The following is a 57671-nucleotide window of genomic DNA, read 5'->3' on the forward strand; positions in this document are numbered from 1 at the left end:
AAGCGCCTTGGTCAGCCCCGACAAGCGCTGGCCGACTAAGAGCGCCACGTCCTGTGGCAACGTCGGCACTAGTACGTCCTGTACGTCGAAGGGCCTGACAGTGAAGTCGCTTTTTGACTTCATTGGCAGGACCGAAGCGACTCGAGCTGTGAACATCATCGCTTGTACCAAGCCATGATGATCACAAGATACTCAAGGAAGCAAAGTCAGGGATGAAAACTGGCTAGGCGCTGGAGCTGGACATCGAAACGCCCAACTATATTTAGAAACGTTTATACTTTCCTATAGCTCAAAAAAAATACCACAAAAAACTGTGGTACCGTACAATCTATTTCTTTTTGTCAACCAAGCTTGATCATCGTTACATTCCCAATTCTTTTCTTGAGCCATTGCGAAGCAATTTTGGTAAAAATCGCTCTTGAGCCTGTAACAAAAAATTGGTGTTCTGGATCGTTGTCACTGCTGTTCAACATGCGGTTATGATGAAGAATCGTGCTCACTTCCCGGGCGGTTTCTTCACCTGAGCTGATTACCTTCACACCGCTTCCCATTGTATTTTTTATCAATCCTTCAAGAAGGGGATAATGGGTACAGCCTAAAATCAACGTATCGAGACCTTTATTTTTCAAAGGCTGCAGCGATTCGGCGACGATTTTTTTGGCAACAGGGCCGGAAAATTCACCGCTCTCCACCAGCGGTACAAACTTTGGACAGGCAAGGCTTTTGACGACGGCCCGCTTGTTGATCGACTTCAATGCTGTTTCGTAGGCACCGCTCTTGATCGTTCCTTCAGTGCCAATCACGCCGATCTGGTGGTTGTTTGTCACTTTCAGCGCCGTTCTTGCTCCCGGGTAAATGACGCCAATGACCGGAATCGAAAGCTCGTTCCTAATCTCGTCAAGGACAACGGCAGTTGCTGTATTACAAGCGATCACGAGCATTTTAATATTTTTGCCAAGCAAAAATTGTGTCATTTCCCACGTAAAACGTTTTACTTCTTCACTGGTTCTTGGACCATATGGACAGCGGGCTGTGTCACCCACGTAAAATATCTGTTCAGCCGGAAGCTGGCGCATGACCTCCTTTGCGACTGTCAATCCGCCGACTCCCGAATCAATGATGCCTATCGGTTGTTTCAAAAATCTCGCCTCATTCTTCGCGCATATCTTGATGTAATTTCGTTAAGTTCTTTTTTAAAAGCAATACCTCTTCGCCGGAAAAATTGCGGAGTACTTCCTGCAAGTAGGCTTGTCTTTTTTTTATCACTTCGTCAATCACCCGCTTGCCTTCTTCCAACAGGTGAATACGGACAACCCTGCGATCATTTGGATCCTTTACCCTCATCACCAGCTTGTTCTTTTCCATGCGGTCAACAAGGTCGGTTGTCGTGCTGAAAGCTAAATACATCTTATTGGAAAGCTCCCCGATCGTCATATCACCGTCTTCAAACAACCATTGCAGGGCAACGAATTGAGGAGGAGTAATCGTATAATTGCTTAAAATCTCTCTTCCTTTTTGTTTGATGATTCCCGCTATGTAACGTAAATCCTTTTCAATATCTGCGACAATATTTGTTTCGTCTGCAGCAATATCTGTTTCGGCATTTTCATTCAAGCCTTCGAGCTTCATTTGGCACAACTCCTCTACTTACAATCAACAGTTCTCTTTAGTTTCTTTTATTTTCTACCTTTTCAGCCGAAATTTCAAGACAGAAATAAAAGGCAGGGAAGTAAGATTGTCCTTTAAATGTGTAACCGGCCTCCTTAAAAAGGATGCCGGCATAAATCAAAGTTCTAGCTCTCCCATGCGAAGGAGCTCTACAACGGCTTGTGAACGCCCCTTTACGCCAAGCTTTTGCATGGCATTGGAAATGTGATTGCGAACCGTTTTCTCGCTTATAAATAATTCACCAGCGATCTCTTTTGTTGTTTTGTCTTGTACTAACAGTTCGAATACTTCTCGTTCTCTTTTTGTGAGTAGTGGCTTGTGAGTATATTCATTCTCCTTCAAGTATTGTAACCCTCCTTGCCTTCGCCAGCTTTGAACCGCGGGATGGGTATATATTTAGTCACCATATCATATGTAAACAAAAGAAATGGAGTGACTACATTCTCTTGAAGGAGAGCCTTTTTATCAAAAAATGTACACCGATCATTTACGATTGGATTTTTTGCGGAGAACCGAGGAGCTCTCTCGCTTCTTCTGACCATGGAACGCCTTTCCCCGTTTCCCTGGAAATCTGGACCATTGTTCCTCTTCCAACAAAGCAAACAGCGCCATTCTTCTTTTTCCCTATGTAATGCAGATCGACTGAGGAATTTCCGATAGAGTTTGCTTTCACAAAAATATCTAATTGCTCGTCGAAAAACACCTGCTCCAAAAAGTCGCATTGCAGATCGGCAACAACCGGGATTGTCTCATTGCCAGGTTTTACCCATTCCTGCATAAATCCTTTGCTTTTAAAAAACTCAATCCTTGCCTGCTCAAAATAAACAAACGGAACCGTATTGTTCAAGTGGCCGAACATATCTGTTTCTGAAAAACGCACTTTAAGCGGATAAGCAAATTCAAATTCTCTTTCCCATGTGCTCCACTCTTTTATATAGGCTATCTTTTTCATTGCTTCCTCCTGAATAATGAATGAATATTCATTCTATTTTCTATATTATATTGATTTTTCACCGATTTGAAAACCTATTTGGGAAACCGAAAAAACACCGGCCAATGATCCGGCCGGCGCTTAACATGCTATTGTCTTCTGTTCCAAAAATCAAACCATTCAAAGTTGCCTCGTATTAGGACATATGTGCTTAATGGAGACACTGTCACCTTTCCTCCTTTTACGGTCGAAAGTGTTTTCGTACCGGCCTGCTTTTCATTTACAACCAGTCGCCAAGTGCCTCTATCCGGCAGCTTTACTTCAACACTGGAACGGTTGGCATTGTGGACTACCGCAATCGTCTCGGCAAAGTCTTTATTTGCGTGCCCGTCAAGCGTATAGGCTACCGAGTTGGCAGGAGCTTCTATAAACTTAAGATGTCTCTTAATTTGTTCTGCCGTTGTCATCCGGAAGGCAGGATGCTTCTTCCTGAGCTCTACCAGTCCCTTAAAATACTCTACCTCCTCGTCGAAATGACTGCGCCGCTCCCAGTCAAGCTGGTTGACGGAATCCGGTGACTTGTAGCTGTTATGGTCGCCGCCCTTTGTTCTCATGAATTCCTGGCCGGCATGGATAAATGAAACGCCCTGTGAAGTTAACACGGTTGAAGTGGCCAGCTTATGCATTTGCTTGCGTACTTCTTCGCTGTCATCAGGGTTTGTCAATTCAAGCTTATCCCAAAGAGTATGATTGTCGTGCGCTTCCACATAAGTGACCGTTTGTTCCGGATCAGCAGCAAAGGTCTTGATCGTGTCATCGTAGGAAATGCCGCCAACAATTCCCTTTTTCATCCGCTGTTCCATGCCAGGTTTCCCGTTAACAAAGCCATTGTCGCGCTCATCAAACACACTGCCCTTTAAACCATCGCGGATATCATCGTTAAAATGGCCGATTCCCGGCATTTTATAAGCATTCTTTTGGTTTGCTTTCTGTTCCGGATCGAGCGGTGTGTTGAGATCCCAGCCTTCTCCAATGATGATGATTGATTTATCGATTTTATCAAGCGCTTTTCGGACTTCATTCATCGTCTCTACATCGTGGATTCCCATCAAGTCAAAGCGGAAGCCATCAATATTATATTCCTTTGCCCAATAAGTTACAGAATCAATGATAAATTTGCGCATCATTTTATGCTCCGAAGCCGTATCATTTCCTACACCTGTTCCATTTGCCAATGAACCGTCTTCGTTATACCTGTAATAGTATCCGGGCACAAGCTTATGAAAATTGGATTCGAATGCACTGAACATATGGTTGTAAACAACATCCATCACAATCCGGATATCGTTTTGATGAAGCGTTTGAATCATTTGCTTCATTTCTTTAATCCGTACGGCCGGTTCGTAAGGATTCGTTGAATATGATCCTTCTGGAACATTATAGTTTTTAGGATCATACCCCCAATTATATTGAGGTGTATCGAGCTTCGTTTCATCCACGCTTGCCGTATTGTAATCGTACATCGGAATGAATTGCAAATGGGTGATCCCTAAATCTTTAATATGATTTAGTCCGGTCTTTACCCCGTCAGGCCCTTTTGTTTTGGCTTCAGCTACACCCGGGAATTTGCCCTTCAGCTCATCGGGAACGCCGCTTTCCGGGTGAATCGTTAAATCACGGATATGCGCTTCATAAATAATCGCGTCTTCCGGATTCTTAAATTTTGGCTTTTTGGACGACCATTTTTTCGGATCGGTTTTATCCAGGTTAATGACGGCCCCTTTGTCGCCATTGACCGCGACTGCACGGACATAAGGATCAACTGCTTCATTCCAATTGTCGCCGATTTTAACTTTATAAGTGTACAGAGTGCCCTCCCGGTCGCCTTTAAGCTTTGCCGTCCATGTTCCATTCCGGCTTCTTTCCATCGGAATTTCCTCGCCTGCTGTGCTGTTCCACTTATCATAGGTCACAAGCTTTGCTTCGCTCGCTGTAGGTGCCCACAGCCGGAACTTTGTTTCCTTCCTGGAATACTGGTTGCCAAGGTCATTTCCATCGTAGTAAAAGCGCTCTTCAAATGACGGGCTGCCGATGACTTTGCCCATTTGTACCGTTGCTTCGCCAAAGCCCGCTTTGCTTATCGTGTAAACAGCCGTCAAATCGAGTTCGGTTTTAGTCGTGATGACGGCCTTGTTCACCAGGTCTCCGGCGTCTGCTTTTGCCGCTTCCACTTTTTCAATTTCCGCCCCGGCGAGCTGAATCCCTGCGTGTTCTTCAGCAGATAGCGAAAACGGGACATTGGTTTCAAATGTAATTTTGTTCATTTCATCAATGGTGGCTTTGACAATCCGCGGTTCCCTGTCTACTTTTTCCGGCTGGTCAAAAATCCGCTTCTGGCCCTGGGCCAGCCAGACCTCCGCTTTCCCGCCATCTGTAAAGTCTGTGATAAAGCGGTCTTCACTGATGTCTTTTTCCGACCAGTCGTCTTTACGGACAATAAAGCCGACTTTTGTTGCTCCGTTTAGGTTATCAAGCTTAAGCGTGCCTTGCTTGCCAAAAGATGTAGTTCGATCGAGCTTTACCGCCTGGCCCTCCGTTTTATCGGTCCACACCCAGATATCCCAGTTATCATAATTCAAATCATAACGGTAATAGTTGAATTTCACTTCAAGACTATCATACTGTCTTGGAGCAGTTGGTCCGACCGGATTGGTTGTATAGACCTTATCGTCACCTGATTTGATCCATACTTCATCATTGCCGTCCCAGATCCCTTCAATAAAGCGGTCGCCGCCATCTTTCTCCCAGCTGTCTGTTCGGATGATAAAACCAATCCGGTTATGGTCCCCTTCAATTTTAAGGTCAGCAACCTTGCCGAAGTCATCTTCACCCGTAAATTCATGAACCTGGCCGCTCATCCCATCAGGCCATACCCATAAATTCCAATCTTTCGTATCTCCATCCTTCGGCTGATAATGAATTTTTATATTAGTAGTAATCTTTTTCGTGGCAGGCTGCACATGAATATTCCTTGGATTCAAGGCATCAAAAACAAACACATAATCATCATTTGCATCGGCTGTAAATTTTAAGTTATGCCCTTCCAGCCAGGCACCATCCATGACAAACTTGAATTCTACCGTTTCGCCTGCGTTGAGGGAAACCGGCTCGCTCTTCCAGACCTTTTCTTGAGAGTCATAGCTTAATGGATTGCTGTCACCATCCCAGGACAGCGGTGCCGAGCCTCTGAGCACGACCTTATCATAAACTTTGTTGCGGTCGATCGGCTTATCATTGTATTGAAGGGGCCCTTTGATTTCATAGATTGCAAAGGACTTTCCTTCAACAGCGAATTTCAAATCCCCATTGGCGTCACTTTGGAGAACTTCATTTCCCAGTGCATCCGTTAACGTGACAACGTTTATTTCAAGCTGGTTATAAAGCTGGTTCACATCGATTTCTTTGGCGCCAGAGCTTTTGTTCACAACAACGAGGAATTGTCCCCCATCATCGGAACGTTCATAGGCAAACAGATTTTGATCGGCCGCCAGCTGCTGGTACTCACCTGTGCTCAACGCCGTTTCAGATGTACGCAGATTGGCAAGCTTTTGATAAAAATCTCTTAGCTCAAGATCCTGCTTGCTTTCCTCCCACGGCATCATTTCCCGGTAGTAACGGTCCTTCCAGTCCGTCACCGAATTATGATCCTTGCTCTGCGATAATCCAATTTCATCACCGTAATAAATGATGGGAGCACCAGGCAATGTAAATTGAGTTGCCGCAGCCAGCTTCAATTTCGTTTTATCCCCGCCTGCTTCAAATAGAAAGCGCGGCTGGTCATGGCTGTCGAGGAATGAAGCCATCACGTATTCTTCTGGATAAGTCTCAAGGTTGGCCTTAACGGTATCCGCCAGTCCCTTTAGGGATTGGTCCTTGGCAAACGCATTGACGAGTGCATCCCTCATGCCGAAATCAAGGGCCCCATCGAGCTCACCTGCATAGGAATCGATCTTTTCGCGGCTGTCCCAAATCTCCCCGTAAATGAAGGCTTCCGGATTCATTTCCTTTACTTTATGGCGGAAATCGACCCAAAAACTGTAGCTCGGACCCTTCGCATAATCGAGACGGAAGCCGTCAAAGCCAAGCTCTGTCAGCCAGTATGGCACTACATCATTGATCATATAGTCTCTTGCATTGGCATTGTCGTTATTATATTCAGGAAGCTCCGCTATTCCGGAAAACGCTTCATACTTTGTAGGCCAGTCCGTAAACGTGTACCAATCGTAATAAGCACTGCCCTTTCCTTTTTCCAGTGCATCCTGAAAGAATGGGTGCTTAACCGATGTATGGTTCGCAACAAAATCGTAAACAACCTTTATATCTCTTGCATGGGCAGCGTCAATCACTTCCTTCATCAGTTCTGCATTGCCAAAGCGATCTTCAATTGCCTTGAAATCTGCCGGGTGGTATCCATGCGAATACGGCCCTTCAAATACAGGTGAAATCCAAATCGTATTTACACCTAGATCGGCAATGTAATCCATTTTATCGAGAACGCCCTGAAGATCTCTGCCCATCCAGCCTTTAAGCCTTTCATCGTATGGAAGGGAAGCGTTGTCCTTGTCATCGTTTGATGTATCTCCATTGCTGAAGCGGTCGACAAAAACATGATAGATGACGGCATTCTTTGCCCAATCCGGCGACGCAAACTCATCTACATAATAAGCAAACTCGGAAGCATCCCCAGAGTTTAGGCTGTTTGTATCAGCAAACTGTGAAGAAATGCCTTCTGTTGACCAAACATCGGCAATATATTTTACTGGTGTGTTTTCAGGTTGTTTCAGGATCACGCCCTTGAAAACGGTTGTCTTCAGGCCATTGGCCGTGCTTTCTGTATCTTTTACCAGTTTCACGGCATGGCCATTGGCTGCAGTGCCCCTGGAGCCAGCGGGCCGTGAGCCATCCGTGGTAAAATAAAGCGCACCTTCTGTGACATTCCCATAGTGCTGAACGGTAACAGTCGCTGTTACATCATCCTCACTCGTCGGGATATCAGGGCTAAATGCAAAATTATGAGTAACATTCTTTGCAACAGGAACGGCCTTCCAAGCCGTCACTTCATCCGCATATACTTTGCCGCCGTTAACAAAAGTCGCCTGGCGTCTCTCCGTCCGATTTTCAATATATTTTGCATCTCCAAGAGAATAGAGATATTCGATTGATTCGCCCTCATTGCCAGCAAGCTCAATTAACCATTTTCCGTCTTCTTTCTTTGTTAGCGAAGTGACCGTGTAATTAAAATCATTTAGTGTGGAACCCACGGTTGGAACCGTCCATTCCGGCGTCCCCTGCGGCAGCGTTACCTCAAGAGTCAGTGAACCGGTAAATTCTGATAAGTCGATCCTGACATCGACCTTTCTCTCCTGTTCAGGATGAAAAACGAACACATATTTTCCGGTTTGCGGCGGGGTAAAGCGGAGGTTTTCTCCCTCCATCCAATTGCCGTCCATCACAAACTTGTATTCTACTTCCTTGCCTCCCGGTAAACTGACGGGTGCACTTTTCCATACCCCCTCTGCTGCATCATATGTAAGCGGGTTTGCATCAGAACTCCAGTCCAGTGCGTCTGCGTTTCCACGTAAGACTACTGTTTCATAAGCCTTTGTCTGCGCATGCGATTGTTGTGCAAACGGTACCACAAAAGTAGAAAAGAAAAGGATACACGCCAAAAAAGTCGAAAAAAACCGCTGCATACACAGCCTCCTTTAAAATAATAATCATATTATGAAAGCGTTTGCGCAATTCAACAAATAAAGAGCAATAAATGCAAACGTTTTCATGAAAAGAGTATCATTTTCTTAATATTTAGGCATTAGGTCCAATTACCTCTTTTTAATCTAAAAAAGCAAAAAAACAACCTCTCTTCAAAACATGAAGTGAGGTTGTTTTAACTCAGATTATACCTGGTCGCTTCCAAAGAAGCTTCGGAATGCTTGAATCGATGTATCGCGATTCAAGGCGGCAATGGAAGTAGTCAAAGGAATTCCCTTCGGACATGATTGGACGCAGTTTTGTGAGTTACCGCAGTTGGCCAGCCCGCCGTCTCCCATAATCGCTTCGAGGCGTTCAGATTTGTTCATTTCACCGGTTGGGTGCGCATTGAACAAGCGAACCTGCGACAATGGTGCGGGACCAATAAAATTAGATTTGCTGTTGACGTTCGGGCATGCTTCCAAACAAACGCCGCAAGTCATACATTTAGAAAGCTCGTATGCCCATTGCCGTTTTTTCTCAGGCATGCGCGGGCCTGGTCCTAAATCGTAGGTTCCATCGATTGGAATCCACGCTTTTACTTTTTTCAGAGAATCAAACATGCGGCTCCGGTCAACCTGGAGGTCGCGGACAACCGGGAATGTCCGCATCGGCTCAAGGCGGATCGGCTGTTCAAGCTGGTCAACCAGAGCTGTACATGATTGGCGCGGTTTTCCGTTAATCACCATCGAACAGGCTCCGCACACTTCTTCCAAACAGTTCATATCCCATGTAACCGGGGTCGTTTTCTCCCCTTTAACATTAACAGGGTTTCGGCGGATTTCCATCAATGCCGAAATCACGTTCATATTAGGGCGGTATTCAAGTTCAAAAGTCTCCTGGTAAGGGGCTTGATCAGGGCTATCCTGGCGTGTTATTTCAAATCGGACTGTTCTTTTCTCTGACATACCTTGTTACTCCCCTTTCTTCTTCGAATAATCGCGCTTGCGCGGCGCGATTAAAGATGTATCGACATCTTCATAATGGAAGGCCGGTGCAGATTTTGCATCCACAAACTTCGCCATCGTTGTTTTCAGGAACTCCTCATCGTTTCGCTCGGGGAATTCCGGTTTATAATGGGCACCGCGGCTTTCATTACGGTTATAGGCACCGATCGTGATGACGCGGGCAAGCTGCAGCATATTTTGAAGCTGGCGTGTAAACACCGCACCCTGGTTGCTCCACTTCGCCGTATCATTAATATTGATATTTTCGTATCTTTCGAGCAGTTCAACGATTTTCTCATCGGTTTTTAATAGCTTGTCATTGTGGCGGACAACCGTGACGTTATCCGTCATCCACTCGCCGAGCTCCTTATGAAGAACATAAGCATTTTCAGTTCCGTTTAAGGACATAATCTGGTTCCATTTCTCTTGCTCTTGCTGGACATAGCCATCAAAAAGGGCAGACGAGATCGAATCAACGCTCTTTTCAAGGCCGCTTATATAACGAATTGCATTAGGTCCGGCAACCATTCCCCCGTATATTGCGGATAATAGCGAGTTTGCACCGAGGCGGTTGGCACCGTGCTGTGAATAATCACATTCACCGGCAGCAAATAAGCCGGGAATATTGGTCATTTGATCGTAATCGACCCATAAACCGCCCATTGAATAATGAACCGCAGGGAAGATTTTCATCGGAACCTTGCGCGGATCATCACCCATGAATTTTTCATAGATTTCAATAATTCCGCCCAGCTTTATATCAAGCTCTTTCGGATCTTTATGGGAAAGGTCAAGGTAAACCATGTTCTCGCCGTTGATCCCAAGCTTGAGATCGACACAGACATGGAAGATTTCCCTTGTTGCGATATCACGCGGCACAAGGTTTCCGTATGCAGGGTATTTTTCTTCAAGGAAATACCACGGTTTTCCGTCTTTATATGTCCAGACGCGTCCGCCTTCACCGCGGGCAGATTCACTCATCAGGCGCAGCTTATCATCACCCGGGATTGCCGTCGGGTGGATTTGAATAAATTCACCGTTCGCGTAATAGGCGCCTTGCTGGTACACGATCGAAGCCGCAGAACCTGTGTTGATAACAGAATTCGTTGATTTGCCAAAGATAATCCCCGGTCCGCCTGTCGCTAAAATGACAGCATCTCCAGGAAAAGATTTAATTTCCATGGAGGTTAAGTTTTGGGCAACTATACCGCGGCAAACTTGATCATCGTCAAGAACAGCCCCCAAAAACTCCCAGCCTTCATACTTGGTCACGAGACCTGACACCTCGTAGCGGCGCACCTGCTCGTCCAACGCATACAGCAGCTGCTGTCCTGTTGTTGCACCGGCAAAAGCTGTGCGGTGATGCTGTGTTCCGCCAAAGCGGCGGAAGTCAAGCAGTCCTTCAGGTGTCCGGTTAAACATAACACCCATCCGGTCCAATAGGTGGATAATTCCCGGTGCCGCCTCGGTCATCGCCTTGACAGGAGGCTGATTAGCAAGGAAGTCTCCCCCGTATACAGTATCGTCGAAGTGCTCCCAAGGGGAGTCACCTTCCCCTTTCGTATTAACTGCCCCATTGATGCCGCCCTGGGCACATACAGAGTGGGAACGCTTCACCGGCACTAATGAAAATAATTCTACCGGCGTCCCCGCTTCCGCAACCTTAATGGTTGCCATTAAGCCGGCTAAACCGCCGCCGACTATGATCACTTTCCCTTTACTCATCGTGACTCACTCCCCAATCAGTAGTCCGTCCATATTAATCTATCGTTCTTGCTTTTGTTTAAACAAAGGCGGTCAGCGCGCGAATTCCAATAATAGAAAGCGCAATGAACACTCCAAGCGTTACATACGTGGAAATTCTTTGCGAACGCGGGCTTACGGTAATTCCCCAGCTAACAAAGAATGACCAGAGACCGTTAGCAAAATGGAATACAGTCGAAATCACTCCGACTATGTAAAACCAGAACATAAATGGATTCGCGAGAATATTCTCCATCATCTCATAATTAACTTCTGCCCCGAAGGCCGCCGCCACACGTGTTTCCCAGACATGCCACGCAACGAAAATAAGCGTAATCACACCTGAAACGCGCTGGAGCATAAACATCCAGTTGCGGAAATAACCAAAACTGCTGACATTGTTTTTTGCAGTAAAAGCAATATAAAGTCCATAAATTGCATGAAACAATAACGGCAAATAAATTAAAAAGACTTCAAGGAAAATCCTGAATGGTAGACTTTCCATAAAATGTGCTGCGTTATTGAAGGACTCTTCTCCCCCGGTCGCAAAATGATTCACTGTCAAGTGCTGGATTAGGAATAACCCGACCGGAATGACTCCCAGCAACGAATGCAATCTCCGGTAAACAAACTCCCGACTGCCTGCCATGAACTTACCCCCCTATTTTTTAAAAACTGACGCTCAGGTTTTTCGACAATCCCCTTCTGCCGGACTGCAACCTATCAAAATCAATTTTTTACAATTATGTGACATGTTCATTTTACTCTCATCAACATAGAGCGTCAAGAAAACGGATACACAAAAATGTCTATATAAATAAAATTTTTAAAATATATTGATATTATTCCAGAACAGCCAAAATCAGCTTGGCAACACGTGATGCAGCAACAAAAAAATCGGTTAAATGGCATAAAAAACAAGATCGTAACATACAAAATATTTTTTTGGAAGTTTGCAATTTTTTGTTTGGAGGTATGGTAACGAATATATTAAAATAACAATATTTTCTTGTTCATCGCCCGGTCTCTTTCCATAAAATTTAGCTTACTTTCAGCCGGAATTGTATATAATATATTTATAGAAAGAGGGGAAGCGCATTGAGTATTATTTCAGCAACAGAACAAACGGAAGAAGAACTTCCAACTGTAACTGAATTTGGCTACGAACTGATCAGGGAAACTCTGCTAACGGAACTGCTTGGCAACGATGGACCAGAAATTTTATACTGGGCGGGCAAGCGTTTAGCCCGTAAATACCCGTTAAACAATTTTGCAGAAATCGCCGCCTTTTTTAAACAGGCTGGTTGGGGCATCCTTACGATTGAAAAAGAGACAAAGCATGAATTGGATGCAGAATTGTACAACGGGCGGATTTTAAGAAAACCGAAATCGAAAGAAAGCGGCCATTTCCAGCTCGAAGCCGGCTTTCTCGCCGAGCAGATTGAGATGCAAAAGAACGCCGTTGCAGAAGCGTTTGAACATCCGCGCAAAAAAGGGGCAAAAGTCCATTTTACCGTTAAATGGGATATCAAGGATTCTGTTGATAGATAAAAATCAAATCAGTTAGTTATTGCTGTCCCGCCTGTAAAAGAAAGCTTTCAAAGGTACCTGCCCTTTGAAAGCTTTTTTATTGTTGATGGGGCGCTTACAGCTGGACCTTGGTTCCTGAAAGCTCAAATGCCTTGTGCAACGCTTCAGTCGCCTTCAGCATTTGCTGTTCCTCTACTACTGCTGAAACTTTTATTTCTGACGTACTGACCATTTTAATTTGAATGCCGCTCGCTGCGAGCACCTCGAACATCTCGGCTGCGACACCCGGGTTTGAAATCATGCCTGAACCGACAATTGAAACCTTCGCCAGGCCAGCTTCTGATTCGATTCGTTCATAATTCAGCACGCCCTTGTTATCTGCAAGCACCTGCAAAGCTTCCTGAAAATCTTCACTTTTAATCGAAAATGACAGGTTGGTGGTATCGGCTGACGTCGTGCTCTGGATAATAATATCCACGTTTATCCTGTGTTTCGCCAGTGTTGAAAAAATGGTTGCCAGGCTTGTCAAAGAATTAGACAGCCCAAACACCGTCATTCTCGTAATTTCATCTTCAAACGCCACCCCGCGTACAATTAAATTTTGTTCCATTGATACTTCCTCCTCGATGATTGTTCCTGCTTCACGTTCAATGCTGGACCGTACTTCCAGCGGCACATGGTAATTTTTCGCAAATTCAACCGCACGCGGATGAAGCACGCCCGCACCCAGATTAGCAAGCTCAAGCATTTCATCATAGGAGACGGAAAAAAGCTTGCGGGCCTCCTTTACATAGCGTGGATCTGTTGTGAACACGCCTGTTACATCCGTGTAAATATCGCATTTATCGGCATTCAATGCAGCCGCCAGGGCGACAGCGGTCGTATCGGATCCGCCCCTTCCAAGAGTGGTGATTTCGCCTTCTTCTGTTACCCCTTGAAATCCGGCGACAATGACAATTTTCCCGTTGTTAAGCTGCTCCTGAATCCTTTCCTTTTTGATATCAAGGATTCGCGCATTTCCATGAATTGGCTCTGTGGCAATTCCCGCCTGCCAGCCCGTAAAGGACACGGCATCATGGCCCTTTTTATTCAAAGCCATTGATAACAGGGAAATCGTGACCTGCTCCCCGGTTGTCAGAAGCATATCCATTTCACGTTTGTTCGGCTGTGCGGAAATTTGTTTGGCAAGACCGACAAGTTCATCAGTCGTTTTTCCCATCGCCGAAACAACGACAACAACATCATTTCCCCTTTGTTTTTCTTCGATCACCCGTTCTGCTGCATTCAGAATCCGTTCGACGCTGCCGACGGAGGTTCCCCCAAATTTTTGAACAATTAAACCCACTGTTTCCCCTTCTTTCTGTTAATTCCTATAGCTGTTATCCGGTCTGTATTCCGGGTCTTTCACGCTTTTTTTAAAAGCCTGTCCAGCACCTTTGAATTCGTGATTCCGCATTTTCCGGTGCAAAACCGGCAACAAAAAAAGCAATGAGATAACTATCCCATTGCTGTGACGGACGTAAACAATAATAGGGACAAGCAGCTTCAGGCTTGTTTCCTTAAAAGTACGCATGCACAGTGAGATAGCTCTCCAAGACGATGTCTTGACAATCCTGCATTTTTTCAATTCAGGACCAGCAAAGAAACGAATGAGCATTTCTTCACTTCGGCAAATTCCCCTTTCAAAGCTTTTCACAGAAGCTCACCCTTCTCCAAGCTTTTACTGATGAAATTTGCACCTCTACCTTCACTTTAACGCTCTAAAGTGATGTTAATATCAAAGTTTGCTTTATTATAGCACGGGTTCAAAAAGCTGACAATGTCATTGCTGTAATTTTTCGAACAAATCTGCTGCTACATTCGCGGGAAGCCCGGCAGCCACCAGTTCTTCCAGCGAAGCCTCCCGCATTTTTTTCACAGATCCAAAATGCTTCAGCAAGCCTTTTTTCCGCTTCTCACCAATTCCCGGAATGTCATCAAGCAAAGATTGAAAAAGCCCTTTACCGCGAATTTGGCGATGAAAGGTGATCGCAAAGCGATGGACCTCGTCCTGAATGCGCTGCAGCAAATAAAATTCCTGGCTGTTCCGCTCAAGCGAAATGACCTGAAGCGGAGTTCCGAACAGGAGCTGGGAAGTCCGGTGTTTGTCATCCTTCACAAGGCCGGAAATCGGAATATCAAGGCCGAGCTCATTCTCCAGCACATCCCTGACGGCTTCAATATGGCCTTTGCCTCCGTCAATAATAATCAAATCGGGCAATGGGAGGCCTTCCTTCAACACCCTTGAATACCGTCTCCAGGCTACTTCGCGCATTGATTCATAGTCATCAGGCCCTTGGACTGTTTTTATTTTATACTTGCGGTATTCTTTCTTTTCTGCCTTTCCATCAATAAAAACGACGAGTGCCGATACCGGGTTTGTTCCCTGGATATTCGAATTATCAAAAGCCTCAATCCGGTGCGGTGTATAGATGCCCAGCGCTGCGCCGAGATTTTCGACCGCTTTAATCGTTCTTTCCTCATCGCGTTCGATCAGCGAAAATTTTTCCGCAAGGGCGATTTCCGCATTTTTCATGGCAAGCTTAACAAGCTCCTTTTTTTGTCCGCGCTGCGGCTTTAAGACCTTCACTTGAAGGAGCTCCTCCGCCATTTGTGTATTAATCGAATCCGGCACTAATATTTCCTTCGGTTTAAAATGGTTCGCTTTTTCGTAAAACTGCCCCAAAAAGGTGAGCAGTTCTTCTTCCGGCTCATTATAAACCGGAAACAGCGAAACATCCCGTTCGATTAACTTGCCCTGCCTGACAAAGAAAACCTGGACACACATCCAGCCTTTATCGACTGCATAGCCAAACACATCTCTGTCGGTGAAGTCGGTCGTCGTCATTTTTTGCTTTTCCATCGTTGCTTCGATATGGGCGATCTTGTCGCGGTATTCCTTCGCCCTTTCAAAATCAAGCTCTTCAGCTGCGGCAGCCATTTTCTCCGATAATTCCGCTTTGATTTCTTTATAACCGCCGTTCAAAAAACGGATGATTTCATCGGTGATATTTTTATATTCCTCTTCGCCAACCGGCTTCACACATGGTGCCAAACACTGCCCGAGGTGATAGTACAGGCAAACCCGGTCCGGCATTGTCGAACATTTGCGGAGTGGATAGATTCTGTCAAGCAGCTTTTTCGTTTCGTTCGCTGCCTGAACGTTCGCGTACGGGCCAAAGTACTTCCCTTTGTCCTTTTTTACGTTTCTCGTAATGATCAGCCGCGGATGGCGTTCGGCGGTGAGCTTGATAAAGGGGTAGCTTTTGTCATCCTTCAGCATCACATTATACTTTGGATCGTATTTCTTGATTAAGTTCAATTCAAGAATCAAAGCTTCAATATCCGAAGAAGTCACAATATATTCGAAGTCTTCAATTTCGTTTACAAGCCTGAACGTTTTTCCGTCATGCGAACCGGTAAAGTAGGAACGAATCCTGTTTTTTAAAACCTTCGCTTTTCCGACATAAATAATCGTCCCCTGCCGGTCTTTCATCAAATAACATCCGGGCTGGTCGGGAAGAAGCATCAGTTTATTTTTGATCATTTCATTCATTCTGTCCACCTCCTTCGTTGCTTTTCCATTTATATAAAGTGATGTCGGAATAAACCGGATCAAATAGCTCATTTGAATTGAATTCTGCGATTTTTTCAAGCTTTCCATCCAGGTTTATTCCCTGGGCATGAAATCCCTTCACAACCTTATCTGTCAGTAAAATATTCCGGTCAGAATAAACCGCGGAATCATGTTGGAATACTTGAAAAGTTTCAAGCCGCTTATGGGGAAATGAAGCATCCAGGTATTTTAATACCCTTGTTTCCTCCCATGTATAAACGACTATTTTCCGGTTGCTTTGTTCAAGATAGCCGGCCATTTGCAGGACCGCCGGCGCATTGGTTGCCTGCTCTTTCACAAGCCTTGCTGATTGCACAACCTGCGCCGCTAAAATAATAACTAAAATCCCGGTTATAAGCGGGTGTTTCCGGCGAGATAGCATAAAAACCAGTATAACAAAAAGGAATAAAACCGTTAATGGGAGAATATGCCTTGGTTTATCTATATTTTGCGCCAGCAGCGCCCAGATAAAGTAAACAAAGAACAATAAGGCCGGAAGCCTTAAAAATCGGCTTTGCATAAAAATTTTCGGCCTGAATCCATACAAAAATAACAAAAAAAGCAATCCATACAAACAGCCCAATAACACGGATTGAGCCGAAATTCCCGTCCAAAAGAAATTATCGATAACGAGCTGCCCGGCCCTGGCGGCAACCGATTCACTTCCAGGTGCCACGGCGCCGCCCCAGCTCTGAAAATGTCCGCTAGTAAAGCTAAGCGACAGTTTAATGAACCCGGGCAAACCACCTTCCGAGACAATAATTGCGATTACCCATACGAGCTGGAAAATGACCGCCACTGCTGATAGACCAAAGATTTGCCTGAGCGAAAGCTGGTTCGTTCTCCTTTTTATATAAAAAAGATAAATGGCACCGATTGAAAATGGCAGATAAGATAAGCGAATCCCCAACATGATGCTTAACAAAAAAAGCGGCAGGATCATAAACAATATCCGCTTTCTGATCAAAGCGACTTGCAGGCTCCATAAATACCACCATATAAACGCAAGAGCAGCACCTTCCGAGATCGGCTGGTTTACCATTACAAGACAATAGCTTGCAGTATATAACACGGCAGTCATCAACGCGGAAATTTCCCTGGCCAGATGGACTCTTGCTAATTTGTAGATTGGGTACAGGGAACTCACGTAACAAAGAATATTAAAAAGAGTCAATGCCTGGGCCGGATTTTCGACGAACAAGTGGACAAGCTTCCCCCCTAAAATAAAATAGGGATAGCCCGGAAAATGGGGCTGCATAGCCATTATATCGTATCTTTGCAATCCAAGCGTGAAATCTACCTGATCCCATGTCGACGCAAACGGATTGGGATAAACAAGCTGAACCGCAATGACTGTAATGATAGAAATCAGGCTGAACAAGTACAGGAAAGCCGGAGAGAAGAAATGGCGCCCGGCCAGATTACGAATCCTTTGCAAATCATCACCATCTTTACACAATATCTTCAATGCAAAAAGTACAAGGCGGATTACCTTGTACTTTTTGCACTGAAAAAAATCCTTTTATTTCGCCTGGGCCTCCAACCTGTCCATGACCGGATTTTCTTCCGTCCGTGCCTTTTGTTCCGATCGACGGCTTTTCCGGGAAGAGGTCAAAAGGTATATCGCTGCGAAGTAGCCGAAGTAGGCAATCACTTCTTCAATTGACGGCATCGAAGAATAGCCAAACAATGCTTTCAGGAAAATGCCAATTTCGCCTGACAGCAATGGTGCTGTTCCATGATCGCGAAGATAGTGGCTGTAATCAATCGGATGCTCTGGTAAAAACCAGGTAATATCGTACAGATGGGGAATGACGCTTCCGATCATGTCTAAATCCTGCATCATCGAAATCGCCTGGACAAGCAATCCCGCCGAGATCAAAATAATAAACGCCCCGGTCACTCTAAAAAAGGTTTTAAGCGGAATGCGCATTGTACCTTTAAAGAATATATAGGCGACGACCGCTGCCAATACCGCTCCGGTGATCGCTCCCCAGCCCTGCATGGCGGCCCCAATGTTTCCGCCGGTAATAGCAGCAAAGAAAAAGACGGTCTCAACGCCTTCGCGCAATACAACAAGAAAGGAGTGAATGACCATGCCAACAATATTTCCGGCAGATATAAACCGGTCGATCTTGCCTTCCATTTCCCCTTTTAAATCCCGGCTGTGCTTTGCCATCCAGAACACCATTTGCGTTAGCAGGATTGTCGAAACGATCATAATGCCGACTTTTAAGTACATTTCACTTCCCATTGCCGCAAAACCGGTAAAGACAACCTGGAATAACATAGCTACACCAACGCTCGCAATCACGGCAAGCCCGGCTCCAAGCCAGACAAACTTGGTGTATTTGCCGTTATCCATTCTTTTCAGGTAAGTCGTAATAATTCCCACGATCAACAATGCTTCAAAAACTTCGCGGAACGTGATCAACAGCGCCTGGATTTCCACTATGCTTTCCCCTTCCCAAGATGTTTTCCATTTTTGGCCCGGCTTCAATGCCGGATTATTTCAATCTTCTTTTTCTCAGCGTAAAAGCTGCTACACCAACAATGATTGCTACAATCAAGACGAGCGGAATCCAATTTCGCAAGCTGGACAGATCGGTCCAATCCTTTTTGCCCGAAGCCGTTTCAGTGTCGTTTTCACTTTCCGTAAAATGCCCCACTTCGAGACTTGCGATATTGTACTCTTCCTGCAGTGTTGATAAAATCGTTTCCTTGCTCGATTTAAAGGCTTCAATATCTGATTCCTTTTTGCCGACTCCGAACAATCCCGGGTTCCCGAGAGCGTTCAAAGCAGCATCAAATTCAGCTCTAAGCTTTTTATCGGTTTCCGGATTTTCCGCTTCAATTTTAGGTGATAACGCTTCATATGTAGCAAAACCCTTTGCGAGCAGTTTCTTGCTTGTGTCATATTCATTAAAATTTTGCTCAATGCTCTCAAGCCGCCTTGCAATATTTAAGACGAGCAGCTTCTCCATGTTTTCCGTTACGCCTTCTTTGTCTTCCTCTTCTATGTCGTTTAGAATCACTTCGGAAGGCTCGGGGCCCATGTGCATATCAACTTCCTCTTTTACCGTTTCATAAAGGGATTTGGCCGAAGCAAAATTTGGAGGGGATTCGTCTAATTTAATCATCATTTCCTTGTAAACTTCCGCGAGTTTTTCTTCATTCGGATCGCCGTATGAATAGGCAAATGCCTGATTAACCCCGATGCTTGCATAAACGAATATAGCGGTGAAACATAAAAATAGATATTTTTTCATTGTGTTTCCCTCCATTATCAATGATAATGATTATCAATATTAATGTCAATCCACATTTTCTCAGAAATATCACTTTTTTTATTATGAAAATGCTTGTTTACCTGGAAGGGCTTATTTTTTCATCCGTTAAAGCAGGTGAATCGCTTTCTATGCCCACCTTTTTGACCGGCCTGCGCATTTCCCGCCATATTGCAGGAAGCACGGAACCGATATAGGACTTGAATTTGATAAAAGAGTCACCTGTTGTCCGAACTTGATACTGAATTGGAATCTCCTTCACGCGAAATCCTTTTCTGACAAGATTCAATGTCAGTACCTGGGCATAATTGTAGTCATGGATGATTTCCGCGTGCTCGATCGCTTGTCTCGAAAAAGCCCGCATACCGGACTGGCCGTCAAAGATGATTTTTCTAAGCAATACGCATTGCAGAAAAGTAAAAAAGTAATTTCCGAGGCGCCGGTGCAGCTTCATCCCGTTTATCGTGCCGCGAAACCGGGAACCGATTGTATAATCAGCTTCCCCGGAAAAAATCGGTTCTATCAATTCAGGGATTTGTTCCGGGGGATATTCGCCGTCCGCATCGATCATGATCCCAATATCCGCCCCCCGTTCAAGGCATTCCTGCAGGCCCGCGCGCACCGCAGCACCCAGCCCTTTATTTTGTGCAAAACTGACAATATAATCTGCCCCTGCTTTGTTCGCAACAGCGGCAGTTTGATCTTTGGAACCATCGTCGATGACAAGAACCTTGACTTCCACCTGCGAATGAAAATCACGGGGAATGCGGGCAATCACATCCCCAATCACGGCTTCTTCGTTGTAAGCCGGTAAAAAAACAATCACTTGGTGTTTATGCATGTTTGATCTCTTCCTTTTTTACATCTATCGCTTCTTTTACATCTATCGCTTCAAGCAAAACTTTGCCGCGGCTATGGTCGGGATATGGAGCCCCCAGTAAATAAGCAATCGTTGGGGCTACCGATACAAGGCTATGTTTATCTTCCACTTTCTTTCCCTTTAAAATGTTGGGGCCGTTCATGAAAAATGGCACAAACCGTTCCCCTTCATCCAAGTGGCCATGGCCGCCGATCCCGTCCGCCTGCCCGTGGTCGGCACAGACGATGAGCGTTGTATTTTTCATTTTTCCTTCCTTTTTCAGCCACGCGACAAAATTTTCGACAAGGGCATCGGCTTCCTGAATTTTATCGATATATTCATCGTAGAGGACGCCCCTGCTGTGCCCGGTCTGATCGGTTGCGATCATCTGGACAACCAGCAAATCGGGATCCTGTTCCTTCATGATTTTTTTGGCCCGCTCAATAATATTCGGATCTGCTTGATCGTTGTGCATCACAGCCGTTACCGTTTCAACATCATCGCCCATCGAATCGACCAGGTGGGCAATTCCGAGCAGGCGACCCTTTTTGCCGATTTTCCTGAGCGAATCAAAGATGCTTTCCACTTTAATCCCCAGCTTCCAGACCATGTTTGACTTAATCCCGTGTTCATAAGGGTATGTTCCGGTAAACATCGAAGTGAAACAGACAACTGTCCTGGCCGGATACACTGTCTCCATATTCATAAATTCAGTTCCGTTTTCCTTCAGTGAGTCCAGAAAAGGAGTTGTGGCTTCGTAAAACCGTTCTTTTCTCATCCCGTCAATCACAATCACGATCACTTTGTCGGACAAGGGCTTTCCGGGAGGCTGGTCCGCACTTGTAAAGCCGGGATTCATCTTCGGTTTCCAATCAAACAAATTCCTGTGCAGGATAAAGGCAAACAAAAACACAAATCCATAAAACAGTGATAATCCTATCAGGCTTTCCTTTGACAGGGCCACACCGTTTTGAGAGGCCATTTCCCAGACTGACAAAATCAGAAAAAATTTCGGCAGCTGTTCCTGGGCATTCCCGCTCGTGGAATCACTGTTTTTCAGCACCAGCTTCCAAAAACGGGTAAAGTTCAGCCACGATGTCCCAATTCTTAAGTGATAATAAAGTGTTCCCCAGAAAAAAACCGTAAAGAAAAAATAGAGAGCCGCAGAAAATAACAGCAGCGGCACGCTTGCAGTCTTCCAGACAATTAGAAAAATAACGAACGGTATCCATAAATAATTCCGCAAAAATAATGGAAAGTCATAAATAAAATAAAGGACCAGAAGCGGTATAATGATCAAGAATGAAATAAATAAAGCAAATAATTTGCCGCTATCAAACAGATCCGCAAAATGATACAGAAGCATCGTCCCGATCACGAAAATAGGCGTAAACGGTTTTCCCTCATTCAAGAGATTCCAGCACCTTGCGGCAATTTTTTCAAACGTCGAAGCACTTTTCATTGCTCCTTCACCCTCTCTGTTTTATCCATTTTTTTATCATTTTTAGCGAGACCGGAAATACCAATAAACTCACGGTCCCAGCCAAGTAGGAAAAAAGAAATTTAAGGCCATGGGTTAGTAGTGCCAATGTGTATCCTTCGTTTAGCGGAAAACCAACCAGATTTAAGGCAAATGACATAACCGCTTCATAGCTGGCGATGCCGCCGGGGGTTATCTGAAATACCTGCCCGGCAATGGTGATGCTATTGACCCAAACAGCCTCGAAAATGGGGATCTTTCCGCCAAGTGCCAAAACAGTACCATACAGCACCGCAGCTTCCAGGAGCCAGCTTGTCAACGTCAACAGAAAAATCGACAGGCTGTTGAAGCCTGAAAATGCCCCTTTTAGCAATAACCAATGACGGTCGACAATTTCCGGAAAGCTTCTCTTAACGTAAATGAAAGCTGTTAAACCTGAAACAAGAATAAGCAAAAGCAAGAAATAAGGGACCTGATACGCAAGATCAAAAACAACAATCCCTGCCAGTGCTATCGCAGCAAGGCAAGCCATATCGAGTGTCCTCAGGATAATGACCGAATGGATCGCTTCTTCTGCCGTAATCTGTTTATCCCTTGCAGGAAGAACGGCGGTGCGTACGATATCCCCTGCTTTAACGGGAAGGATGTGATTGATCAACAGGCTGTAAAACAAGCCGAGCAGGCAGGATGTGAATCTCGGCCTTCCTTTTAAATATGCTTTCCATGCTGCGGCTTTTAAGGTGAAGGACAGAAAATAAGCTGCCATGACAGCTATCACAATGCCCGGTTTATTCCAGAGCTGTTTCCCGCTTGCCCATAAATGCTCCCAATCAAAAAAATAATAGGTGAGCAATACAAAAGCAAGAAGCAAAAGGGATGCAGGGATCTTTTTAAAGGAAGCTTTCATGTTGCTTTGCCCATTCGACTGTTCTGGCAATTCCTGTCCGAAAATCAACAGAAGGTTGATAGCCCAACCGCATTTTCGCTTTTGTAATATCCGCCCATGTTGAATGGACGTCTCCTTTTCGCCGTGCTTCCCGCTTTATTTTCATGTCTGGAAAAAACGATTTTAATTCATTTAGCAGCGTGTCCATCGAAACAGGCCTTCCTGAGCCAATATTGAGGACTTCGCTGCTGTCAAGCCTGGTCAGCGCATAATAAATTCCGTTAATAATATCGTCAATGTATGTAAAGTCCCTGGCGCTGCCATTTCCGTATACGGTAATTTCTTCAGATTTCAGCAATTTCTTAATAAATAAAGAAATAGCCATATCCGGGCGTCCCCATGGACCGTATACCGTAAAAAAGCGCAAGATCTTAACGGGAAAACCATACAGATGCTCATATACCCGGCAAAAAGCTTCTGCCGAATACTTTGAAGCGGCATATGGCGAAATCACATTTCCTTTTGCCATCTCTTCCGAACAGGGCGTTCCGTGAATGTTTCCGTATACGGATGATGAAGAAGCAAAGATGAGCTGCGACGTATTTGACTTGCCTGCGGCTTCCAAAACATTAATCGTCGCTTTTATATCATAATCAACATACTCGAGCGGGTTCATTATCGAATAGGCAACCCCCGGCAATGCCGCAAGATGGATGACTGCTTCTGGAGAAATCCGCTCGAAGAGGGCCGTTGTCTCCTCGCTGTTCAATAAATCAACATCGTGAAATTTGAAATCCCCGGCGCTCTGAAGATTGTGGAGATGCTGTTTTTTCCTATCAGGGGAATAATAAGGGTGAAGATTATCGACAATCGTCACTTCATGCTGTTCTTTCATTAACCTCTGCGCCAAATGGCTCCCGATGAACCCGGCTCCGCCGGTTACTAATACTTTCATAACGCGCACCTCTTTAAATGAACTAACACATACCAATCTACCACAAGAGCAATCATACTCCCAGCTTTTCCAATATCAAAAAAAGAAAGCCGCAGCATTTTGCGGCCTTCGTTATATTATTGAATTAGCTGGTTTACCGCTTCGATTACAGTAGCACCGGCAGCTTTCGCTTCCTCTGGTTTATTTTCGGCAATCAAATTATAAAATTCTTCTGCTGCTGTTAAAACTTCAGCTGTTTTTTCTTCGCCAAGCTTCTTATTTAATTCCATTTCAAGTGCTTTTAAGAACATATTCCCTTCAAGCGCTTCGGTTTTTGCTTCGACTGCATCTGCAGCTTGTGGAGCCTTTTCATAATACCCTTTAATTTTCCCCGCGATCGCTTTAGCAAACAGGGCACTTACTTCTTCTGCTTTGATCGCTGACGGATCAGTCGTATTCAGGGAGAAAATCTCGTCAAGTTTCGCTGTTGCCGCTTCATCGCCGCCGGACAATGATTGTTTAATCGCCTGAAGGAAGCCCCATGCTTCCACTTGCATAATTTTTAATTCACCGGCATCCTTGCCCTCTTTTGCTGCGGCTTCAATTTTTTCAGCATAGGAATTGGAGGCGAGGTAATAGCTTCTGTAAATGGATTTATCCGTTAATTGCACATAAACGCTAAAGTCCTCCGCTTTATTTGCGTTCAATGCCTCTTCCTGTGCGGACAGTCCGGAATTGATATTTTCGACAATGCTTGCCTCACCTGTCAATTGATAGTATTCATCCCGCTTTGCTGCAGTCGGAATAAATATTTGTTCGGCAAGATATTTAATTTGTCCAAATAAAAGCTTTGCGTCTTCCTGTTGTCCTTCAGTAACCGCGGCGGCTGCTTCTTTTTGCAATGTCTTTTGTTTCTGGTAAAAATAAGCTTGAGTTACTTTGTCAACTAGTTGTTTAGCGAGGACAGGCTCCAATTCGCCTGATTTTCCGGCCGCAATCGCGGTCTGGATTGTTTGGTCATATTCACCGTTAATCTCAGCGACAGGGGCTTGAAGTCCGTCCTTATATTTTTCTAAAACGAGATCCCAATCAACTGGCTGGCCTTCCTTTGCTTTATCGAGTTCTGTTTTGATTTCTGTAAATACGGCTGTTTGTTTGGCAGTGTCTGTTTCTTCAACCTTTACTTCCTTTGTTTCTTCCTTTGCCGCAGTCTCTTCTTTCGGCTTTTGCTCTGTTTTTTCAGCGCTTCCGCCTGTATTGCATCCTGTTAAGGCCACGCTGGCAATTAAAAAACCGGCAAAAATTCGTTTTAATTCCCGCTTTTTCATATGTTTCCCCCAACCTGTTATGTAGTTTATAATTGATAATGATTTTCATTAGTAATTATAATCGATAATGATTTTCATCGTCAATGAATTTTTTTTAAAATATGTCCCAATATTAAACAAATAAAGAGCGGTCCATCATGGCTTGCAATTGCCATTTCGAACCGCCCCTTTCGGTTATATATCTTTCAACCCAGTTCCACTTATTTGAATCATTACACTGAAAAAGCAGCCCTGATCACGGGCTGCTTTCGCTTTTTACAGATGCTGATTCAGCTTTTCAGCAAGTGCTTCTTTCGGCTGGAAACCGACAACTTTGTCAACGGCTTCGCCGTTTTTGAATACGATTAAAGTCGGGATGCTCATTACACCAAACTTTGCTGCTGTTTCCTGGTTTTCATCTACATCCAATTTTACGATTTTTACTTTATCTCCCATTTCAGAGTCCAGCTCTTCAAGAACCGGTGCAATCATTTTACAAGGGCCGCACCAAGGCGCCCAGAAATCCGCCAATACGATACCTTCGCCAGTGTCTTGAGCAAAACTTTGATCAGTTGCATGTATGATCGCCATAATGTATTCCTCCTAATTTAGAAAGCCTTTAATGGTTTGAATTATATCATCGATAACCTTTGCTTGCGAATAATTTGCTTAGGTGCACACTTTACTAGCGTTCCCTATCTTTTATCTGAACAAACATTTTATGAACGCTTTAAAGCGGTTCAGTGATGGTAATCCGGATAAAAGTGAAGACAGGTCTGCCTGACCTGCCTGTCTTCCCCGTAAGATTACGAATGAACTTTCAGCTTCCTGAATTCCTCTGTCAGCATTGGCACGACTTCAAACAAATCACCGACGATTCCATAATCGGCCACTTTGAAAATATTTGCTTCCGGATCTTTATTGATGGCAACGATGACCTTTGAATTGGACATTCCCGCCAGGTGCTGGATCGCGCCTGAAATTCCGCATGCAATGTAAAGATCAGGTGTGACAACCTTTCCTGTTTGGCCGATCTGCAAGGAATAATCGCAATATTCCGCATCACAGGCACCGCGCGAAGCACCAACAGCGCCTCCAAGAACCCGGGCCAGTTCCTTTAACGGCTCGAAGCCTTCTGCGCTTTTTACGCCACGCCCGCCGGCGATAACGACTTTTGCCTCTGACAAATCGACGCCTTCGCTTGCTTTGCGGACGACTTCTTTAATGATTGTGCGCAGATCGGTAATTTCAACAGCCAGAGGAGACACGTCCCCTGTGCGGGCTTCATCTTTTTCAAGCGGGTCGATGTTGTTGGGGCGGATCGTTGCAAATATAATGCCATCTGTGATGATTTTCTTTTCAAAAGCTTTTCCGGAATAAATCGGGCGTGTGAATACGAGGTTGCCGCCTGCTGCCTCGACAGCGGTAGCATCAGAGATAAGCCCGGCATCAAGCTTGGCCGCAATTTTTGGAGACAGGTCTTTGCCAAGCGCAGTATGTCCAAAGATAAGCCCTTCCGGTTGTTCCGATTCAATGACGGCCATCAATGCCTGTGAATAGCCATCAGACGTATACTGGCCCAATTTTTCATCTTCAACGATTACCACCCGGTCCGCACCGTAATGGATGAACTCTTGTCCTAAAGCGCTTACAGAATTGCCGACAAGAACACCGACTACCTCGCCGCCTTCTGCTACTGTTTTCCCTGCAGCGACCGCTTCAAAAGAAACGTTGCGCAATGATCCGTCACGGACTTCGCCTAACACCAATACTTTTCTGGCCATGTATGTTTTACCCCCTGGTTTTATTTTAAAAATTCCGATTCCCCGGTGTTGCCTTAAACGACTTTTGCTTCAGTGTGAAGAAGGCTGACAAGCTCTTTTACCTGGTCTGCCAGGTCGCCTTCAAGCACCTTGCCGGCATCTTTTTGCGGCGGCAGATAAATCTCAATGGTTTTCGTTTTCGCTTCAACATCATCTTCTTCAAGATCAAGGTCATCGATTTCAAGCTCGTCAAGCGGCTTCTTTTTCGCCTTCATAATTCCCGGAAGAGAAGGATAGCGCGGTTCATTCAACCCTTGCTGTGCTGTGACAAGCAGCGGAAGGCTTGTTTCAATTACTTCCGAATCTCCTTCAACATCACGGACAACGGTGACAGTGCTGCCATCAATATCAAGCTTTGTAATCGTGGTGACATAAGAGATACCCAATAATTCAGCAACCCGCGGGCCAACCTGGCCGGAACCGCCGTCGATCGCCACGTTTCCTCCCAAAATCAGGTCTGCTTGTTTATCCTTTAAGTATTCGGCTAAAATTTTGGCTGTTGTATACTGGTCGCCGTATTCAAGGTCATCCTCTGTGTTGATGAGAACAGCCTTGTCTGCACCCATTGCCAATGCAGTGCGCAGCTGCTTTTCTGATTCTTCATTTCCCACTGAAATAACGGTTACTTCGCCGCCGTGGGCATCGCGAACCTGTATCGCTTCTTCAATCGCATATTCATCATAAGGATTGATAATAAATTCTGCACCATCTTCATTGATTTTTCCGCCGGAAATCGTAATTTTCTCTTCAGTGTCAAAAGTTCTTTTCATCAGCACGTAAATGTTCATCGTTTCCCCTCCAAAATAGGTTTATGACAAATCACAAGCTTACTTCCCCTTGAACTCCGGCTCGCGCTTTTCGATAAATGCCTTGATTCCTTCCTGTCCGTCCTCGGACATAAACACTTCGCCGAAAAGCTCTGCCTCCTTCTTGACGCCGCTGTGAAATTCGCTTGTCTTTCCGCAATTTAAAAGCTGGATTGCCGCTTTCATGGCAACAGGGCTTTTTTTCGCAATCTTTTTAGCGATTCTATAGGCATTTTCGAGCAGCTCCCCTTCCGGATAAGCATGGTTGGCGAGCCCATATTGGACAGCTTCAACGCCGGTGATCGGGTCACTTGTCAGCAGCATTTCCGCAGCCCTTGCCACGCCGACATAACGGGGCAGCCGCTGCGATCCGGCAAAACCGGGAACCAGTCCAAGCTGCAGCTCCGGCAGCCCGAGCTTTGCAGTCTCGGTGACAAGGCGGAAGTGGCAAGCCATTGCCAATTCAAGACCGCCGCCAAGCGCTGCACCATGAATAGCGGCAATAATCGGCTTTGGAAATTGCTCCATCCGCTCAAACAATTGCTGGCCATGGCCAGCCAACACAGTAAAGTCTTCACCCGTTTTAATGGTTGTGAATTCTTTAATATCGGCCCCGGCCGAGAAAAAGCGGCCTTCTCCGTGAATGAGAACTGCCCTTACATCATCATTGGACTCAATCTCGTCCAGGACGGCCGAGAGCTCTTTCAAAACCGCTGAAGAAAGGGCATTGGCCGGCGGCCGTTCAATCGTAATTGTTGCGACTCGATCAGAGCTGGACCATTTTAAAAATTCCATTATCATTCCTCCCCATATAAAAGCAAGCAAACTAGTGTCCGGCGTTTCCGCAGCCACTGACGAGCAAACGGTGGACAGGACCGGCCAATGCGGTAAGATCGTATTTTTGTTCGTTCATGACCCAGGTCGTTACCGTTTCGTCCATTGTTCCAAAAATCATTTGCCTGGCAAGCCGGACATCAAGATCGCTTGAAAACTCACCATTTTCCTTGCCTTCCAAAAGAATTTTATCAACCACTTTCAAGTAGCCTTTTAGCACTTCATTGATTTTTAAACGTAAATCCTTATTCGACTGCCTCAGCTCCAGCTGGGTGACAATCGCCAGATGGCGATCCTCTGACAGCATCCTGAAATGGTTTTCGACCATCACTAATAATTTCTCTGCAGCCTTTTCTTTTCCTGCAATCATTTGTTCGATTTTTTCCACAAAGTCGCCCATTTTCTCTTGAAAGAGGGAAATTAAGATATCTTCTTTGTTTTTGAAATACAGATAAATCGTTCCGTCAGCAACGCCCGCCTGCTTGGCGATTTTGGATACCTGGGCTTGATGGTATCCGTTTTCGGCAATCACAACAACCGCGGCATCGATAATTTGCATGTATTTCGGCTTATTTTTTTTCAAACCATTACCCCCTTTCAAAAAATGCTGACTTTGTTTTTTTAAAACTGTCATATTAAAAGACCACTCTCCAAAATATCAATAAAAAAGTGCAACCCATAAAATGAATGAATAGTCATTCATATTTTTATAATAGTTGCACAAATGTTTTCTGTCAAGAAAATATCCATTTATTATTTAATTTGGTCTTGTCCATTTTATTATGACAGTCTGTAAACACGATGGCAAGCATGGCTTGTTTGAATGAAGAGCCGCGTTCATGACTGAAAAAATATTTATGCCTGTTTTTTCTCTTCTTCTTCAAACCGCTTTTTCTCTTCCTCCACCAGCACTCTCCTCAAGATTTTCCCGACTGCTGTTTTTGGGAGCTCGCTTCTGAATTCATATATTCTTGGAACCTTATAGGCGGCCAGATGCTTGCGGGCAAATTCATTTAATTCTTCACTTGATAAGGAGAAGCCTTCTTTTAAAACGACGTATGCTTTAACCGTTTCTCCGCGGTACGGATCAGGAATGCCTGCGGCAACGACTTCCTGGACATCAGGGTGCTCATAAAGGACTTCTTCAATTTCGCGCGGATAAATATTAAAGCCTCCGGCAATAATCATGTCCTTTTTCCGGTCAACTACGTAAAAATAGCCGTCATCGTCCATGTAGCCAAGATCTCCTGTCAACAGCCAGCCATCCCTTAATGTTTGTGCCGTATCTTCCGGCCGGTTCCAGTAGCCTTTCATCACCTGCGGACCTTTCACAGCAATTTCTCCGATTTCGCCCGGTGGAAGCGGTTCCCCGGTTTCCAGTGAAAGTACAGCACTATCCGTATCAGGCCATGGAACGCCAATGCTGCCTTTAACACGAGGGCGGTCCCATAAGAAATTCGCATGCGTGACCGGCGAAGATTCCGTCAAGCCATAGCCTTCGACAAGCTTTCCCCCGGTCGCCTCTTCAAAGTTTTGCTGAACCTCGACAGGCAGCGGGGCAGAGCCGCTTATACACGAATCAATTGAAGACAGATCGTATTTTTGCAGATCCGGATGGTTTAACAGGCCGATATAAATGGTTGGAGCGCCTGGAAACAAGGTTGGACGCTGCTTCTGGATCGTCTTTAAAGTCGTCTCCGGGTCAAACTTTGGCAGCAACACCATTTTATAAGCCTGCATGACTGACAATAGAAGCACAGTTGTCATCCCATACACGTGGAAAAACGGTAAAATTCCGAGAACAATCTCCTCGCCGCGCTTGCATTTATAAAGCCAGGCCTGGCACATGACCACATTGGCAATAAGGTTTTTATGGGTAAGCATCACCCCTTTTGGAAATCCTGTCGTTCCGCCGGTGTATTGAAGCAAAGCCAGATCTTCTTCATAATCAAATTCATGTTCTGCAATCGGCCTCATCGGCTGCTTCAATATTTCTGCCAGCAAGTGATGGTTCCCTTCATGCTTGACATTCACAACGATTCCGTATTGCTTTTTCTGAATAAACGGATAAATAAGGTTTTTCGGAAACGGAAGATAATCTTTGATAGCGGTTACAATTACGTGCTCAAGATCAGTCTTCGGCATGACCTTTGTAACCCTCGGAAATAAGATATCAAGTGTGATAATCGCTTTTGCTCCTGAATCCTTCATTTGGTATTCAAGCTCCCGCTCCATATAGAGCGGATTTGTTTGAACTACAACGCCTCCCGCCTGCAAAATCCCGTAATAGGCAATCACCGCTGAAGGGGTATTCGGCAGCATAATCGCGACCCTGTCGCCCTTTTTGATGCCAAGGCTCTGCAAATATCCGGCAAACTTGCGCGCTGAGTCATAAACCTGTTGGAAAGTCAGCTCTTTTCCCATGAAGTGAATGGCGGGTTTCTCGGGAAACTCCTCGGCAGCCCGTTTTAAATACTGCTGGACCGGCTCGTTACTGTAAATAAGGCTCGGGGGAATTTCGTCCGGGTAATGTTTGATCCACGGTTTATTCTCTGACATACACTTCCTCCTGTTCATGAGAATTTTTAGAACATTCAAACTGTTTCTACCTCATTATAATATAATGAAGATTCCCTGACAATTAGAATAGGCCGGACGTATTATGACGATTTTGGCTTAATGCAGCATAGCTTTGATTTTATCGAAAAAAATAACCGGGACCAATTCCCGGTTTCATTTATGCAAAAAACACCATATAAAAAAGGCCGATCAATACGAACAAGCCGCATAGGGCCAGCAATACCTTTGCTAATGTTTCCACTATGGTCTCCCCTTATATTCCCGCTCCGATTACGAATGATAAACCAACCGAAATGACGAGCGAAATAAAGCCGACGGCCCGGTTATCATTTTTTATTTCATCATCGATTTTAAACTTTGGAGTGAGAAATTCATAAATAAAGTAGCCGAGCAAGAGCAGGAAGAAGCCAAAAAGTCCCCAGCCGATCATCGTAAAAAGTGTATCATGCTGAACGATAGAATGGCTGAACACATTGGCGATCCCGAATATTTTTCCGCCTGTAGCCATTGCCACTGCCATGTTGCCTTTCTTTATTTCTTCCCAATTATTATATTTGGTAACTAGTTCAAACACGGCCAAAAAGACAACAATACAAAGGATGACTACACTGTAATTCGCTGCCGTCAATACATACTCATTCTCCCAAAATTGGTTCATATCGATTTTCTCCCTGCCAACTATTTAAATTCGGCGATCGTCACACCGGACCCGCCTTCGCCGGCTTCCCCAAAACGAATTTTTTTCACGGCGCGATGATTTTTCAAATACTCCTGAACTCCCTGCCTTAATGCCCCGGTGCCTTTGCCGTGGATAATTGAAACACGCGGATAGCCCGCAAGGAGGGCATCGTCCAGGTACTTTTCGACCTTTAATAAAGCATCCTCATATCGTTCACCCCGCAAATCAAGCTCAAGTCCAACATGGTAGTCCCTGCCCTTGATGGTGGCGATCTGCTTTGTTTCAACAGGCTTCGGGCTGCCGACGTAAACGAGATCTTTTTCATCAACCTTCATTTTCAAAATGCCGATTTGCACTTGCCATTCCGATTCAGACACTCGTTCAATGAGATGACCCTTTTGGTCAAAGGTCAGGACCTTGACTTCATCGCCAGGCTTAAAGGAATGCTTTTGCTCTTTTTGTTTTGCAGTGCTCTTCTTCGTTTCTTTCTGCGGGGCAGCTGCTTCAAGCCGCTTTCTGGCATCGATCAGTTCATGCTCCTTGACCTCGGCGTTTTTCTCAATGCGCAGCTGCCTTAGTTCGCGAATGATGCTTTCCGCTTCTTGCTTCGCTTTTTCAATGATATCGGCGGCCTTATCCTCCGCTTTTTCGTATAAGCTGTCTTTTTTGTCATAATAAGCGGCCATTTGCTTTTGCAAATCTTTTTGCAGCAATTCTGCTTCCTTTAAAAGCTGATGGGCTTCTTCAAGCTCTTTCTCGGCCTGCCTCCTGTTTGCTTCAAGCGAGGCAATCATGTTTTCAACCTGGTTGCTGTCTGCGCCTACATGCGATCGGGCATTATCAATGACTTTGTCACTGAGCCCGAGCCGCTTCGAAATTTCAAACGCATTGCTTCGCCCCGGTATGCCGATTAACAGCTTATAGGTCGGGCTCAATGTCTCGACATCAAATTCGACGCTGGCATTCACAACTCCTTCTCTATTATAACCATAAGCCTTTAATTCCGGGTAATGGGTTGTTGCGATTACTTTCGCTCCGCGCTTATAAACTTCGTCGAGAATCGAGATCGCCAGTGCAGCCCCTTCCTGGGGATCGGTTCCGGCCCCAAGCTCATCAAACAGGACCAGGCTGTTAAAATCGACCTTCGATAAAATGTCCACAATATTCACCATATGTGATGAAAAGGTACTGAGGCTTTGCTCAATCGATTGTTCATCACCGATATCGGCATAAACGGCATCAAAAACAGCCAGCTCCGAGCCGTCGAGGGCAGGAATTTGCAAGCCAGCCTGGGCCATTAACGTGCAAAGACCCGCTGTTTTTAAAGTAACGGTTTTTCCGCCCGTATTGGGGCCAGTGATTACAATCGTTGAAAAATCCTTTCCAAGCGAAATGTCATTGGCGACAACCTCTTCGATCGGAATAAGCGGATGGCGCGCTTTTAATAACACGATTCGGCCTTCATTATTCATCTTTGGCTTTGATGCTTTAATCCGACTGCTGTACCTGGCTTTCGCAAACATAAAATCAAGCTCGGCCAGGACGTCGACGATCCTGTCCAGTTCTTCCTTGCTTTCTCCAACTTGAAGCGACAAACCGATCAAAATTCTTTCGATTTCCTGCTGCTCTTTGACACGAATGCTTTGCAGCTCATTATTTAATTGCACGATTGCCTGCGGTTCAATGAACAATGTCTGGCCGGAGGAGCTTTGATCATGGATGATCCCTCCGTAATGGCCCCGGTATTCCTGCTTGACGGGAATGACAAACCGGTCATTTCGGATCGTGACAATCGCATCCGATAACATTTTCTGGGCATTTGTTGAACGAATCATGCTCTCGAGCCGCTCGCGGACCCGCGCTTCTTTCGTTCTTAGCTGGTGCCGCAATGACCTGAGCGCCTCACTCGCGCTGTCGAGCACTTCACCGCTTTCATCGATGGCGATTTTGATATTTTGCTCCAAGTCGGCAAGCACTGTAATTTTGCTTGTATAATCCGTTAAGATCGGGAGCTCCAAAGTCTCTTCATGGATATCCTCGATAAACCGTTTCAGCTGCCTGCTCGCATGAATCGTACTTGCAACCTCGACAAGCTCATGCGGATTCAGCATCCCGCCAATTACGGCTCTTTTTGTGTGGGGACGGATATCAAATATACCACCGAGCGGAACATTCCCTTTCAATCGAACGACTTTGACAGCTTCATCGGTTTCTTCATGAAGCTTTACCACTTCAGCAAAATCACTGGATGGCAGCAGACTTTTCGCCTTATCCCTGCCAAGCGAAGAAGAAACATGCTCAAGCAGCTGTTCCTTCACTTTATCAAATTCGAGAACCTTTAATACTCTTTCCTGCATGGAGACACTCTCCTTTCGCGTGTGCTTTGGCGCAGTTCTAGCGGCGGTGCAGAAAATCCAACAGTTCTTCTGTGCTCAAAGCATTTAAGACAGAAGACTTCGGTGTCCAGCCTTTCCGTGCCGCCGCCACGCCAATTTCCATGTCCACTAATGTATCTAATTTATGGGCGTCCGTGTTGATCACGATTTTAACACCGGCTTCGTGGGCCTTCCGAATATTCTCCGCTGCTAAATCGAGACGGTTCGGGTTTGCATTTAACTCAAGCGCGGTATTCGTTTCTTTTGCAAGCTTGATCAGCATATCCATATCGACTTCATATCCTTCCCTGCGCCCAATCACCCGCCCGGTTGGATGGGCAATAATATCGACATGGGGATTTTCCAACGCCGTTTTCAGCCTCGCCATGATTTTTTCTTTTGGCTGCGAGAAAGCGGAGTGGATCGAAGCGATCACAATATCCATTTCCGCAAGCAGTTCATCATCATAATCAAGCGACCCGTCAGGCAAAATATCCATTTCGACTCCGGCAAGAATTTCGATATCATCGTACCTGTCGTTTAATTGTTTGATCAGTTCCTTTTGCTTGCGAAGCCGTTCTGGCGTCAAGCCGCTTGCGATCTTTAAATACTGGGAGTGGTCCGTAATGGCCATGTATTTATAGCCTCTCCGCCTGCACGCTTCAATCATTTCTTCGATCGTGTGGGCACCGTCACTCCAGGTCGAGTGCATATGGAGATCACCGTTTATCGCATCAAGCATGATCAGGTCAAGTTCCCCGGAATATTCGTCAACCTCCCGGCCGTCTTCACGGATTTCCGGCGGGAAGAACGGCAGCCCAAAATGCTTGTAAAAATCATGTTCTGTATCAAAGGTGAGTACTTCACCAGTTTCAATCACTTCAACGCCGTATTCACTGATCTTTTCGCCCCGCTCCTTGGCAAGCTGTCTCATTCTGACATTATGGTCCTTCGAGCCTGTAAAATGATGAAGGGCAGTCGCAAACTCTTCAGGCTTGACGAGACGAAAGTCCGCGGAAACCTCGTAGCTGTATTCGAACGTCACTGATACCTTTGTTTCTCCCGCTGCGATCGTTTCCTTGATATTGGGAAGCTCAAGAAGCTGATTTTTTACTTGAAGCGGGTTTTCCGTGGCAATAATAAAGTCCAAATCTTTAATTGTTTCCCGCAATCTGCGGAGGCTTCCGGCCCGGGAAAACTTTACAACGCCATCCATCTTTGAAACCTCCGCTTCTATCGACTCGGCAATTTCAAGCATGTAAGCAACCGGCAGCCGCTCAGGACGCGTGCCGGCATTTTTGATGGCAGCGATGATTTTCTCTTCCGTCTTTTTGCCAAATCCGGCAAGCCCCTTAACCTTGCCTGCCATACATGCTTCCAGGAGGTCAGACACATCTTCGATCCCCAGTTCCTGGTGGAGCTTGGCAATTTTCTTTCCTCCAAGCCCCGGAAGCTGCAATAACGGAATCAGCCCTGGTGGAACTTCCTCCTGCAGCTCTCTTAACACAGTTGAGTTGCCCGTTTCGATATATTCCTCGATAACTGCCGCAGTTCCTTTCCCAATACCGGACAGTTTTGTCAAGTCTTCAAACTCAGACAGGCTGCGGTCATCCATTTCAAGCGCATTAGCAGCTTTTCTAAATGCGACAACTTTAAATGGATTTTCTCCTTTTAGTTCCAAATAGATAGCGATCGTTTCCAGCAAACGAACAACATCTTTCTTATTTACACTCATTAATGGTCCCTGCCTTTTCGCTTGCGCTTTATTAGCGTCATTCTCGTTTTCAGTTGGTCCGCGAGACTATGATTTGTAACGCCTGAACAGACAAAGCTTATTTAAATTTAGCCTGAGCAGCAGCCGTCCGGTATGAAAAGAAAAACTTCTCCATGTAAGAGAAGTTATGCAGCCATATATTCAATCCACAATTCTTTTATCTGCTGCGATAGAAACGGGGTGTGCTCAACTATGTATTTTGCCATGACCGAATCGTTTAATGGTCCCTGAATATTTTCAACTGGAAGAAGCGCAGCTATGTATAATAGAATAAAAATGATAAGATAAACTTCGACGAAACCGAGTATTCCGCCGGCCCAGACGTTAAGCTGTTTTAAAATTGGCAGATGGGCGACAAAATCCAGCATTGAGCCGATAATTTGCAGCAGTATTTTTACGGCAAAGAAAATCGCAGCGAACGCGATTGCCCGGTAATAGGCACTTTCCAAATCCGCATTTCCCAAAAGCATATCAAAAGTAGAATCGCTGTTAAAGGAAGGATACGGCACCCATAGCGTCAGCTTGGGAGCCAGCTGATCGTAATACATATGTGCGACAACGAAGGCAATAATGAAACCTGTCAAATGGATCAACTGTAATATAAAGCCTCTTCTTAATCCGATAAAAAAGCCAAAAATTAAAATAATGATAATTGCGAGATCCAGCATGGCCCTTTCAGTCCTTTACTCTTTTTAATTCGTTTTCAAGCCGTTCCAACCGATCCTTTATATTTAAATAATCATTCACGGCATTTACAGCCGTTAAAACGGCCAGCTTGTTCGTGTCGAGTGAAGGATTCTTGGAGCTGATTTCGCGCATTTTATCATCTACCATTGCGGCAACAAGCCGTATATGGCTATTGCTTTCCGGACCGACAATAACATATTGCTGTCCGTATATATCTACAATCGTGCGTGTTTTTTGTCGATCTGACAACCTTAATGCCTCCATTCTAAGAATCCTAATCTATACTATAACATGAACATAAAATCAGGGAAAGTCAAAGGGTCATGAACAGGTTTAGAACGTTTGCAAACATTTTATATTATATGAACAATAATATTTTTAAAAGAGAACACATGCAAAAACAGTCAGGAGTGTAATAGATGAGCAATGTGGTATTAATGAAAAAGGAAGCGGAGATCCATGAAATGAAGATCCATTATAACCGCGCAATCAGTGAGAAAACTCCGCCAGGCAGTATTTTTTCCGCTAAAATTCCCGGGTGCACAATTACTGCATATAAATCCGGGAAGGTCCTTTTTCAAGGTCCCGAGTGTGAACGGGAAGCATTGAAATGGGGAACAGCAGCTCCAAAGAATGAGCAGAAAACGGCAAAAACGGCGGGAAGCCACTTGCCTGCGAACTTTGCCGAACTATCCGTGATTGGATCAGATGAAGTCGGCACCGGGGATTATTTTGGCCCGATTACCGTTGTCGCTGCATATGTGAGAAAGGAGGATATTCCGGTTTTACAAGAGCTTGGTGTCCGCGATTCGAAAAATTTAAACGACGCGAAAATTTCCGCTATAGCAAAAGAATTGATTAAACTCATCCCTTACAAGCTATTAGTGTTAAAAAATGAAAAATATAACAAGTACCAGCAGTCAGGCATGTCACAGGGAAAAATGAAAGCACTGCTTCATAATCAGGCAATCACCCAGCTTTTGGAGAAAATCGCGCCAGAGCAGCCTGAAGCCATTTTGATCGACCAATTTGCCGAGGAACATGTCTATTATCAACACTTAAAGGGACAGCAAATCATCCAAAAGGAACGCGTCTATTTTAGCACGAAGGCCGAGGGAATCCACCTGGCAGTTGCTGCAGCGTCGATTATTGCCCGCTATGCATTTGTCCTCTGCTTTGAGGAATTGAGCGAGGCGGCCGGATTTACGCTCCCAAAAGGGGCAGGCGCACTTGTTGACCAGGCTGGCGCACGTCTCATCAAAGAAAAGGGAATCGAATCCCTCCCGCAATTCGCCAAGATGCACTTTGCCAACACTGAAAAAGCGGTGCTAATTAGTAAACAGAAATAAAAAACACAAGCGAAACCAGTAAATCGGCGTTTCGCTTGTGTTTTTTAGCTTCATAATTAATGCATCCCCGACTGTTTAAGGCTGTTACCCTCTAAGTGTGGCTCCTGCTTTTTCCTTTACAGCTGCGAGGACTTTATCATGGGCTTTTGCGACATCTTCATCGGTTAAAGTCCGGTCCGGATCGAAGTATTTTAACGAAAAGGCGAGCGACTTCTTGCCTGCTTCCATCCGTTCTCCTTCATACAAGTCAAAGACGTGAATCTCTTTCAGCAGCTTGCCGCCGGCTTTCTTAATAATCGCTCCGAGCTCTCCGGCCGTTTTTTCTTTATCAACGACAAGGGCAATGTCTCTCGTAATCGACGGGAAGCGCGGAATCGCTTCATATTGTAAAGGAGCAACCTCTGTTTCTAAAATCGTTTTTAGTGACAGTTCGCATACGTATGTGTCCTTCAAATCCATGTCCTTTTGTACGGTTGGGTGAACCTGGCCGATAAAGCCGATTTTTTCATCTGATAAATAAACTTCTGCCGTGCGGCCGGGATGGAGGCCTTCAAGCGAACCATGGCGATATTCCACTCGATTTTCAAGGCCAAGCTTTGCAAAAAGCCCTTCTAAAATTCCTTTTAAAACGTAAAAATCGGCCGGCTTCTTTTCGCCCTGCCAAGGATGGGAGTGCCATAAACCCGTAATCGCGGCAGCGAGATGCTCACGCTCTTCCGGGAGCTCTTCCCCTTCTCTGGCGAGGAAAACAGATCCTGTTTCATACACAGCAACACTGTCAAGCTGGCGGGCGACATTATGTTTTAATACCTCCAGCAGCTGGGGAACAATGCTTAACCGCAGAATGCTTCGCTCCTCGCTCATCGGCATTGCCAGCCGGATCGGCTCGCGTTTTTCAAGCGCATACTGTCCCGCCTTTTCAGCACTTGTCAGCGAATAAGTAACAGCCTGGAGCAAACCGGCACCTTCCAAATAACGGCGGACAGCGCGGCGTTTCTTTTGATAAGCTGTCAGGCTTCCCGGTGTCGAAGCGACGACAGGCAAAGTTTTCGACAGATTATCATAACCGAATAAGCGTCCAACTTCTTCGATTAAATCTTCTTCGATTGTAATATCGCCGCGCCTTGTCGGAACCGTAACCGTGAACAGATCATTATCGACATTGACGCCAAATTGCAGGCGTTCGAAAATATCCTTAACTTCGTTTGCTGCCAAATCTGTGCCGAGCACACGGTTGATCTTCTCAAGACTGACAGAAATAAAAGCAGGCTCAATATCAAGAACATCTGCTTCCGCAGACCCTGCGAGTACTTCGCCGCCGGCATATTCAGCAAGCAAAGCAGCCGCCCGTTCGGCCGCAGCATGAACCCTGTTCGGATCAACACCCTTTTCAAATCGGGCGCTCGCTTCACTGCGCAATCCAAGATCCTTGGAAGCCTTTCGTACCGTTCGGCCGGCAAAATACGCTGATTCCAATATTACGGTTGTCGTATCACGGCCAACCTCAGAATTGGCCCCACCCATAACCCCTGCAATGGCGACCGGCTCTGTTCCGTTTGTGATCACGAGATGGTCTTCCGTTAATTCACGCTTCACATCATCCAGCGTTTCAATCACTTCACCTTTTTTGGCACGCCGTACGACAATTTCTTTTGATCCAAGCCGGTCATAATCGAAAGCATGAAGCGGCTGGCCATACTCGAGCAAAATATAGTTCGTGATATCAACGACATTGTTATGCGGGCGAATCCCGGCGGCCATCAGCCTGCCCTGCATCCAGAGCGGCGCCGGTCCGATCTTTACATTTTTGATTACCTTGGCAACGTACAGAGGATTATCCTCTTTTGCATCAACAGTTATTTTTATATAATCAGAAGCTTTCTCTGCAGACTCTGAGACCTCCGCGTCAGGAAGGTTTACTTCCCTGCCGAGGATGGCGCCCACTTCATAGGCAACACCAAGCATGCTTAAGCAGTCGGCACGGTTTGGCGTTAAGCCGAGCTCCAATACATGATCCTCCCGGCCCAATTCGGCAATTGCATCTGCGCCAACTTCTGCATCCTGCGGAAACACAAAAATTCCATCGGAAAACTCCTTGGCAATCAGCTTGCTTTCAATGCCGAGCTCCTGGAGGGAACAGATCATCCCGTTTGATTCCTCGCCGCGCAGCTTCGCCTTTTTGATTTTAAAATTCCCCGGCAGGACGGCACCGACTTTGGCCACCGCAACCTTTTGCCCCTTACCGACATTGGCGGCGCCGCAAATAATTTGCACGGGTGCTTCTGCACCGATATCTACTAAACATTTATTCAGCTTATCAGCATTCGGATGTTGTTCACACTCGAGCACATGCCCGATGACAACGTCACGTATTCCATCGTTTAGTACAGTAACGCCTTCTACTTCAATCCCGCTTTTCGTAATTTTTTCGGCCAGTTCAACCGGGCTTACGCCTGAAAGATCAACGTAATCCTGGAGCCATCTATAAGAAACGAACATTTCGGAAATCCCCCTTTATTCATGCACTGAAAATTGTTTTAAGAAACGGTTGTCATTCGTATAGAAATGGCGGATATCGTCAACGCCATATTTCAGCATCGCAATCCGTTCAATCCCCAATCCGAATGCAAAGCCCGTATATTTCTTTGAATCGTAGCCGGCCATTTCAAGCACATTTGGATGAACCATTCCGGCACCGAGAATTTCGATCCAGCCTGTCTCTTTACAAACACCGCAGCCATGGCCTCCGCAAAATTTGCAGGATATATCCATTTCCACAGACGGTTCTGTAAACGGGAAAAAGCTCGGGCGCAAACGAATTTCACGGTCTTCGCCAAATAATTTCTTCGCAAATAGATCCAATGTTCCTTTCAGGTCACTCAAGCGAATGTTTTCATCAACGACAAGTCCTTCAATTTGCATAAATTGATGCGAATGCGTCGCATCATCATTATCACGCCGGTACACTTTTCCGGGACAGATAATTTTAACCGGGCCTTTTCCTTGATTTTTTTCCATTGTCCGGGCCTGTACACCGGATGTGTGGGTACGAAGCAAAATATCTTCTGAAATATAGTAGGAGTCCTGCATATCCCTTGCCGGATGTCCTTTAGGGAAGTTTAAGGCTTCAAAATTGTAGTAATCCTGTTCCACTTCCGGGCCTTCAGCGACTGCATAGCCCATCCCCAGAAACAAATCTTCAATTTCCTCGACGATCCTTGTCAGCGGATGATGGTTGCCCACCTTCACGGGACGGCCTGGCAATGTCACATCGATTGTTTCTGAAGCAAGCTGCTCGAGAACAGCTGCTTCTTCGAGCAGTTGCTGTTTTGCTTCAATGGCAGCTGTAATCGCATCGCGCACTTCGTTAGCAAGTGCGCCCATTTTCGGGCGTTCTTCCGGCGATAATTTTCCCATTCCTTTCAGTACTTCGGTGATCGGGCCTTTCTTGCCCAAATAAGCAACGCGGATGTCGTTAAGTTCTTTCAAACCTGCTGCATTTTCCACCTTGTCCAGAGCTTCTGCTTGCAGCTGTTGTAAACGCTCTTGCATCTCTTTTTCCTCCTGTCGTTTTTATGGAAAAAATAAAAAACCTCAATCCCTGAAAAGGGACGAGGTTTTGAATTCGCGGTACCACCCTTGTTAACATGCATGCTAAAAACGTGCATGTTCACTTCATTGGAATAACGGCTCTCGCCGATGCACCTTTACAATCGGCCGATTGGTCCCGGTGCCAACTCCGGAGGTGAACTTCACTTAACATCTCCATAAAAATGCTTCCAGTCTGCGGCATTTTCTCCCTGAATGGTTTATGCAAGTTACTTTTCTCCATCATCGTCTTTCATTTTTGCAATTTTGCTGTTTATTATAGTATATTATTCTCCCCGTTTCAAACGGTTTTCAAAAAAAGTTTACTTTTTCAAATAATAAAGAAGAATTCCGGCTGCAACTGCGACATTTAATGATTCACTTTTCCCATGAATCGGAATAAATAAATTTTTCGCCGTTTTCTCAAGAAGATCATGATTCACGCCGCTTCCTTCATTGCCAACGAGCAATGCGAACGAATCACGGGGAGTGACCTCGGAGAAATTCACGCCGTTTTCCAGCGCAGTACCGTAAACCGGAATGTCTTGTCCCTGCAATTTTTCCAGCCATTCAAACAGGCTGGCGCGGAAAACCGGCAGGTGAAAATGGCTGCCCTGTGCGGAGCGGAGCACCTTTGGATTATAAATATCAACACTTCCGTCCCCGACGATGACCGCATCCACCCCGGCAGCATCCGCGGTTCTGATCAACGTTCCCAAATTGCCTGGATCCTGGACGGCATCAATCAGCAGGAATGTCCTGCCGGTGAAATCAGACCGTATAGCTTCTTGTTGCCGGCAAACAGCCAGCACTCCTTGAGGTGCCTCGGTATCTGAAATAGCCTTAATGATTTCAGGCGTGACGGTTGTCACCGGGATTTCACCATAATTCCACTTCTGCGGAATATCGGTATCTTCACTGACAATCAGCTCGAGCACCCGGCTATCTGCTTCCAATGCCTCTTCGACAAGGTGGAACCCTTCTGCAAGGAAGGTTCTCGTTTTATCACGTTCTTTTTTCGTCAACAGTTTTTTCCACTGCTTCACTTGTGGATTACTTAAAGAATGAATCTGTTTCAACACGATCTCCTCCGTGCCTTTATTGATAAAACGCTTGCGAGTCCGCGCTGCACGCGGACGCCGGGTCAATTCCCTAATTATAGCGTATCTCATATACATAATAAATCCTAAAGTTGAAAAGATAATAACGATACGATTTAAAAGGAGTGGTTTAAAGTGGACATTAACATACGCCATGCGGTGATTAACAATGTAACCGGAAATTCACAGGAGGAACTGGAGGATACAATCGTTGATGCGATTCAAAGCGGGGAAGAAAAGATGCTCCCCGGCCTCGGCGTCCTCTTTGAAGTCATCTGGAATCATTCTTCTGCGCAGGAAAAACGGGAAATGCTCCAGGCACTCGAAAACGGCTTAAAATAATATGAGAAAACAGCCTCCTGAAATGGCAAGGCTGTTTTGTTTATATAAACCTGTTTTACACACCCTTTCAAAACAATACATTCTCTATTAAAAAACCCCCGGCTCATTTAAGCCAGGGTATGTTGGTTCTATTCAAACGTAATTTTATTTACGGTTTCTTTGTCGAGCCTTTTAATCACTTCGACAATCAGTTTAACGGCATTTTCATAATCATCGCGGTGGAGCATGGCTGCATGCGAGTGAATATAGCGCGTTGCAATCGTGATTGCCAGCGATGGCACGCCATTATGGCTGACATGAATCGCACCGGAATCGGTACCGCCGCCTGAAATCGCATCAAACTGGTATGGAATATTCAGTTCGTCAGCGGTATCGGTCACAAGGTCGCGCAATCCTTTATGGGAGACCATCGACGCATCATACAAAATAATTTGCGGCCCTTTTCCCATTTTGCTGAGCGCTTCCTTCTCAGAGACACCCGGCGTGTCCCCGGCGATGCCGACATCGACGGCAAAGCCAACATCCGGCTCAACTGTTTGGGCAGAAGTACGGGCGCCGCGCAAGCCAACTTCCTCCTGAACGGTTCCTACGCCATAGACAACGTTCGGATGCTCTTGCCCTTTGAGTTGCCTTAAAACATCGATCGCTATCGCACAGCCGATCCGGTTATCCCAGGCTTTCGCCAGGAGCATTTTTTCATTCTTCATCACGGTAAATTCAAAGTACGGAACGGCCATATCACCAGGCTTGACACCCCATTCCAATGCTTCTTCGCGGCTTGATGCCCCGATATCGATAAACATATCTTTGATTTCGACCGGCTTCTTCCTTGCTTCCGCACTCAGAATATGAGGAGGTTTAGAACCGATGATACCGGTAACGTCGCCTTTACTTGTCACGATCGTCACACGCTGGGCCAGCATAACTTGTGACCACCAGCCTCCGACAGTCTGAAACCTTAAGAACCCTTTGTCATCAATGCTCGTAATCATAAAACCAACTTCATCAAGGTGACCGGCGACCATGATCTTCGGTCCGCCTTCCTTGCCAACTTTCCTGGCAATCAAGCTGCCCAGTCCGTCACTTGTTAATTCATCAGCATACGGAGCTATGTATTTTTTCATTACTTCGCGGACTTCACGTTCATTTCCGGGAATGCCTCTTGCATCGGTTAAATCTTTTAACATCGTCAAAGTTTCATCCAAATTAGCCATTATTTCGACTCCCTTAGTATGTAGTTTCAAACTTCATTATACTTGACCCCGTTTAATTGTACAAAAATTCTGCTAATATCCTTGCCGCTGTCTCTCGTAGTTTACTTCGTTTTTTTCAAAGTACGCCCTTTCAATCTGTTCCCCTGAAAAACCGAGCAGTCCGGCCAACTGGAGATAGTTTTCGAGCAACTGCCGGTAACCGTGCAGGCTGCAATGTTTTAGAAAATGAAGGGTATTTTCATAAACCTTTAAAAATTGCTCACTCAATATACTTTCAGCTTCAGTACGCAATGGGGCCATTTCTGCACTGTCAAAGCCGCACTCAATCCCGAGTGATAAAATAAAATGAATGCCATCCACATATTCCTCCAGGATGACGCGGTCTGGAGACGGTCCTTTTTTGCTCCAAAATTTAAAGCAGCGCGTTTCGTTCGCTAATTCGCCGATCTCAACGAGGAGGGCAAGCACTTTTTGGTTAAACAGGTCTGCATCGTGAAGCTGGTGTTCCGATTCGATGTGATTGTCAAGATTTTTTTGCATTTGAAACAGCTTTTGCCAATTCATAGCTCGTCGTTTCCCTTCCTTATTTATAATTCCCCAAAACGGGTATCCTAAAAAAATTATATCAAAACAAAAAAAGGATGAAACTTTTTTTATGTTCATCCGTAAATAAGGAAAATAATCATGGAGGGGCTTATCATGATGTGGCTTCTGCGCTTCATATTATTTGCACTTATTATCTTTATTATCTACAGGTCCTTTAAATATTTGCTGAATCCAAAGCGCAAGCTGGAGCTTGCTCATGAGCAAAAACGCTATTTTTTACTGGATGATGCCAATAATGTCCGTAAAAATTTCCTGATCACCTACAAAGGTGTCTTATTCGAAGGTGAAAAATATTTGGGAACGACCGACGATGCTTTCGAGGTTGTATCCATTTTCATTTGGCCAAAAAGTGCCGCTGCCCTGCATGGCATGACGCGGGATGATTTTCTGTTTATTGAAGAAGAGATTCATGAGATTTATCCAAACAGCAAGATCGATTGGAAAAGCCCCATCAAGGAATTTTTGAAAAAAACCCATCCCCCTGGCGAAACTATTTAATGCATGAAAAACAACGTCCAGTCGCCTGGACGTTGTTTTTCATGCAGCGATATTAAAAAATTCCTTCCATTTAATCACCGTAACTTTTTCCCGCAAAATATAGACAAGAATGGCAAGCGAAAAGAGAATAACCGCAACCATCACCGGCGTAAAACGGCTGATGAATTCACCAAAAATAGTATAAAACAATGCGAGCGGTAAATTGCTTAAAAATGAGGCTTTCGTATATTCTTGAAACGTTTTTGTTTTCTCAAGCAGGCAGAAGCTTAATAAATGATAATGAACAAACGGAATAACGCGCAAAACGGCAACCTGGCCAACCGTCAAATTGCGGTACTCACCAAACCATTTCCGCTTTACATTGGTCAACTTTCGATGGGTTCCCGGCATTTTCTCAATGAAAAAATAGAAAAATAAACTGACAAGCATGAGACCCATCAAAGAAAAGATCGTCCCCCACACAGTCCCGAACAGAATCCCGCCAGCCGCACAGACAACGACAACCGGAATAAACAGGAACTGTCGCAATAAATGAAAAGCAATAAAGGCAAGCGGTGCAAAAATCCCTCCTGTCTCAATGACAACGAAAAGAAAAGACCATTTATCTTCCATGCTTTCACCCGCTTCTGCTGTTTATCTTGATGATAATTAAAGCTTATGGGCAGGACAGGAACGATATTACAAAAGATTGGAGGTGAAACCGCGGGGATTAAATGCAGGATTTTTCCACGGTAGTTGAAAATAGCCTGATCCCAATTTGGAATCAGGCTATTTTCTACTGACAAATTACTGGATAGCTTGGACCACAAGAAACGCCTCAATAAGCGCGAGCAGCGGCAAGCCGAACTTAAACTGCAAATGCTTTGTCTTATGCCTGAACATATACATTCCGGCCGTCATACCGAAAGCTCCGCCAAGAACAGCCCAAGTCCATAAAGTTTTTTCGCTGATTCGATATTCGCCTTTTTGGGCCCGCCTTTTATCATTCCCCATTAAAAACAGTCCAATGATATTAACTCCCAACAACGCAACTAACCAAAAATTTTCCATCCGATATACTCCTAAAAAATGAAAAGCCATCCTCCTTAGAGAATGGCTTGAAAATGACTGGATGTCAATCATTATTTACTCAATTGCTGCTTTGCAGCGTTTGCCAGTTCAGCAAATGCTTTGTCGTCGCTAACAGCCAGTTCAGCAAGCATTTTGCGGTTTACTTCGATGCCTGCAAGCTTTAAACCGTGCATTAAACGGCTGTAAGAAAGGCCGTTAATACGGGCAGCTGCATTGATACGAGTAATCCAAAGTTTGCGGAAGTCGCGCTTTTTCTGGCGACGATCGCGGAATGCATACATTAGAGATTTCATTACTTGTTGGTTGGCAACTTTATATAATGTATGTTTTGAACCATAATAACCTTTGGCTAATTTAAGAACTTTTTTACGACGTTTGCGGGTAACTGTACCGCCTTTTACACGTGGCATTTATTTTCCCTCCTATTTTCGGAAATTACTTAATGTTGTCCAATAAATGACGAATGCGTTTGAAATCGCCTTTGGAAACAAGAGTTGCTTTGCGAAGTTTACGCTTTGCTTTTGTAGATTTATTCGCGAATAAGTGGCTTGTATAAGCGTGAGAACGTTTTAGTTTACCAGATCCAGTTTTCTTGAAACGCTTGGCAGCGCCACGGTGTGTTTTCATTTTTGGCATTTGGGATTCCTCCTCTTTACTTGTCGTTTTTAGGTGCAAGGACCATGAACATGCTGCGGCCGTCCATTTTTGGATGCGATTCAACCGTTGCAACTTCAGTGCAAGCTTCTGCAAAACGAATTAGGACTCGCTGGCCGATTTCCTTGTGCGTAATCGCACGTCCTTTGAAGCGGATCGATGCTTTTACTTTATCGCCTTTTTCAAGGAATTTTATAGCATTGCGAAGCTTTGTATTAAAATCATGTTCATCAATGGTCGGGCTTAAACGAACTTCTTTGATATTAATAATTTTTTGGTTTTTGCGGGCTTCTTTTTCTTTCTTCTGCTGCTCGAACTTGAACTTTCCATAGTCCATAATGCGGGCTACAGGAGGTTTTGCATTCGGTGCAACAAGAACGACATCAAGATTTACGCGCGTAGCAATTTCGAGTGCTTCATTCTTTGATTTAATTCCCAATTGCTCACCATTTTGGTCAATGAGACGAACTTCACGGGCGCGAATGCCCTCGTTTACCAACATGTCTTTGCTAATAGTTAAACACCTCCAGGGTTTTATAACGAATACAAACATTTGGGTCAAGAATTATCCATGATCTCACTTCAACCGAATCCCGGAACTTTGGCGCATCGGTAAGTTACTGCAGCACGGGCTGCCGGCTCGTGTTTTTACAAATAAAAAAGTGCAGGTGAACACACCCACACTTACGAATTCAGTAAGAAACAAAAAGTTTCACGTAAGACCTGCCAACTGCATAAGCGTCAATCAGGTGAGAAGCGGGTGCTTCTTCTTTTCCTCAAAGTCGTATTCAATTTACCTAAATAACTATAACAAATTCATCTAAGAATGTCAAATGTGCTGCTATTTTTAGCAACAAAAAGTATCTTACCAAAATTGAAGTGAGCTTGCAAGGGTTTTTGAAAAAAATCTGGCCAACTAGAGTGTTTAATTGCACATTGTACTCCCTATCATAGGATGTTGATAGTAAAATTACGGGTCCCCCGCTTAACCAAAAACCGCTTGAAAATCCGCAAAACCCGAATTAAGCGGAAATTCACAGGAATTAAGCGATTGCTCACATTAATTAAGCGAAAGAAACGACCGGGGAATTAAGCGTTTATTCCAATAATTAAGCGGAAATCGCTATTAATTAGGTGAAACTTAACACGCTCATACAAAAAGAGACGCTGCAAACACACGACAGCATCTCTTATTGAAACCACTTTTACAGCTTCACTTCCGCCTTCAAATCTTCAACAAAGCGGTCAAAGGCAACCGTTTCAGACTTTTGTTCGCCATACTTGCGGACGTTGACTGCCTTTTCTTCGACTTCTTTATCGCCGACTACGAGCATGTAAGGAATTTTTTGCATTTGCGCTTCACGGATTTTGTAGCCGATTTTTTCATTGCGTTCGTCAAGCTCAACGCGAAAGCCTTCTGCCTGCAGCTGCTCCTGTACCTGCTTGGCATATTCGAAATGAATATCCGGGGATACTGGAATGACCTGGACTTGGACAGGTGCGAGCCATGTTGGGAAAGCTCCTTTATATTCTTCGATTAAGAAGGCAACAAAGCGTTCCATTGTCGAAACGACCCCGCGGTGGATCACAACCGGGCGGTGCTGCTTTCCATCCTCGCCAATATAAGAAAGATCAAAGCGTTCAGGCAGCAAGAAATCCAACTGGACAGTCGATAAAGTTTCATCTTTGCCAAGTGCTGTTTTTACTTGTACGTCCAATTTAGGCCCGTAGAATGCAGCTTCGCCTTCAGCTTCGAAGTAATCGACGCCGAGGTCATCCATCGCTTCTTTCAGCATTGACTGGGCTTTTTCCCACATTTGATCGTCATCAAAATATTTCTCGGTGTCCGCTGGATCCCGGTATGATAGCCGGAACGAATAATCGCTGATATTAAAGTCCTTGTAAACCTCCAGCACCAACCGGACAACCCGTATAAATTCGTCTTTAATCTGGTCGGGACGGACAAAGATATGAGCATCATTTAATGTCATCCCCCGGACGCGCTGCAGGCCGGACAATGCTCCGGACATTTCGTAGCGGTGCATCGTGCCCAGTTCGGCAATGCGTATTGGCAGCTCACGGTAGCTGTGGATGGCATTTTTATAAATCATCATATGGTGCGGACAGTTCATCGGCCGCAGCACAAGCTGCTCATTGTCCATATCCATGACAGGGAACATATCTTCTTGATAATGATCCCAATGGCCGGAAGTTTTATAAAGGTCGACGCTGCCCATGATCGGAGTGTAAACATGATCATAACCTAAACGTTGTTCTTTATCGACAATATAGCGTTCGATAATCCGGCGGATGGTCGCTCCTTTTGGCAGCCATAGCGGCAAGCCCTGGCCGACCAGCTGCGAGTGAGTAAATAAATTCAACTCTTTGCCCAGCTTGCGGTGATCGCGCTCTTTTGCTTCTTCCAACAGTCGCAAATGCTCCTGAAGGTCTTCCTTTTTAAAGAACGCAGTTCCGTATATGCGCTGGAGCATCTTATTGTCGCTGTTTCCTCGCCAATACGCACCGGCAATGCTCAGCAGTTTGAACTCTTTCAGCTTGCCGGTCGATGAAACATGCACGCCGCGGCAAAGATCGAAAAATTCGCCCTGTTCATAAATGGTCACAGTTTCATGCTCGGGGATCGCCTCAATCAGCTCCAGCTTATATTCGTCATCAATTTCTTTAAAGAGCTGAACAGCCTCATTGCGGCTTACTTCCCTGCGGACAATTTCAAGGTTCTCATTGACGATCTTCGCCATTTCTTTTTCAATCAACGGCAAATCCTCGGGTGTTAACGATGTCTCCATATCAATATCATAGTAAAAGCCGCCTTCAATAACCGGTCCGACGCCGAGTTTGACATTTTTATAGAGGCGCTTGATTGCCTGCGCCATTAAATGCGCAGTACTGTGCCGCAGAATTTCAAGCGCGTCCTCGCTGTCCGGTGTGACAATTTCAATTGCCCCATCTTCCTCGATTGGGCGGCGAAGATCATATAATTGGCCATTGACTTTGCCGGCAATCGCTTTTTTCTTCAGTCCGGGACTGATTGAAGCAGCAACTTCTTCGGTTGTCGTCCCTTTGGAAAACTCCTTTACGGCACCATCAGGAAAGGTTAATTTCACAACATCTGACATGACTCTTCCTCCTTTTCTAAAATGCGTTAGCGTCTGCTCAGCATATCGTCCAGTAAAGTCGTTTCCAACAAATTGACAGGACGCAGCTAAACGCTGGAACAGGGTTTAGGCCATTCCCAAACGCTAGCTGTGTAAAAATAAAAAAACCCATCCCTGCAACAGGGACGAGTTTTATACACGCGGTTCCACCCAATTTTCATATTTTCAGCAAATGAAAATATATCTCTGGTAAAATAACGGTTTTAGCCGTCAGCCAATACTTTTTGAATATAGGAAAGCTTCCCGATCATGTTCATGGCCGAAGTTCCGAGGCGGTAAGCATCAGGCCCGTGTTGGGAAGATTGCAGCCATGTCTTCCCTCTCTGGCAACCGTAACCAAATACCCTTGTCCTCATCATCACTTTTATGAATGATTTTATGTACGTTATTATAGAGGGTATTTTTTTGAAAAGCAAGGGGTTCCTATTACATTTTTTCTTCAGCCGTATAAGGCAGGAAGTTTTTCCGTTCATAAAAGTCGGCGACTGCATGAATCGTAACCCTTTCCTCAAATATGTTGCAAATCGTGCGGATTAACGGCTGGTCACGATCTTCCGTGTAAAGAAAGATCATCGATGGCGCAATCGAAAGCAATGGCGCAATCGTGACTGAATCTACATAAACCGGATGATTAAAGAGCAGCTTCCGGTCGATCATTCTGACGAGGTCGGCCCGCTTGATTTCATAAAAATGCTCGTCAAAAAAAGTGGAGCCGTCGTTGATAAGCAGGTGAAGCTGGCGAATTTTCATCTCCCGTTCAGCCAAAAAATCTCTTAATGTCTGAATAAAGATTTGGTACTCCTGCTCCATTTTGTATTCATCGATGGAAATTTCCACGTACTTCTCAAGACAGTCCAGATAGGGCCTGAGCCGAAACTTTACAAAAGAATCGAATGAAAAGGATAAATTTTTTTGAAAAAGGTCATCCATTGCCTCCTTCAATATATTTTCCTCGTTCATATCCTTAACCAGGGCCGCGAGCTCTTCACGGTTCCCTTCCAAAATCGAATAAATAATTTCCAGGATTTGCTGCTGTTCCTCAGCGTCAGCATAAAAATATTTTTCTGCTAAAATCGTCCGGAACCATTGTTCCCGTTTCCAATAAATCATAAATTCATAGAAAGCCTGTTTCACATCCGCTAAAATGATGTCCGTATTCGCTTCTGCCGTTAGCTTAATTATATGAGGATCTTCAAAAAGAAGATTTATTTTTCCGGACCCGGAGGATAAATGCCGCTGTAAATATGTAATAAGTCCTTTTGCATCCTCTTGTTTTTGGAAGATGATCTCAAACAACCAAATCCCCCCTATATCAAAATCTCTAATTTCATGTATATGGGGAACAGGGACAAAATAGAAGCAAGCACGCCGAAAGTCCTTTTGATTTTCCTGAGGCTTGGGAATAGAAAAAACCACCTGAAACAGGTGGTTGGGTACGTTATTTTCTTCGGTTTTCACCGTCAAGCATAATCGGTTCAGCCAAAAATCTGATGCGCTCCATAATCCGGCGCGCTTTCATTTTTTCTTCCTCACCGCGCTGGCTGTATGTTAAATGATGTTCAAGCCCCTCGAAGTCAAAATTGGATGTAAAGAAGGTTGGCAGGTTTTCGGACATGCGATATTGCAGGATCGGACCAAGAACCTCGTCCCTGACCCAGCTCGACATCGTTTCAGCGCCAATATCATCAAGCATCAGAATCGGCTGCTTCTTGATCGTTTCAATCTTCTCATTTAAAGTCGAATCGGCAATCGAATTTTTCATTTCTCTTAATAATTCAGGCACAAACACGATCATTGAGGAGAATTTTTTGGCGGCCAGTTCATTGGCAATTGCTCCTAACAGGAATGATTTTCCGACTCCAAATTCTCCAAATAAATATAAACCTTTTACTTTTTCCCCGGATTGATAGGCTGCGATAAAGTCTCCCGCTTTTTCAAGAGCTGTATAACGGCCTGGATTATCTTCTTTCAGATCAAAATCACTAAAGGAAACTTGTAAAATATCTTTTGGAAAATACATGCTTTTAATCAGCTTTTCATTCTTGCGCTTTTCATCCTCCATCACCTTTCTCGGGCAGCGGTCATAGTGGATATCGATCGCATTTCTTTGGATGACCAGTTTGGGATGGTACCCCTTCATGTAATTAATACAGCCGTCAAGGCTCGGGCACCGATTGCATTCTTTGCTTTGATCCGCGTATTCAAGCAATTTTCCCATGCTTCTTTCAACCATGCCATCGTCCACTTCATCTCTATGCTCGCTGAGAAAAGCGTGAACCTCGGGATTTTTCATAATTTTTTCCCGCATAAGGGTGTAGCGTTTTTGAAAACCTTCATTTCCGGCAAGCCTTTTGATCGTCTGGTTAATTTTCTCCACGTTCGTTCACCTCCTACGTCCTCAGCTTTTTCAGCTTCTCTTCAAGTGCACGTTTTTTCTCTTCAAAGTTCGGAATAACTGCCGGTTTCTCTTTTGGTGCAGACGGACTATCATTTTCCTTGAACCAATCAGGCAATTTTTCCGTCCGGATCGGCTTCCGCCTCGTTTGGGCCCCCTGGCCGGCCGTTTTTTTGCTATCAGCCCATTCCTGATACTGGCGGTGTTCGCTGATGGCCAGCTCCATCGCTTCTTTTACAGTCTTTATTTTTTTCCTTGCCCAGTGGCTGGCAATTTTCTCGATGTAGCCCTTTGTCAGCTTCATGTTTGTTTTCAGCAGCACATATTGGATCAGCACATTCGTAACACCAGGAAGAAGTTTTTGCTGAAACATTACTTCTTCGATAATTTGCAAATCGGTTTTCGTCGGTTCAGCCCCGCCGGAAATATCCTTCAACAATTGGCGGGGGGAAGTCGTTTCAAGATAGTGGACGAGCTGCTCTTCTTGCGTTTTCGGTTCAGCAGCTGCTGTCAAATGGACAGCAGGCTGAAGCCGGTCAACAAGTGACGGCAGCTTGTCCTGATGTTCAAACTGGTACCAGTCGCGCGCGGCCTTGCGCAATTCTTCAATGTCGATTTCATCCTCCGCCGTTACTGCGCTGAGGATAATGCTTTTCATTTGAATCGGATCGATACCGTACAGAAACGACAGATTGCTGACCGCTTCTTTCACTTTTTTGTTCAACGCTTTTTTCGGCACTAACGATTCCTGTAATCCAGCAGTCAACAATTCAAAATTGAAAAACTCTGTATCTATTTGAATGCCGTTTTGTTCAGCCCGGCCTATGAAAACCTGGCCATTTTCGGCGCTGAGGCTCCTGGCGGTTTCCTCATCATGCTGCAGGGAAGCCTCTGATGCAGAGGCATAGACATCCTGAAACGCCCTTGTGATGTTCTTGTATTCTTCATGGTCAGGCAGCTTCCGGTCACTGAAAAACCTTTTTAAGCGCGCAAACTGATTTTTACCGATTTTTCTATATAAGTAGATATTGAGCATTCCATCAAGGAAGAATTGCTCCGGATTCAAAGGGGGCTGAAGCTCGTAAATAAACTCCCTGCTGTCATTTTCAGAGCGGACATAGCTTTTAAGCAAGCCAATCCCTTCAAGCTTGAGCCTCGCTTCATAAATATCCCTGAGGCCCATCCCCATGATCGTCATTAACCCGTGATGGGACTGGGACTCAGACCAGATCCGGTTTTCTTCGAGTTCACCCCATAAAGTCAGGTAAAGACTGAAGCACGCCGAACCAATGAGCGGCTGGTATAAAAATGTTAATACTTTCCGGTCGAAGTCATGAAGCAGGCCATTTGCCCTTACAACATAACGGTCAACCGGTAAAAGCTCTTGCCAATGCTGGACCATAACCTTCAACCTTTCAAAAATAATACGAAAGTATCCCAGCTAAGATAAACTGGAGACCGTACGTCAACACACCCCACTTATAAGCTTTAAAAAAGAGCTAAAGGGTTCCTTCAGCTCGTTATGACTGCTCCCGTTTGATTAGTTCTTTTAATTCCTCGATAAATACATTGATATCTTTAAATTGCCGATAGACTGAAGCAAACCGGACATAGGCCACCTCATCGACATCTGCAAGCCTGTCCATCACCATTTCACCGATCACTTCGCTCTTTATTTCAGATACGCCCCGGCTTCGCAGCTCTTTTTCGACATCATGGGCAATCTCCTCCAGCTGCTGGAGCTCGACCGGCCGCTTTTCACATGCCTTGATAAGGCCGCGCAGCATCTTTTCACGGCTGAATTCTTCTCGTGTTCCTTCTTTTTTCACAACAACAAGCGGAATTTCTTCCACTTTTTCAAATGTGGTAAACCGATAACCGCAAGCCTCACATTCCCGCCTTCTCCGAATCGAACGACTGTCATCAACGGGCCGGGAATCCAAAACACGCGTGCTGTTATTTTGGCAGGAAGGACATCTCATACAATCAGCTCCGAATTCTCCAATAATTTTATAATGGCTCTTAATAATATCTTATAGAAAAGGAGTTGTCAGAACAAGTACCACTTACTCGGCATGCTTTCCTGATCCGATATATGTAAACCTTTCGTCAAACTTTTTATAGAAGGATAGCAGCTTGCTTTTCAGGGCGCCGTGAATTCCTGCCAATGAAAATTTTTCGGTCGAAATATTCATATCAATCGCTGTTTCGTAAGGCTTTACCGTTATGATCGTTACGATTAAAAATGCCGGGACATTCCCTTTTACTTCAACAGCGATCTCCCCATGCTCTTTGGAGGCGCTTGTAACCCTGCAGTTGCTGTCACCTTTGAATATTTCTTCAGCCGCCTGGAACACTTGATTAAAGCTGCCCTTATAATAGCGCGTCTTTAAATCGCTGTCCGGATGGTTTTCCTTCGTTTCGCATTGCTTGCTGTATCTTGTTGTAAGAGCGCGAAAAAATGACATCGTCATTCCCACCTTTAATCGTTTTCTATTAGTTTACAATATTATTCAGGAAATTAAAAAAGAGGTGTATGACATACACCTCTTGCCTGCAAATTCCAGTTTATAGAGCTTTCGCTTCTGCTTGTTTTACTTGTACAGGACCCATCCCGCGAGGAATCTCGATATTCTCGCGTGTTTGAGCTCCTAACGCTTCTGCAATATAATCTGCAGCAATGTTAGGATCCAGATCGCCGCATGTATACACATCAATGCTGGCATATCCGTGTTCAGGGAAGCTGTGTATTGTTAAATGTGATTCAGAAATAATCACGACACCGCTAACGCCCTGTGGTGCGAACTTATGAAATGCAACTTCACGAATTTCAGCACCGGATTTTAATGCTGCACCCACAAATGTTTGCTCAATTAATTCCATATCATTTAATTTTTCGAAATCGCAACCCCATAGTTCTGAAATCACATGACGACCCATAGTTTCCATATTCAGTTTCCCCCTTAAGCTTTTTCGCTTCCTTCATGAAATGACATATAAAGCGGCATCTTTTAACTACCACGGGGGAAAGTTAGTCCAAAGAGGTCCTAACCCTTTAAGTAGCCATCAGTACCATATTTCAAGAAGTTCACGAGGAATAGTATACTTTGTTTATATTTTTTTTGCAACATATCAATTTAAAAAAATAAATGATGAATTTTCGCGAAACGATTGCCGCATTTTTCTAGTAGATTGGACAAAAAAAGCATACTATTAAGAAAAGCGCAAGCGCCTTGGTCAGCCCCGACAAGCGCTGGAGGGCCTGACAGTGAAGTCGCTTTTTGACTTCATTGGCAGGACCGAAGCGACTCGAGGGGCTAGGCGCTGGAGCTGGACATCGAAACGCCCAACTATATTTAGAAACGTTTATACTTTCCTATAGCTTAAAAAAAGCTTGCCGCATGAAATCGGCAAGCTTTTTCCACCTGTTTTAATTGGCGACCTTAACTGCGGATGCACTCATCATTTCCCGGGCAACCAATTTGGCAAGGTCTACAACCCGGCACGAATAACCCCATTCGTTATCATACCAGGCAAGAACCTTCACCTTGTTAGCCCCGATCACCATCGTTGACAGGCCATCAATGATTGCTGAATGGGCATTCGTATTAAAGTCGATCGAGACAAGCGGTTCTTCAGTTACGTCGAGTATTCCCTTTAAAGAGCCGTTAGAAGCGGTAATGAAAGCATCATTGATCTCGTCCACCGTTACTTCCCGTTTTAAATCAACCACTAAATCAACGAGAGATACATTCGGTGTTGGAACGCGAAGCGCCATTCCATGCAGCTTTCCCTTCAATTGCGGCAGGACGAGCGATAAGGCTTTGGCTGCTCCCGTTGAGGTCGGGATGATCGATTGCCCGCATGCCCTGGCACGGCGCAAATCTTTATGTGGATTATCGATATTTTTTTGATCGTTTGTATAAGCATGGACGGTTGTCATTAAGCCGTTATCAATTCCAAACTTTTCATCGAGAACTTTGGCGACCGGGGCCAAACAGTTTGTCGTGCAGGAGGCATTTGAAATGATATCGTGCTTGTCGATATTTAATGCGCTTTCATTGACTCCCATCACGATCGTAATATCTTCATTCTTTCCCGGAGCTGTCAAAATGACTTTCTTGGCGCCTGCTTCAAGGTGCAGGGCAGCTTTCTCCCTTGAATTGAATTTTCCTGTCGCCTCAATGACAATATCGATGTCCATTTCTTTCCACGGCAGCTCGCGCGGATCCCTGCTGCTCAATAATTTTACGCGTTTTCCGTTCACGTTTAGTGAATTTTCTTCCGGGAAAACATCGCCTGTAAATTTCCCATGGTTCGTGTCATATTTTATTAAATGGGCCAACGTCTCCGGCGGATAGCTGGCATTGATGGCCACAATCTCAATGTTTTTTTCAAGAATAGCTTTTCTGAATACCATTCGTCCAATTCTTCCAAAACCGTTAATCGCAATTCTTGCCTTCATATTACGGCTCCTTCCGCATTAGTGTTATACTTATTAAGGGATTTAACTGCTAATAGTATAACATATTAGATTAGATTTGTGATCTTTTTAATGCGGAAATTTTAACATGTTTTCCAATTTAAAAATCGTAATAACAATTATGACACAACAAAGGAGAGGGAACATTGCCTCTCCTTTACTTTTTATAGCCCCAATTTTTCAAAATCTGCATAAGCTGTTTTCTTGTTTCTTCAATTGTCCCATTATTATTGATGACGGCATCGGCAAGATTCACTTTTTCTTTTAGCGGCATTTGCGCATGGATTCGCGCCAGCGCTTCTTGCTCAGAAAAAAAGTTTCGCTTCATCAGCCTTGCTAATTGGACATCCGGATCGGTATAGACAAGAAGCACCCTGTCAACGAGGTTCGTTAATTTGCTTTCAAATAAAAGCGGGATATCCATCACGATGAGCTGTTCCCCATTTGCCAGTGCTTTTTCCCTTTTCACAGCCATCCGTTCGCGGACAGCCGGGTGAACGATACGATTTAAAACGAGCCGCTTTTCTTCATCATTGAAAATAATCGTTCCCAGCTTGCCGCGATCAATTTCGAGATCGGCAGCGAGGATGTCAGTTCCA

General features: G+C 44.9%; 52 protein-coding genes, 1 pseudogene, 1 riboswitch and 3 other annotated features (1 of these 57 running past the window's edge). Of the genes and pseudogenes, 4 read left to right on the forward strand and 49 right to left on the reverse strand.

Annotated features, from left to right (window positions below; all coding sequences use genetic code 11):
• Positions 1-341: 341 nt before the first annotated feature.
• From racE to CU633_RS08670, 9 genes and pseudogenes are all read right to left on the reverse strand, one after another.
• Complete coding sequence (racE, locus tag CU633_RS08635) at positions 342-1139, reverse strand: glutamate racemase (protein ID WP_101659457.1); 798 nt, start codon at positions 1137-1139, stop codon at positions 342-344.
• Between the two features lie 10 nt (positions 1140-1149).
• The gene (locus CU633_RS08640) at positions 1150-1629 is read right to left on the reverse strand and encodes a MarR family winged helix-turn-helix transcriptional regulator (RefSeq protein WP_101659459.1); all 480 of its coding nucleotides are present in this window, start codon (positions 1627-1629) and stop codon (positions 1150-1152) included.
• Positions 1630-1785: 156 nt separating this feature from the next.
• Positions 1786-2010: a spore germination transcription factor GerE gene (gerE, locus tag CU633_RS08645; RefSeq protein WP_009796032.1), complete on the reverse strand. Its 225-nt coding sequence runs from the start codon at positions 2008-2010 to the stop codon at positions 1786-1788.
• Between the two features lie 145 nt (positions 2011-2155).
• Complete coding sequence (locus CU633_RS08650; protein ID WP_101659461.1) at positions 2156-2620, reverse strand: acyl-CoA thioesterase; 465 nt, start codon at positions 2618-2620, stop codon at positions 2156-2158.
• Between the two features lie 128 nt (positions 2621-2748).
• On the reverse strand, positions 2749-5640 hold the full coding sequence (pulA, locus tag CU633_RS08655) for a type I pullulanase (RefSeq protein ID WP_257958580.1): 2892 nt from the start codon (positions 5638-5640) through the stop codon (positions 2749-2751).
• A 609-nt stretch (positions 5641-6249) separates the two neighbouring features.
• A pseudogene (locus CU633_RS23545) lies at positions 6250-8352 on the reverse strand (alpha-amylase family glycosyl hydrolase); the annotation flags it as partial.
• Between the two features lie 204 nt (positions 8353-8556).
• Entirely contained in the window at positions 8557-9318 is a 762-nt protein-coding gene (gene sdhB / locus CU633_RS08660; RefSeq protein WP_101659463.1) for a succinate dehydrogenase iron-sulfur subunit, read from the reverse strand.
• A 6-nt stretch (positions 9319-9324) separates the two neighbouring features.
• Complete coding sequence (gene sdhA / locus CU633_RS08665; protein WP_101659466.1) at positions 9325-11082, reverse strand: succinate dehydrogenase flavoprotein subunit; 1758 nt, start codon at positions 11080-11082, stop codon at positions 9325-9327.
• A gap of 58 nt (positions 11083-11140) precedes the next feature.
• Positions 11141-11749 (reverse strand): succinate dehydrogenase cytochrome b558 subunit, encoded by a 609-nt coding sequence (locus CU633_RS08670; protein WP_101659468.1) that lies wholly within the window; start codon positions 11747-11749, stop codon positions 11141-11143.
• A gap of 449 nt (positions 11750-12198) precedes the next feature.
• On the opposite strand from CU633_RS08670, the gene CU633_RS08675 reads away from it, so the two are divergent.
• Positions 12199-12651: a YslB family protein gene (locus CU633_RS08675; protein ID WP_101659470.1), complete on the forward strand. Its 453-nt coding sequence runs from the start codon at positions 12199-12201 to the stop codon at positions 12649-12651.
• 94 nt (positions 12652-12745) lie between these two features.
• On the opposite strand, the gene CU633_RS08680 is transcribed toward CU633_RS08675, so the two are convergent.
• The 21 genes from CU633_RS08680 to zapA all read right to left on the reverse strand — a co-directional run bounded on the left by CU633_RS08680 (position 12746) and on the right by zapA (position 36845).
• Positions 12746-13975, reverse strand: a complete 1230-nt coding sequence (locus tag CU633_RS08680; protein WP_101659472.1) for an aspartate kinase — start codon at positions 13973-13975, stop codon at positions 12746-12748.
• A 231-nt stretch (positions 13976-14206) separates the two neighbouring features.
• A riboswitch (Lysine riboswitch) is annotated at positions 14207-14382 on the reverse strand.
• A gap of 70 nt (positions 14383-14452) precedes the next feature.
• Positions 14453-16225, reverse strand: a complete 1773-nt coding sequence (gene uvrC / locus CU633_RS08690) for an excinuclease ABC subunit UvrC (protein WP_219620952.1) — start codon at positions 16223-16225, stop codon at positions 14453-14455.
• A complete protein-coding gene (locus tag CU633_RS08695) occupies positions 16218-17723 on the reverse strand; it encodes a hypothetical protein (protein ID WP_101659475.1) in 1506 nt (501 codons plus the stop codon). The genes uvrC and CU633_RS08695 overlap by 8 nt, the downstream gene beginning before the upstream one ends.
• An 84-nt stretch (positions 17724-17807) precedes the next feature.
• Entirely contained in the window at positions 17808-18737 is a 930-nt protein-coding gene (locus CU633_RS08700) for an FTR1 family iron permease (RefSeq protein WP_101659476.1), read from the reverse strand.
• 55 nt (positions 18738-18792) lie between these two features.
• Positions 18793-19554, reverse strand: coding sequence for a hypothetical protein (locus CU633_RS08705; protein ID WP_101659477.1), 762 nt, complete (start codon positions 19552-19554; stop codon positions 18793-18795).
• Between the two features lie 97 nt (positions 19555-19651).
• Positions 19652-20413, reverse strand: a complete 762-nt coding sequence (locus CU633_RS08710) for a glycosyltransferase family 2 protein (RefSeq protein WP_101659478.1) — start codon at positions 20411-20413, stop codon at positions 19652-19654.
• A complete protein-coding gene (locus CU633_RS08715) occupies positions 20406-21893 on the reverse strand; it encodes an alkaline phosphatase family protein (protein ID WP_101659479.1) in 1488 nt (495 codons plus the stop codon). Before CU633_RS08715 ends, CU633_RS08710 begins: the two co-directional genes overlap by 8 nt.
• A gap of 7 nt (positions 21894-21900) precedes the next feature.
• Complete coding sequence (locus CU633_RS08720; RefSeq protein ID WP_101659480.1) at positions 21901-22818, reverse strand: lysylphosphatidylglycerol synthase transmembrane domain-containing protein; 918 nt, start codon at positions 22816-22818, stop codon at positions 21901-21903.
• Positions 22802-23752, reverse strand: coding sequence for an SDR family NAD(P)-dependent oxidoreductase (locus CU633_RS08725; protein WP_101659481.1), 951 nt, complete (start codon positions 23750-23752; stop codon positions 22802-22804). The genes CU633_RS08720 and CU633_RS08725 overlap by 17 nt, the downstream gene beginning before the upstream one ends.
• Positions 23753-23868: 116 nt before the next feature.
• The gene (locus tag CU633_RS08730; RefSeq protein ID WP_101659483.1) at positions 23869-25059 is read right to left on the reverse strand and encodes a hypothetical protein; all 1191 of its coding nucleotides are present in this window, start codon (positions 25057-25059) and stop codon (positions 23869-23871) included.
• 255 nt (positions 25060-25314) lie between these two features.
• Positions 25315-25629, reverse strand: coding sequence for a thioredoxin (trxA, locus tag CU633_RS08735; protein WP_101659485.1), 315 nt, complete (start codon positions 25627-25629; stop codon positions 25315-25317).
• Between the two features lie 215 nt (positions 25630-25844).
• Positions 25845-26822, reverse strand: a complete 978-nt coding sequence (locus CU633_RS08740; RefSeq protein ID WP_101659487.1) for an electron transfer flavoprotein subunit alpha/FixB family protein — start codon at positions 26820-26822, stop codon at positions 25845-25847.
• A 53-nt stretch (positions 26823-26875) separates the two neighbouring features.
• Positions 26876-27649 carry an electron transfer flavoprotein subunit beta/FixA family protein gene (locus tag CU633_RS08745; RefSeq protein WP_101659489.1) on the reverse strand — a complete coding sequence of 258 codons (774 nt, stop codon included), beginning with the start codon at positions 27647-27649 and terminating at the stop codon, positions 26876-26878.
• Positions 27650-27688: 39 nt separating this feature from the next.
• Complete coding sequence (locus CU633_RS08750) at positions 27689-28462, reverse strand: enoyl-CoA hydratase (RefSeq protein WP_101659491.1); 774 nt, start codon at positions 28460-28462, stop codon at positions 27689-27691.
• A 31-nt stretch (positions 28463-28493) separates the two neighbouring features.
• Entirely contained in the window at positions 28494-29084 is a 591-nt protein-coding gene (locus tag CU633_RS08755; RefSeq protein WP_101659646.1) for a TetR/AcrR family transcriptional regulator, read from the reverse strand.
• A 272-nt stretch (positions 29085-29356) separates the two neighbouring features.
• A complete protein-coding gene (locus CU633_RS08760) occupies positions 29357-31060 on the reverse strand; it encodes an AMP-binding protein (RefSeq protein ID WP_101659493.1) in 1704 nt (567 codons plus the stop codon).
• Between the two features lie 274 nt (positions 31061-31334).
• Positions 31335-31739 (reverse strand): DUF350 domain-containing protein, encoded by a 405-nt coding sequence (locus tag CU633_RS08765; protein WP_101659495.1) that lies wholly within the window; start codon positions 31737-31739, stop codon positions 31335-31337.
• Between the two features lie 20 nt (positions 31740-31759).
• Positions 31760-34117, reverse strand: a complete 2358-nt coding sequence (locus CU633_RS08770; protein WP_101659507.1) for an endonuclease MutS2 — start codon at positions 34115-34117, stop codon at positions 31760-31762.
• A gap of 37 nt (positions 34118-34154) precedes the next feature.
• The gene (polX, locus tag CU633_RS08775; protein ID WP_101659509.1) at positions 34155-35870 is read right to left on the reverse strand and encodes a DNA polymerase/3'-5' exonuclease PolX; all 1716 of its coding nucleotides are present in this window, start codon (positions 35868-35870) and stop codon (positions 34155-34157) included.
• Between the two features lie 164 nt (positions 35871-36034).
• On the reverse strand, positions 36035-36577 hold the full coding sequence (locus CU633_RS08780) for a CvpA family protein (RefSeq protein WP_101659510.1): 543 nt from the start codon (positions 36575-36577) through the stop codon (positions 36035-36037).
• A gap of 7 nt (positions 36578-36584) precedes the next feature.
• Complete coding sequence (zapA, locus tag CU633_RS08785) at positions 36585-36845, reverse strand: cell division protein ZapA (protein ID WP_101659511.1); 261 nt, start codon at positions 36843-36845, stop codon at positions 36585-36587.
• 170 nt (positions 36846-37015) lie between these two features.
• Here zapA and rnhC point away from each other — a divergent pair, with 170 nt between their 5' ends.
• On the forward strand, positions 37016-37945 hold the full coding sequence (gene rnhC / locus CU633_RS08790; protein ID WP_101659512.1) for a ribonuclease HIII: 930 nt from the start codon (positions 37016-37018) through the stop codon (positions 37943-37945).
• A gap of 84 nt (positions 37946-38029) precedes the next feature.
• Here the strand turns inward: rnhC and pheT are convergent, their stop codons facing one another.
• The 3 genes from pheT to CU633_RS08805 all read right to left on the reverse strand — a co-directional run bounded on the left by pheT (position 38030) and on the right by CU633_RS08805 (position 42612).
• Positions 38030-40444 (reverse strand): phenylalanine--tRNA ligase subunit beta, encoded by a 2415-nt coding sequence (gene pheT, locus CU633_RS08795; protein WP_101659513.1) that lies wholly within the window; start codon positions 40442-40444, stop codon positions 38030-38032.
• Between the two features lie 15 nt (positions 40445-40459).
• Positions 40460-41497, reverse strand: a complete 1038-nt coding sequence (gene pheS, locus CU633_RS08800) for a phenylalanine--tRNA ligase subunit alpha (RefSeq protein WP_101659514.1) — start codon at positions 41495-41497, stop codon at positions 40460-40462.
• A 52-nt stretch (positions 41498-41549) separates the two neighbouring features.
• Positions 41550-41789 (reverse strand) — a binding site (T-box leader).
• Between the two features lie 67 nt (positions 41790-41856).
• Positions 41857-42612 carry a TrmH family RNA methyltransferase gene (locus CU633_RS08805; protein ID WP_101659515.1) on the reverse strand — a complete coding sequence of 252 codons (756 nt, stop codon included), beginning with the start codon at positions 42610-42612 and terminating at the stop codon, positions 41857-41859.
• Positions 42613-42768: 156 nt separating this feature from the next.
• Between CU633_RS08805 and sspI the strand changes: the two genes are divergently transcribed.
• Positions 42769-42975: a small acid-soluble spore protein SspI gene (gene sspI / locus CU633_RS08810; protein WP_101659516.1), complete on the forward strand. Its 207-nt coding sequence runs from the start codon at positions 42769-42771 to the stop codon at positions 42973-42975.
• Positions 42976-43103: 128 nt separating this feature from the next.
• On the opposite strand, the gene CU633_RS08815 is transcribed toward sspI, so the two are convergent.
• Entirely contained in the window at positions 43104-44189 is a 1086-nt protein-coding gene (locus CU633_RS08815) for a M42 family metallopeptidase (protein WP_101659519.1), read from the reverse strand.
• 72 nt (positions 44190-44261) lie between these two features.
• Entirely contained in the window at positions 44262-44753 is a 492-nt protein-coding gene (locus tag CU633_RS08820; RefSeq protein ID WP_101659520.1) for a dUTP diphosphatase, read from the reverse strand.
• Positions 44754-44888: 135 nt separating this feature from the next.
• Here CU633_RS08820 and CU633_RS08825 point away from each other — a divergent pair, with 135 nt between their 5' ends.
• Positions 44889-45293 (forward strand): sigma-w pathway protein ysdB, encoded by a 405-nt coding sequence (locus tag CU633_RS08825; RefSeq protein ID WP_101659522.1) that lies wholly within the window; start codon positions 44889-44891, stop codon positions 45291-45293.
• 39 nt (positions 45294-45332) lie between these two features.
• On the opposite strand, the gene CU633_RS08830 is transcribed toward CU633_RS08825, so the two are convergent.
• The 14 genes from CU633_RS08830 to coaE all read right to left on the reverse strand — a co-directional run.
• The gene (locus CU633_RS08830; protein ID WP_101659524.1) at positions 45333-45905 is read right to left on the reverse strand and encodes a TVP38/TMEM64 family protein; all 573 of its coding nucleotides are present in this window, start codon (positions 45903-45905) and stop codon (positions 45333-45335) included.
• A 174-nt stretch (positions 45906-46079) separates the two neighbouring features.
• Positions 46080-46343: a DUF1294 domain-containing protein gene (locus CU633_RS08835; protein WP_101659526.1), complete on the reverse strand. Its 264-nt coding sequence runs from the start codon at positions 46341-46343 to the stop codon at positions 46080-46082.
• Positions 46344-46414: 71 nt separating this feature from the next.
• Positions 46415-46774 (reverse strand): 50S ribosomal protein L20, encoded by a 360-nt coding sequence (rplT, locus tag CU633_RS08840; protein ID WP_101659528.1) that lies wholly within the window; start codon positions 46772-46774, stop codon positions 46415-46417.
• Between the two features lie 25 nt (positions 46775-46799).
• Positions 46800-47000, reverse strand: a complete 201-nt coding sequence (gene rpmI, locus CU633_RS08845) for a 50S ribosomal protein L35 (RefSeq protein WP_101578173.1) — start codon at positions 46998-47000, stop codon at positions 46800-46802.
• 16 nt (positions 47001-47016) lie between these two features.
• A complete protein-coding gene (gene infC / locus CU633_RS08850) occupies positions 47017-47571 on the reverse strand; it encodes a translation initiation factor IF-3 (protein ID WP_101659530.1) in 555 nt (184 codons plus the stop codon).
• Positions 47572-47668: 97 nt separating this feature from the next.
• Positions 47669-47796: a sequence feature (ribosomal protein L20 leader region), on the reverse strand.
• A 427-nt stretch (positions 47797-48223) separates the two neighbouring features.
• Positions 48224-50155, reverse strand: a complete 1932-nt coding sequence (gene thrS, locus CU633_RS08855) for a threonine--tRNA ligase (RefSeq protein ID WP_101659532.1) — start codon at positions 50153-50155, stop codon at positions 48224-48226.
• 157 nt (positions 50156-50312) lie between these two features.
• Positions 50313-50562: a binding site (T-box leader), on the reverse strand.
• Between the two features lie 58 nt (positions 50563-50620).
• Positions 50621-51490, reverse strand: a complete 870-nt coding sequence (gene ytxC, locus CU633_RS08860; RefSeq protein ID WP_101659534.1) for a putative sporulation protein YtxC — start codon at positions 51488-51490, stop codon at positions 50621-50623.
• A gap of 142 nt (positions 51491-51632) precedes the next feature.
• Complete coding sequence (gene dnaI, locus CU633_RS08865; protein WP_101659535.1) at positions 51633-52571, reverse strand: primosomal protein DnaI; 939 nt, start codon at positions 52569-52571, stop codon at positions 51633-51635.
• Positions 52572-52584: 13 nt separating this feature from the next.
• Positions 52585-53991, reverse strand: a complete 1407-nt coding sequence (locus tag CU633_RS08870; protein ID WP_101659536.1) for a replication initiation and membrane attachment family protein — start codon at positions 53989-53991, stop codon at positions 52585-52587.
• 118 nt (positions 53992-54109) lie between these two features.
• Entirely contained in the window at positions 54110-54571 is a 462-nt protein-coding gene (gene nrdR / locus CU633_RS08875; protein ID WP_101659537.1) for a transcriptional regulator NrdR, read from the reverse strand.
• Between the two features lie 84 nt (positions 54572-54655).
• Positions 54656-55057 carry a hypothetical protein gene (locus CU633_RS08880; RefSeq protein ID WP_101659538.1) on the reverse strand — a complete coding sequence of 134 codons (402 nt, stop codon included), beginning with the start codon at positions 55055-55057 and terminating at the stop codon, positions 54656-54658.
• Between the two features lie 100 nt (positions 55058-55157).
• Positions 55158-55538 carry an adenosylmethionine decarboxylase gene (speD, locus tag CU633_RS08885; protein WP_101659539.1) on the reverse strand — a complete coding sequence of 127 codons (381 nt, stop codon included), beginning with the start codon at positions 55536-55538 and terminating at the stop codon, positions 55158-55160.
• A 481-nt stretch (positions 55539-56019) separates the two neighbouring features.
• Positions 56020-57054, reverse strand: coding sequence for a glyceraldehyde-3-phosphate dehydrogenase (locus CU633_RS08890; protein ID WP_101659540.1), 1035 nt, complete (start codon positions 57052-57054; stop codon positions 56020-56022).
• A gap of 175 nt (positions 57055-57229) precedes the next feature.
• Positions 57230-57671, reverse strand: the 3' portion of a protein-coding gene (gene coaE, locus CU633_RS08895; protein WP_101659542.1) for a dephospho-CoA kinase. The gene runs 161 nt beyond the window's last position; 442 of the gene's 603 nt are visible here — the last part of the coding sequence; its start codon lies off the right edge, out of view; the stop codon is at positions 57230-57232.

Origin of the sequence: Bacillus sp. V3-13 (assembly GCF_002860165.1) — a bacterium.
Taxonomy (GTDB): domain Bacteria; phylum Bacillota; class Bacilli; order Bacillales; family Cytobacillaceae; genus Bacillus_BJ.

Coding starts and splice junctions, on each gene's coding strand:
- CU633_RS08640 (WP_101659459.1), bottom strand. CDS start 1,629: ATGAAGCTCGAAGGCTTGAATGAAAATGCCGAAACAGATATTGCTGCA.
- CU633_RS08650 (WP_101659461.1), bottom strand. CDS start 2,620: ATGAAAAAGATAGCCTATATAAAAGAGTGGAGCACATGGGAAAGAGAA.
- sdhB (WP_101659463.1), bottom strand. CDS start 9,318: ATGTCAGAGAAAAGAACAGTCCGATTTGAAATAACACGCCAGGATAGC.
- sdhA (WP_101659466.1), bottom strand. CDS start 11,082: ATGAGTAAAGGGAAAGTGATCATAGTCGGCGGCGGTTTAGCCGGCTTA.
- CU633_RS08670 (WP_101659468.1), bottom strand. CDS start 11,749: ATGGCAGGCAGTCGGGAGTTTGTTTACCGGAGATTGCATTCGTTGCTG.
- uvrC (WP_219620952.1), bottom strand. CDS start 16,225: ATGAATGAAATGATCAAAAATAAACTGATGCTTCTTCCCGACCAGCCC.
- CU633_RS08705 (WP_101659477.1), bottom strand. CDS start 19,554: ATGAAAAAATATCTATTTTTATGTTTCACCGCTATATTCGTTTATGCA.
- CU633_RS08710 (WP_101659478.1), bottom strand. CDS start 20,413: ATGCATAAACACCAAGTGATTGTTTTTTTACCGGCTTACAACGAAGAA.
- CU633_RS08715 (WP_101659479.1), bottom strand. CDS start 21,893: ATGAAAAGTGCTTCGACGTTTGAAAAAATTGCCGCAAGGTGCTGGAAT.
- CU633_RS08720 (WP_101659480.1), bottom strand. CDS start 22,818: ATGAAAGCTTCCTTTAAAAAGATCCCTGCATCCCTTTTGCTTCTTGCT.
- CU633_RS08725 (WP_101659481.1), bottom strand. CDS start 23,752: ATGAAAGTATTAGTAACCGGCGGAGCCGGGTTCATCGGGAGCCATTTG.
- CU633_RS08730 (WP_101659483.1), bottom strand. CDS start 25,059: ATGAAAAAGCGGGAATTAAAACGAATTTTTGCCGGTTTTTTAATTGCC.
- trxA (WP_101659485.1), bottom strand. CDS start 25,629: ATGGCGATCATACATGCAACTGATCAAAGTTTTGCTCAAGACACTGGC.
- CU633_RS08740 (WP_101659487.1), bottom strand. CDS start 26,822: ATGGCCAGAAAAGTATTGGTGTTAGGCGAAGTCCGTGACGGATCATTG.
- CU633_RS08745 (WP_101659489.1), bottom strand. CDS start 27,649: ATGAACATTTACGTGCTGATGAAAAGAACTTTTGACACTGAAGAGAAA.
- CU633_RS08750 (WP_101659491.1), bottom strand. CDS start 28,462: ATGGAATTTTTAAAATGGTCCAGCTCTGATCGAGTCGCAACAATTACG.
- CU633_RS08760 (WP_101659493.1), bottom strand. CDS start 31,060: ATGTCAGAGAATAAACCGTGGATCAAACATTACCCGGACGAAATTCCC.
- CU633_RS08765 (WP_101659495.1), bottom strand. CDS start 31,739: ATGAACCAATTTTGGGAGAATGAGTATGTATTGACGGCAGCGAATTAC.
- CU633_RS08770 (WP_101659507.1), bottom strand. CDS start 34,117: ATGCAGGAAAGAGTATTAAAGGTTCTCGAATTTGATAAAGTGAAGGAA.
- polX (WP_101659509.1), bottom strand. CDS start 35,870: ATGAGTGTAAATAAGAAAGATGTTGTTCGTTTGCTGGAAACGATCGCT.
- CU633_RS08780 (WP_101659510.1), bottom strand. CDS start 36,577: ATGCTGGATCTCGCAATTATCATTATTTTAATTTTTGGCTTTTTTATC.
- rnhC (WP_101659512.1), top strand. CDS start 37,016: ATGAGCAATGTGGTATTAATGAAAAAGGAAGCGGAGATCCATGAAATG.
- pheT (WP_101659513.1), bottom strand. CDS start 40,444: ATGTTCGTTTCTTATAGATGGCTCCAGGATTACGTTGATCTTTCAGGC.
- pheS (WP_101659514.1), bottom strand. CDS start 41,497: ATGCAAGAGCGTTTACAACAGCTGCAAGCAGAAGCTCTGGACAAGGTG.
- CU633_RS08815 (WP_101659519.1), bottom strand. CDS start 44,189: ATGGCTAATTTGGATGAAACTTTGACGATGTTAAAAGATTTAACCGAT.
- CU633_RS08820 (WP_101659520.1), bottom strand. CDS start 44,753: ATGAATTGGCAAAAGCTGTTTCAAATGCAAAAAAATCTTGACAATCAC.
- CU633_RS08825 (WP_101659522.1), top strand. CDS start 44,889: ATGATGTGGCTTCTGCGCTTCATATTATTTGCACTTATTATCTTTATT.
- CU633_RS08830 (WP_101659524.1), bottom strand. CDS start 45,905: ATGGAAGATAAATGGTCTTTTCTTTTCGTTGTCATTGAGACAGGAGGG.
- CU633_RS08835 (WP_101659526.1), bottom strand. CDS start 46,343: ATGGAAAATTTTTGGTTAGTTGCGTTGTTGGGAGTTAATATCATTGGA.
- rplT (WP_101659528.1), bottom strand. CDS start 46,774: ATGCCACGTGTAAAAGGCGGTACAGTTACCCGCAAACGTCGTAAAAAA.
- rpmI (WP_101578173.1), bottom strand. CDS start 47,000: ATGCCAAAAATGAAAACACACCGTGGCGCTGCCAAGCGTTTCAAGAAA.
- infC (WP_101659530.1), bottom strand. CDS start 47,571: ATGTTTGTATTCGTTATAAAACCCTGGAGGTGTTTAACTATTAGCAAA.
- thrS (WP_101659532.1), bottom strand. CDS start 50,155: ATGTCAGATGTTGTGAAATTAACCTTTCCTGATGGTGCCGTAAAGGAG.
- CU633_RS08870 (WP_101659536.1), bottom strand. CDS start 53,991: ATGGTCCAGCATTGGCAAGAGCTTTTACCGGTTGACCGTTATGTTGTA.
- nrdR (WP_101659537.1), bottom strand. CDS start 54,571: ATGAGATGTCCTTCCTGCCAAAATAACAGCACGCGTGTTTTGGATTCC.
- CU633_RS08880 (WP_101659538.1), bottom strand. CDS start 55,057: ATGTCATTTTTTCGCGCTCTTACAACAAGATACAGCAAGCAATGCGAA.
- speD (WP_101659539.1), bottom strand. CDS start 55,538: ATGGAAACTATGGGTCGTCATGTGATTTCAGAACTATGGGGTTGCGAT.
- CU633_RS08890 (WP_101659540.1), bottom strand. CDS start 57,054: ATGAAGGCAAGAATTGCGATTAACGGTTTTGGAAGAATTGGACGAATG.